General features: G+C 36.4%; 62 protein-coding genes and 4 pseudogenes. 9 read left to right on the top strand and 57 right to left on the bottom strand.

Annotation, left to right across the window (positions count from 1 at the left end):
- Positions 1-57: 57 nt before the first annotated feature.
- From GHT08_RS22505 to GHT08_RS18550, 3 genes are read right to left on the bottom strand one after another with little or no spacing between them, the layout of a single operon-like run.
- Complete coding sequence (locus GHT08_RS22505; protein ID WP_337747783.1) at positions 58-294, bottom strand: hypothetical protein; 237 nt, start codon at positions 292-294, stop codon at positions 58-60.
- 32 nt (positions 295-326) lie between these two features.
- Positions 327-968, bottom strand: coding sequence for a pyridoxamine 5'-phosphate oxidase family protein (locus GHT08_RS18555; RefSeq protein WP_163582900.1), 642 nt, complete (start codon positions 966-968; stop codon positions 327-329).
- A gap of 37 nt (positions 969-1,005) precedes the next feature.
- A complete protein-coding gene (locus GHT08_RS18550; RefSeq protein ID WP_163582899.1) occupies positions 1,006-1,710 on the bottom strand; it encodes a class I SAM-dependent methyltransferase in 705 nt (234 codons plus the stop codon).
- Positions 1,711-1,962: 252 nt separating this feature from the next.
- On the opposite strand from GHT08_RS18550, the gene GHT08_RS18545 reads away from it, so the two are divergent.
- Positions 1,963-3,114: an oligogalacturonate lyase family protein gene (locus tag GHT08_RS18545; RefSeq protein WP_163582898.1), complete on the top strand. Its 1,152-nt coding sequence runs from the start codon at positions 1,963-1,965 to the stop codon at positions 3,112-3,114.
- 70 nt (positions 3,115-3,184) lie between these two features.
- Here GHT08_RS18545 and GHT08_RS18540 read toward each other — a convergent pair whose 3' ends face one another.
- The 3 genes from GHT08_RS18540 to GHT08_RS18530 are packed head-to-tail and all read right to left on the bottom strand — an operon-like array spanning position 3,185 to position 5,074.
- Positions 3,185-3,502 carry a hypothetical protein gene (locus GHT08_RS18540; protein WP_163582897.1) on the bottom strand — a complete coding sequence of 106 codons (318 nt, stop codon included), beginning with the start codon at positions 3,500-3,502 and terminating at the stop codon, positions 3,185-3,187.
- Positions 3,490-4,584 carry an anti-sigma factor gene (locus GHT08_RS18535; protein ID WP_163582896.1) on the bottom strand — a complete coding sequence of 365 codons (1,095 nt, stop codon included), beginning with the start codon at positions 4,582-4,584 and terminating at the stop codon, positions 3,490-3,492. The genes GHT08_RS18540 and GHT08_RS18535 overlap by 13 nt, the downstream gene beginning before the upstream one ends.
- The gene (locus GHT08_RS18530) at positions 4,577-5,074 is read right to left on the bottom strand and encodes a sigma-70 family RNA polymerase sigma factor (RefSeq protein ID WP_163582895.1); all 498 of its coding nucleotides are present in this window, start codon (positions 5,072-5,074) and stop codon (positions 4,577-4,579) included. Before GHT08_RS18530 ends, GHT08_RS18535 begins: the two co-directional genes overlap by 8 nt.
- Positions 5,075-5,461: 387 nt before the next feature.
- Between GHT08_RS18530 and GHT08_RS18525 the strand changes: the two genes are divergently transcribed.
- Complete coding sequence (locus GHT08_RS18525; RefSeq protein ID WP_163582894.1) at positions 5,462-6,217, top strand: SDR family oxidoreductase; 756 nt, start codon at positions 5,462-5,464, stop codon at positions 6,215-6,217.
- A 93-nt stretch (positions 6,218-6,310) separates the two neighbouring features.
- Here the strand turns inward: GHT08_RS18525 and GHT08_RS18520 are convergent, their stop codons facing one another.
- From GHT08_RS18520 to GHT08_RS18435, 18 genes are all read right to left on the bottom strand, one after another.
- Positions 6,311-7,129, bottom strand: coding sequence for a GNAT family N-acetyltransferase (locus GHT08_RS18520; protein WP_163582893.1), 819 nt, complete (start codon positions 7,127-7,129; stop codon positions 6,311-6,313).
- An 84-nt stretch (positions 7,130-7,213) separates the two neighbouring features.
- Positions 7,214-7,810 (bottom strand): TetR/AcrR family transcriptional regulator, encoded by a 597-nt coding sequence (locus GHT08_RS18515; protein ID WP_163582892.1) that lies wholly within the window; start codon positions 7,808-7,810, stop codon positions 7,214-7,216.
- A 208-nt stretch (positions 7,811-8,018) separates the two neighbouring features.
- Positions 8,019-8,330 (bottom strand): CHY zinc finger protein, encoded by a 312-nt coding sequence (locus tag GHT08_RS18510; RefSeq protein WP_163582891.1) that lies wholly within the window; start codon positions 8,328-8,330, stop codon positions 8,019-8,021.
- Positions 8,331-8,434: 104 nt separating this feature from the next.
- The gene (locus tag GHT08_RS18505; RefSeq protein ID WP_163582890.1) at positions 8,435-9,604 is read right to left on the bottom strand and encodes a GTP-binding protein; all 1,170 of its coding nucleotides are present in this window, start codon (positions 9,602-9,604) and stop codon (positions 8,435-8,437) included.
- Positions 9,604-10,149 carry a dCTP deaminase gene (dcd, locus tag GHT08_RS18500; RefSeq protein WP_163582889.1) on the bottom strand — a complete coding sequence of 182 codons (546 nt, stop codon included), beginning with the start codon at positions 10,147-10,149 and terminating at the stop codon, positions 9,604-9,606. Before dcd ends, GHT08_RS18505 begins: the two co-directional genes overlap by 1 nt.
- A 4-nt stretch (positions 10,150-10,153) precedes the next feature.
- Positions 10,154-11,356, bottom strand: coding sequence for a GTP-binding protein (locus tag GHT08_RS18495; RefSeq protein WP_163582888.1), 1,203 nt, complete (start codon positions 11,354-11,356; stop codon positions 10,154-10,156).
- Between the two features lie 66 nt (positions 11,357-11,422).
- Positions 11,423-13,096, bottom strand: coding sequence for a FeoB small GTPase domain-containing protein (locus GHT08_RS18490; RefSeq protein ID WP_163582887.1), 1,674 nt, complete (start codon positions 13,094-13,096; stop codon positions 11,423-11,425).
- A complete protein-coding gene (locus GHT08_RS18485; RefSeq protein ID WP_202882537.1) occupies positions 13,090-14,205 on the bottom strand; it encodes an NAD(P)/FAD-dependent oxidoreductase in 1,116 nt (371 codons plus the stop codon). The genes GHT08_RS18490 and GHT08_RS18485 overlap by 7 nt, the downstream gene beginning before the upstream one ends.
- A gap of 48 nt (positions 14,206-14,253) precedes the next feature.
- Complete coding sequence (locus GHT08_RS18480) at positions 14,254-15,219, bottom strand: CobW family GTP-binding protein (RefSeq protein WP_163582885.1); 966 nt, start codon at positions 15,217-15,219, stop codon at positions 14,254-14,256.
- Between the two features lie 115 nt (positions 15,220-15,334).
- The gene (gene rpsN, locus GHT08_RS18475; protein ID WP_163582884.1) at positions 15,335-15,604 is read right to left on the bottom strand and encodes a 30S ribosomal protein S14; all 270 of its coding nucleotides are present in this window, start codon (positions 15,602-15,604) and stop codon (positions 15,335-15,337) included.
- 244 nt (positions 15,605-15,848) lie between these two features.
- Entirely contained in the window at positions 15,849-16,772 is a 924-nt protein-coding gene (locus GHT08_RS18470; RefSeq protein ID WP_163582916.1) for an iron-hydroxamate ABC transporter substrate-binding protein, read from the bottom strand.
- Positions 16,773-16,813: 41 nt separating this feature from the next.
- Positions 16,814-17,851 (bottom strand): NAD(P)/FAD-dependent oxidoreductase, encoded by a 1,038-nt coding sequence (locus GHT08_RS18465; protein WP_163582883.1) that lies wholly within the window; start codon positions 17,849-17,851, stop codon positions 16,814-16,816.
- Between the two features lie 23 nt (positions 17,852-17,874).
- Positions 17,875-18,912: a FecCD family ABC transporter permease gene (locus GHT08_RS18460; RefSeq protein ID WP_163582882.1), complete on the bottom strand. Its 1,038-nt coding sequence runs from the start codon at positions 18,910-18,912 to the stop codon at positions 17,875-17,877.
- Positions 18,909-19,943 carry a FecCD family ABC transporter permease gene (locus GHT08_RS18455; RefSeq protein WP_238343612.1) on the bottom strand — a complete coding sequence of 345 codons (1,035 nt, stop codon included), beginning with the start codon at positions 19,941-19,943 and terminating at the stop codon, positions 18,909-18,911. Before GHT08_RS18455 ends, GHT08_RS18460 begins: the two co-directional genes overlap by 4 nt.
- 65 nt (positions 19,944-20,008) lie before the next feature.
- On the bottom strand, positions 20,009-20,818 hold the full coding sequence (locus GHT08_RS18450) for an ABC transporter ATP-binding protein (protein WP_163582880.1): 810 nt from the start codon (positions 20,816-20,818) through the stop codon (positions 20,009-20,011).
- An 11-nt stretch (positions 20,819-20,829) separates the two neighbouring features.
- Positions 20,830-21,795, bottom strand: a complete 966-nt coding sequence (locus tag GHT08_RS18445) for an ABC transporter substrate-binding protein (protein ID WP_163582879.1) — start codon at positions 21,793-21,795, stop codon at positions 20,830-20,832.
- A 155-nt stretch (positions 21,796-21,950) separates the two neighbouring features.
- On the bottom strand, positions 21,951-23,060 hold the full coding sequence (locus GHT08_RS18440) for an N-acetylmuramoyl-L-alanine amidase family protein (RefSeq protein ID WP_163582878.1): 1,110 nt from the start codon (positions 23,058-23,060) through the stop codon (positions 21,951-21,953).
- 269 nt (positions 23,061-23,329) lie between these two features.
- Entirely contained in the window at positions 23,330-23,809 is a 480-nt protein-coding gene (locus tag GHT08_RS18435) for a DinB family protein (protein WP_163582877.1), read from the bottom strand.
- Between the two features lie 232 nt (positions 23,810-24,041).
- Here GHT08_RS18435 and GHT08_RS18430 point away from each other — a divergent pair, with 232 nt between their 5' ends.
- On the top strand, positions 24,042-24,626 hold the full coding sequence (locus GHT08_RS18430) for a CGNR zinc finger domain-containing protein (protein WP_163582876.1): 585 nt from the start codon (positions 24,042-24,044) through the stop codon (positions 24,624-24,626).
- A gap of 221 nt (positions 24,627-24,847) precedes the next feature.
- On the opposite strand, the gene GHT08_RS18425 is transcribed toward GHT08_RS18430, so the two are convergent.
- Positions 24,848-25,093, bottom strand: coding sequence for an LCP family glycopolymer transferase (locus GHT08_RS18425; protein WP_163582875.1), 246 nt, complete (start codon positions 25,091-25,093; stop codon positions 24,848-24,850).
- Positions 25,094-25,099: 6 nt separating this feature from the next.
- Here GHT08_RS18425 and GHT08_RS22265 point away from each other — a divergent pair.
- Positions 25,100-25,216 (top strand): annotated as a pseudogene (locus GHT08_RS22265) (arylamine N-acetyltransferase); the annotation flags it as partial.
- 170 nt (positions 25,217-25,386) lie between these two features.
- On the opposite strand, the gene GHT08_RS18415 reads toward GHT08_RS22265, so the two are convergent.
- Entirely contained in the window at positions 25,387-26,190 is an 804-nt protein-coding gene (locus tag GHT08_RS18415) for a peptidoglycan-binding protein (protein ID WP_163582873.1), read from the bottom strand.
- 329 nt (positions 26,191-26,519) lie between these two features.
- Here GHT08_RS18415 and GHT08_RS18410 point away from each other — a divergent pair, with 329 nt between their 5' ends.
- A complete protein-coding gene (locus tag GHT08_RS18410) occupies positions 26,520-27,251 on the top strand; it encodes a GTP pyrophosphokinase (protein WP_163582915.1) in 732 nt (243 codons plus the stop codon).
- Positions 27,252-27,366: 115 nt separating this feature from the next.
- Here GHT08_RS18410 and GHT08_RS18405 read toward each other — a convergent pair whose 3' ends face one another.
- The 6 genes from GHT08_RS18405 to GHT08_RS18380 form a co-directional block, all read right to left on the bottom strand.
- On the bottom strand, positions 27,367-28,320 hold the full coding sequence (locus GHT08_RS18405) for a GGDEF domain-containing protein (RefSeq protein WP_163582872.1): 954 nt from the start codon (positions 28,318-28,320) through the stop codon (positions 27,367-27,369).
- Between the two features lie 230 nt (positions 28,321-28,550).
- The gene (locus GHT08_RS18400; protein WP_163582871.1) at positions 28,551-29,282 is read right to left on the bottom strand and encodes an ABC transporter permease; all 732 of its coding nucleotides are present in this window, start codon (positions 29,280-29,282) and stop codon (positions 28,551-28,553) included.
- Entirely contained in the window at positions 29,283-29,993 is a 711-nt protein-coding gene (locus GHT08_RS18395) for an ABC transporter permease (RefSeq protein WP_163582870.1), read from the bottom strand.
- Entirely contained in the window at positions 29,990-30,901 is a 912-nt protein-coding gene (locus GHT08_RS18390; protein WP_163582869.1) for an ABC transporter ATP-binding protein, read from the bottom strand. The genes GHT08_RS18395 and GHT08_RS18390 overlap by 4 nt, the downstream gene beginning before the upstream one ends.
- Positions 30,902-31,028: 127 nt before the next feature.
- A complete protein-coding gene (locus GHT08_RS18385; RefSeq protein WP_163582868.1) occupies positions 31,029-32,399 on the bottom strand; it encodes a sensor histidine kinase in 1,371 nt (456 codons plus the stop codon).
- Positions 32,396-33,064: a response regulator transcription factor gene (locus tag GHT08_RS18380; RefSeq protein ID WP_163582867.1), complete on the bottom strand. Its 669-nt coding sequence runs from the start codon at positions 33,062-33,064 to the stop codon at positions 32,396-32,398. The genes GHT08_RS18385 and GHT08_RS18380 overlap by 4 nt, the downstream gene beginning before the upstream one ends.
- A 329-nt stretch (positions 33,065-33,393) precedes the next feature.
- On the opposite strand from GHT08_RS18380, the gene GHT08_RS18375 reads away from it, so the two are divergent.
- Positions 33,394-34,488, top strand: coding sequence for a glycoside hydrolase family 11 protein (locus GHT08_RS18375; RefSeq protein ID WP_163582866.1), 1,095 nt, complete (start codon positions 33,394-33,396; stop codon positions 34,486-34,488).
- A gap of 317 nt (positions 34,489-34,805) precedes the next feature.
- Here GHT08_RS18375 and GHT08_RS18370 read toward each other — a convergent pair whose 3' ends face one another.
- Positions 34,806-35,729 carry a bifunctional helix-turn-helix transcriptional regulator/GNAT family N-acetyltransferase gene (locus GHT08_RS18370; RefSeq protein WP_163582865.1) on the bottom strand — a complete coding sequence of 308 codons (924 nt, stop codon included), beginning with the start codon at positions 35,727-35,729 and terminating at the stop codon, positions 34,806-34,808.
- Between the two features lie 202 nt (positions 35,730-35,931).
- On the opposite strand from GHT08_RS18370, the gene GHT08_RS18365 reads away from it, so the two are divergent.
- The gene (locus GHT08_RS18365) at positions 35,932-36,378 is read left to right on the top strand and encodes an AraC family transcriptional regulator (protein WP_163582864.1); all 447 of its coding nucleotides are present in this window, start codon (positions 35,932-35,934) and stop codon (positions 36,376-36,378) included.
- 417 nt (positions 36,379-36,795) lie between these two features.
- Here the strand turns inward: GHT08_RS18365 and GHT08_RS18360 are convergent, their stop codons facing one another.
- The 10 genes and pseudogenes from GHT08_RS18360 to GHT08_RS18315 all read right to left on the bottom strand — a co-directional run bounded on the left by GHT08_RS18360 (position 36,796) and on the right by GHT08_RS18315 (position 43,634).
- Positions 36,796-37,296: a DNA-deoxyinosine glycosylase gene (locus GHT08_RS18360; RefSeq protein ID WP_163582863.1), complete on the bottom strand. Its 501-nt coding sequence runs from the start codon at positions 37,294-37,296 to the stop codon at positions 36,796-36,798.
- 181 nt (positions 37,297-37,477) lie between these two features.
- A complete protein-coding gene (locus tag GHT08_RS18355) occupies positions 37,478-38,332 on the bottom strand; it encodes an ABC transporter permease (RefSeq protein WP_163582862.1) in 855 nt (284 codons plus the stop codon).
- Positions 38,329-39,276: an ABC transporter ATP-binding protein gene (locus GHT08_RS18350; protein WP_163582861.1), complete on the bottom strand. Its 948-nt coding sequence runs from the start codon at positions 39,274-39,276 to the stop codon at positions 38,329-38,331. The genes GHT08_RS18355 and GHT08_RS18350 overlap by 4 nt, the downstream gene beginning before the upstream one ends.
- 476 nt (positions 39,277-39,752) lie before the next feature.
- The gene (locus GHT08_RS18345; RefSeq protein ID WP_163582914.1) at positions 39,753-40,595 is read right to left on the bottom strand and encodes a serine hydrolase domain-containing protein; all 843 of its coding nucleotides are present in this window, start codon (positions 40,593-40,595) and stop codon (positions 39,753-39,755) included.
- A 33-nt stretch (positions 40,596-40,628) separates the two neighbouring features.
- Positions 40,629-40,793 (bottom strand): hypothetical protein, encoded by a 165-nt coding sequence (locus tag GHT08_RS18340; protein WP_163582860.1) that lies wholly within the window; start codon positions 40,791-40,793, stop codon positions 40,629-40,631.
- A 205-nt stretch (positions 40,794-40,998) separates the two neighbouring features.
- Positions 40,999-41,703 (bottom strand): FAD-dependent oxidoreductase, encoded by a 705-nt coding sequence (locus tag GHT08_RS18335; RefSeq protein ID WP_163582859.1) that lies wholly within the window; start codon positions 41,701-41,703, stop codon positions 40,999-41,001.
- 30 nt (positions 41,704-41,733) lie between these two features.
- Positions 41,734-42,105 (bottom strand): iron chaperone, encoded by a 372-nt coding sequence (locus GHT08_RS18330; RefSeq protein ID WP_163582913.1) that lies wholly within the window; start codon positions 42,103-42,105, stop codon positions 41,734-41,736.
- A 48-nt stretch (positions 42,106-42,153) separates the two neighbouring features.
- Positions 42,154-42,519: pseudogene (locus GHT08_RS22425) on the bottom strand (SRPBCC family protein); the annotation flags it as partial.
- 81 nt (positions 42,520-42,600) lie between these two features.
- Complete coding sequence (locus GHT08_RS18320) at positions 42,601-43,194, bottom strand: YdeI/OmpD-associated family protein (RefSeq protein ID WP_163582858.1); 594 nt, start codon at positions 43,192-43,194, stop codon at positions 42,601-42,603.
- Positions 43,195-43,313: 119 nt separating this feature from the next.
- Entirely contained in the window at positions 43,314-43,634 is a 321-nt protein-coding gene (locus tag GHT08_RS18315) for an ArsR/SmtB family transcription factor (protein ID WP_153836663.1), read from the bottom strand.
- Positions 43,635-43,874: 240 nt separating this feature from the next.
- Here GHT08_RS18315 and GHT08_RS18310 point away from each other — a divergent pair, with 240 nt between their 5' ends.
- The gene (locus GHT08_RS18310) at positions 43,875-45,179 is read left to right on the top strand and encodes a voltage-gated chloride channel family protein (protein WP_163582857.1); all 1,305 of its coding nucleotides are present in this window, start codon (positions 43,875-43,877) and stop codon (positions 45,177-45,179) included.
- 202 nt (positions 45,180-45,381) lie between these two features.
- The gene (locus tag GHT08_RS18305; RefSeq protein ID WP_163582856.1) at positions 45,382-45,993 is read left to right on the top strand and encodes a DUF421 domain-containing protein; all 612 of its coding nucleotides are present in this window, start codon (positions 45,382-45,384) and stop codon (positions 45,991-45,993) included.
- A gap of 170 nt (positions 45,994-46,163) precedes the next feature.
- On the opposite strand, the gene GHT08_RS18300 is transcribed toward GHT08_RS18305, so the two are convergent.
- From GHT08_RS18300 to glmS, 14 genes and pseudogenes are all read right to left on the bottom strand, one after another.
- Positions 46,164-46,703, bottom strand: a complete 540-nt coding sequence (locus GHT08_RS18300; protein WP_163582855.1) for a histidine phosphatase family protein — start codon at positions 46,701-46,703, stop codon at positions 46,164-46,166.
- A gap of 36 nt (positions 46,704-46,739) precedes the next feature.
- A pseudogene (locus tag GHT08_RS18295) lies at positions 46,740-47,075 on the bottom strand (NUDIX hydrolase); the annotation flags it as partial.
- Positions 47,076-47,195: 120 nt separating this feature from the next.
- Positions 47,196-47,708 (bottom strand): GrpB family protein, encoded by a 513-nt coding sequence (locus tag GHT08_RS18290; RefSeq protein ID WP_163582853.1) that lies wholly within the window; start codon positions 47,706-47,708, stop codon positions 47,196-47,198.
- A gap of 137 nt (positions 47,709-47,845) precedes the next feature.
- Positions 47,846-48,376 carry an NUDIX hydrolase gene (locus GHT08_RS18285; protein ID WP_163582852.1) on the bottom strand — a complete coding sequence of 177 codons (531 nt, stop codon included), beginning with the start codon at positions 48,374-48,376 and terminating at the stop codon, positions 47,846-47,848.
- A 571-nt stretch (positions 48,377-48,947) separates the two neighbouring features.
- The gene (locus tag GHT08_RS18280) at positions 48,948-49,601 is read right to left on the bottom strand and encodes a CPBP family intramembrane glutamic endopeptidase (RefSeq protein WP_163582851.1); all 654 of its coding nucleotides are present in this window, start codon (positions 49,599-49,601) and stop codon (positions 48,948-48,950) included.
- A gap of 210 nt (positions 49,602-49,811) precedes the next feature.
- Complete coding sequence (locus GHT08_RS18275) at positions 49,812-50,570, bottom strand: ABC transporter permease (protein WP_163582850.1); 759 nt, start codon at positions 50,568-50,570, stop codon at positions 49,812-49,814.
- Positions 50,567-51,316, bottom strand: a complete 750-nt coding sequence (locus tag GHT08_RS18270; RefSeq protein ID WP_163582849.1) for an ABC transporter permease — start codon at positions 51,314-51,316, stop codon at positions 50,567-50,569. The genes GHT08_RS18275 and GHT08_RS18270 overlap by 4 nt, the downstream gene beginning before the upstream one ends.
- On the bottom strand, positions 51,313-52,035 hold the full coding sequence (locus GHT08_RS18265) for an ABC transporter ATP-binding protein (RefSeq protein ID WP_475404882.1): 723 nt from the start codon (positions 52,033-52,035) through the stop codon (positions 51,313-51,315). Before GHT08_RS18265 ends, GHT08_RS18270 begins: the two co-directional genes overlap by 4 nt.
- An 83-nt stretch (positions 52,036-52,118) precedes the next feature.
- Entirely contained in the window at positions 52,119-53,129 is a 1,011-nt protein-coding gene (locus tag GHT08_RS18260) for a sensor histidine kinase (RefSeq protein ID WP_163582847.1), read from the bottom strand.
- On the bottom strand, positions 53,126-53,803 hold the full coding sequence (locus tag GHT08_RS18255; RefSeq protein ID WP_163582846.1) for a response regulator transcription factor: 678 nt from the start codon (positions 53,801-53,803) through the stop codon (positions 53,126-53,128). The genes GHT08_RS18260 and GHT08_RS18255 overlap by 4 nt, the downstream gene beginning before the upstream one ends.
- A 159-nt stretch (positions 53,804-53,962) precedes the next feature.
- Entirely contained in the window at positions 53,963-54,199 is a 237-nt protein-coding gene (locus GHT08_RS22255; RefSeq protein WP_238343608.1) for a hypothetical protein, read from the bottom strand.
- Between the two features lie 34 nt (positions 54,200-54,233).
- Positions 54,234-54,416, bottom strand: a complete 183-nt coding sequence (locus GHT08_RS22250; RefSeq protein ID WP_238343607.1) for a hypothetical protein — start codon at positions 54,414-54,416, stop codon at positions 54,234-54,236.
- A gap of 724 nt (positions 54,417-55,140) precedes the next feature.
- Positions 55,141-55,297, bottom strand: a pseudogene (locus tag GHT08_RS22500) (TnsA endonuclease N-terminal domain-containing protein); the annotation flags it as partial.
- A 162-nt stretch (positions 55,298-55,459) separates the two neighbouring features.
- A complete protein-coding gene (glmS, locus tag GHT08_RS18240) occupies positions 55,460-57,262 on the bottom strand; it encodes a glutamine--fructose-6-phosphate transaminase (isomerizing) (RefSeq protein ID WP_163582845.1) in 1,803 nt (600 codons plus the stop codon).
- Positions 57,263-57,671 lie beyond the last annotated feature (409 nt).

Here is a 57,671-nt window from a genome sequence, read left to right as displayed (position 1 = left end):
TGAGATCACTACGTTGCAAGGATTCCGACGATTTTTCTACTCTACTAACAAGTCTATCTATTTGAGTCTTATGAAACTATTACGATAAAGCCAATCAATTACTGGAACATATGCGTCTATACGCTTTGTCAATATCGGTGTAGATGCTCGACTTTTTTCGTATATCTTTAGGAAATAGCTATGTTTCTCATTGGATACTTTATAGGCCAGTGATGCCCAACCACCCTGTTGCGAGTGTATATTTGTTACCTCCATGTTGTAATAATACTTTAGAACCTGTTTTATTCTATCCATAATGTCCTCCCATAACTGGCTATAAGTCTTGATCAATACAACTTCTGTGCGTAACTTTTTGCTAACCTAGCTTGAATAGATTCTACACTTGTCCCAGGCAGTTTCGCATGTTCATATATCATTTTAGCGGCAGATGGCAATAAGTCTTTATCCAGCCAGGAATCGGGATTCCATAAGCCTGATCGTTTAAATGCTTTTGCGCAATGAATATAACACTCTTCCACTTCTACTCCGATTCCAACAAGAGGTTTTTTCCCTCTTACCGCCATCTTCTCTAGCAAATCCTCGTCAGTTACTAACGTCGCTTTTCCATTCACTCTAAGTGTCTCCCCTAATCCCGGTATAAAAAAGATAAGACCCACCCTTGGGTTCGTTAAAATATTACGCATGGTATCCATTCTTTTATTTCCAGGTCTTTCAGGGATGATTAACTTCTTTTCACTTAACACTTCAACAAAGCCTGTTTGGTCACCTCTTGGAGATACATCACAAAAACCAGATTCATCAGAACTAGAAATAACCAAAAACGGAGAGTTAGCTATGAACTTTGAACAGTTCTGATCAAGAATGGAGATTACTTTATTATTTACTAATTCACTCGGATGACCGATAATAGATTCAAGTTGCTCTTCTGTTTCAATTACACGCTCAAATTCATAATCTTTGTTATTCATGTATACACCTCTACATTTAATATGTTTACATTCCTTACTATTTTTTCTGTACCACAAATGTGATTGCATTCGATTTTAATAAAACGGGCTTCTCATTGCGTACAATCTGATATTCCAATGGTCTTACTAATTGTTTAATCACCTTCCATCCCTTATAGTTGTTATTTAGTTTATTGATCATTTGGTCTGTTGAAAGGTTGACCTCCATTAATGCATCAAGTCGCTTATTTGTTTCAGTTTCAATCTCTTCTACTTCTGAATTGATGATAATGCAATTTATTCCAGCTTTTTTTGTACCTTGAGTCATCTGATTAAGAACTCTTTCCAGGATATTCTCAGAACTAACATGTTCGAGGCTTGATACCGCAACAATCACATCATATTCAGCTTCTTTTATGGAATACTGGCCAATATCAGCTTTTTCTGTTTCAATATTGTCTGCCACATCGAACTCTTTACTATATTCTATTAATTTCTCTATTGCTGAATCTAGTAAATCAACACAAACAACTCTTCCACCTTGGTCTTTGAGTTTTTCAGCAATTGGAATACTATTTCTTCCCACACCTGCACCCAAATCTAAAACTTTTAAAGGATTTTTACCTTCAAGTAATGCTATAGATTCCATTACTGACTTCACCGGTTTGTATAACCACGAGCCTTTCTCAAACAATCGATAATTATCGTAACAATGGTCGTGATACTTCTTTTCTTCCTTACGAATAAATTTTATCCTGTCCACTTACTCTCCTCCACATCTGTTATCGGATACAGGAAGTTACTTCTAATTGCCTTACCTCTTTTCTATATAATACCAATAATTGGAGCAAAATGTGAAGTTACCTATATTTCGAACCGAATTCACTAAATCCTTTGAGTAAAATGAAAGGATAGCTTAAAATGAAATTATGACTAAGACTTCTTTTTAAACCATGAAATGAATACGATTACATTTAGGTGAGTGAATTTCTAAAAAAGAAAGGGTTGGAATTCTATGTCCAAAAGTACCGTATGGCCAGCAGAATGGAAAAGATATAAAGATCGCTTTTCGGGAGTAACCATTACACAATTAACAGATTATACTGGTCACAGTCATCACCTCTATTTTACAGAAAACGGTTGGTACGATAATGGTAAGAAGATATTGTTTTGCTCGGATCGAGAAAATAAAACCAATTTATTTAGCGTGAATGTATCCACTGGAGAGATTGTACAATTGACCGATCATGATACGACATATGGTAGTTTACCCGCTTGCTTACATCCAAATGGACAATTTGCTTTCTTCAGAAAAGAACATCAAATTATCGAAATTGATTTAATCACCTTGAAAGAAAGAGTGATTCATGAAGGAGATCCATCACTAGTTGGAGGTAATATTAACTGTACTGCAGATGGGAAATATATGATTACATGTCAACATGAAGATTTAAAAAACAAATTTCCAATTGATTTAAAAAATGGCTATGTAGGTCATCGTGAATTAATGGAGGCAAAACCTTACTCGCAAATTATTCAAATAAAGATTGAAGATGGTAAGTCTACCATAGTATTTGATGATCATAACTTCATCACACATATCAATACCTCACCCACCCATCATAACCTGATCACATTCTGTCATGAAGGTCCGTGGCATCTTGTCGACCATCGGATATGGGGACTTAATTTGGAAACAAAAGAAGTATGGAAGATTCGTGAAAGAAAGGAACCTCGTGAGATGGTTGGACATGAATACTGGTATCCAGATGGGGAACATATCGGGTATCATGGATTCAGGGAAAACGGAACTGCCTTTTTCGGAAAAATACACTATCGCAATACTGATATGGAAGAGGTAGAGTTTTCATTCCGTAATTGGCATGCACATTCTTACGGATTTTCGAAGGTTGTAATAGATGGTAGATCACCGCTCGATAAGTTAATTGTCTGGGAACAGGTTGATGGTACGTTTTCCAATCCAAAAATATTATGTGAACATCGTTGTAGCTTCCATGTACAAAAGGTACATGCCCATCCACAATTTAACCCAGATGGCACGAAATTGTTGTTTACTAGTGATAAAAATGGTTACGGGAATCTGTATTTAATTGATTTGCCGGAACGTTTTGAAAGTTTACCAGATTTTGATGCAAATAATCATTAACTAACATAGCATTCATTTTGAAAAGTTTTTTCCAAAATGAATGCTTGTTATTTTTTTGGATTTAAGCAATTTATGGCTTCGTATAAGTAGCAAATTCAATGAAGCCAACCACTACCACACTTACGAAGATAAATAGAAATAAGCCGAGCGACCACCAAGCAAATGTCTTTTTATACTTTAATCTTGTAAAACTCAATAGTCCAGAAATAATCCCTAGGACGGGAACAATCAACAGAAATACATTAGAAAACAACGGTAAACCAATGGACTTCATTAACATCATATTAAAATAGGCTAAGGTTAATAAGGCACAAATAAATGAGAATATGCTTAACCTTGTCTCTCGTAGCTTTGGCTTTTCGCTGTTACTTCGTTTTACCAATTCCATAACCGAACCTCCCCAATCGATACCGTTCGAATGGATTCGTTATCTCTTAACTGTAAAATTTCTTTAGCAGGACCCGTAATGACGCCTCCATAGGCATTCAGCCCATGTTTTTCGATATAATCAATGCGATAATTTAGATCTAACCATTTTGCATGCGCAATGTTAGTTGCCTGTTCTTCATATTCTTTAAGAAACACAAGACTCTCCATAAATTGTTCATCATTTGGCTCTCTGCCATTGTATGGAGACCATGCATCCGGATCCGGCTGGGCAGGATACCCAATTGGAGCTAAATAGCCTCCATCAAGACTTTTTCCTGATGCCTCTAAACCAGTGTCAATAGCATACCATCTCCATTCCACATCAACATCTTCTGTGACCTCTTTGGCGTTTTCAGGTTGGATTAACTCATCCAATGATACATATACTTCAGCAACTGTTCCTTCCGGGAGCCTTTCTAATCTATCCCATGCAGCCATATCTCGATTGGTTATGGCTGCTTCTGGATGATAGAGTTTTTTCGTATCATAATAAGGAATATCTTCTGGCGGATTTTCTGATATATAATTTCTCTGAGGGAATTCGGCATCATCATATTGATAAGTTACTTCCCAATCGCCTTGTTTGATATCACTTTTTCCTACCCTTTTATATAAATCCATTGTAACTTCAAATGTAAATAATCCAAACGCTCTCTCGATATCCATTTCTTCTAAACTGACATTTGGTTCTGTTATATAAACGGTTTGAATCGGAACTTGGATAAGGTCTTCTGCCTTTTGATTCCATGCATAGTAAATATAACTAGCTAGTGTGAGGATCGGATAAATTAACAAAAGAATCATGATGACGTATGATGCTAAGGAAAACGTTGCATTTCGCATGCTATTATTGAGAATCTTATTCACTTTTTCAGGTGGTAGGTCATCAGGCTGGTACTCAGCTTCAGCATCTAATTCCTCTGAGATAACTTCCTGATAGGCATTTAATTTTTCTAGATCTCTTTCGACTTCTTCCGCTTCTTCCTCTGTGAGATTTCCTTCATAATATTTTTGTAATTTATTCTTCCATTCATCACTCATTCTCGACACTCCCTTTCCTATAGAGCTGTCTAAGTTTCCCTCTCCCTCTAAAAATATGGGTTTTTAATGTATTTTCTTTTATAGCTAGAATTGAAGCTGCTTCTTTATAAGAAAATCCTTGTAAGTCACACAATACTATCGCTTTTTTCTGTATCGGCTTTAATTGCTCTAGCTTCCAATACAATTCCTCTTTGTCGGTATTTTTTTGCCATTCCGTTTCTACAGTATTGTCGGATGAGAAAGTTATAAAATAATCTGGTGGTTGATAGTCCATTTTTCTCATTCGCCTCTTATAGTCAATAAATGTATGGTAAGCTATTTTTATTAACCAGGATTTAAGAGCCTTTGGTGGACTGCTATCTAGCGCTTGATATGCTTTCATAAATGTATCTTGTGTTAAATCCTCTGCTAGACTCTTTTCCTTACAAAGGGAGAGAAGATATCTATAGACATCATGGATATATAATTTATATAGTTGTTGAATATCCAATTCTTCTCCCCCCTTCACTAAACAAACGGATATTAAAGCTTTAAAGTTGCACTTTTTTTCATTTTTTCTCTGATACTATGGAATTTGTATTGTTTTTTTAGCTGAACATATATAAGATAAAGATAGAGATGTATCGAAAGGGGAATTCTTCTACATGTGTCCAATTCTGTAATGCATAATTCATCAAAATAAATAGCTACTTACCTAGAACGTTAAAGGGATAAGTATGTCTATTTGTTTGAATAATTATCATTACAGGGATGCGTGGTATGGAGGGATAAATATCCATTGACTAAGCAGATCCCATGTGGATCTGCTTTTCTTATATGAGAAGATACATCTCTATTACCCCTTTATCGAGCATCCTATAAATCGGGGGTATATAAAATGAATCATTGTCAAAATAAAATTGCATTAATTACAGGAGCCAGCAACGACAGAGATATGGGGACAGCTATCTGTCGTAAGCTAGCTGCTGAAGGTATCGATATTTTCTTTACGTACTGGAAAGCAAATGCCGATTGGGAGAAAACATTTCAAGAAGAGGTCAGAGAAATGGATGTGCGTTGCGAAAGTTTGGAAATAGACTTATCTCACGAAAATGCAGCTATTGAGATACTTGATACTGTTACCGATAAGCTTGGTTCACCATCGATACTGGTCAATAATGCGGCCCATTCAACAAGGGACGGTTATATACAATTAGATGCCAAAACGCTTGATGACCATTATGTAGTCAATATGCGATCAACTTTTCTCCTTTGTGTTCAATTTGCTCGTCTGTTTGAAAAATCAAAATTAGATGCTGGACGAATCATTAACATGACCTCCGGCCAAGATCTCGGCCCTATGACTGGAGAGTTAGCCTATGCAGCAACTAAAGGTGCCATTTCCAGCTTTACCAGGTCGTTGTCACAGGAACTTGCACCATTAGGAATAACGGTTAATGCTGTTAATCCAGGGCCAACTGATTCAACTTGGATGACAGATGAAATAAGAAATTCACTTTTACCTAAGTTTCCTATGGGGCGAATTGGTAGACCAGAAGATGTGGCTCGTATTATTAGATTTCTTGCAAGTGATGAAGCTGCATGGATAACGGGACAGGTTTTAAATTCTGAAGGTGGGTTTATTAGAAGTTAATTAGAGGGGCTATACCGATGAACAGTTGCAAGGATTCATTGGTATAGCATGTAATAAGAGGCGATTTCAAATAGGAATAGGAATAGTTTATCGTTATGCTTTAATTTGTAACACATTATAATTTAACACTTTTTTAAATCCGACTGATTCAGCAATCAGAATGGAGCCGGTGTTTTCATCATCACAGTTCCAAACAGGAATTTTATTATGATCTACACAAAAGTTCACACATGATAAAGCTACTGCTTTAGCATAGCCTTTTTTCCGATAAGATTCATCAGTCATTAACCCTAATTCAAACTGATTATTTGTCGCAAACAATGATAAGCACCAACTAGCTATAGTATCTTCTTCAACGACACAATATCCCATTCCTTTTTCCAAAAAATGATCTTCAGATGGCCAAGCTACATGTATCCATTGTTTCACCAAATCGAGATTCTTAAATAAAGAATTTTTTAAAAGCTGTTCATTTATAGGCTTAATTGATACTTTATCCTGAAGGGGCTTTTGAGATTGGAGATCCTTAGTTTCATCTAGGGTATAAAATCTTTTTTTCACAGTTGCGGATTCCATTTGATCGATGATTTCTCGTTCAAGTACTTGTTTCCATTGTTCACTCTCGTAATACAAATTTATGAAAGGTAATCCTTTTTTTCTTATATTAGGTAAAAATTCATTTATGATCAACTTGAGGAGGTTTTCATTAAAATTCTTGTTTTGCGTTTCTCCCGCAACCAACACTTCGAAATTTATCCCATATAACACCACCGATTTAGGATCATTTATATCATCAACAAAAATGTCGCCAATAGTGTTACCTTCCAAAATAGAATGAATGATAATTTGGTGATTAAATGACTTAAATATAGGTTTTACCTTAAAATATTGAGATGTAGGTAATAAAAACATATACACTTCTCCTTCACATGAAATATTTAATTAAACTGAACGTTCGGTTTAATAATGGTTTAAAAATAACCTCCTATTAAGAAGTTATCTTTCAATAATTCCATAGAGCAACAGATTAATTGCAGTATCATAAAGCTTGTAGAATTTTTCTTCTTCATAACCTAAAAACTGGGTAATACTCATTCCGGTTAGCATACTATAAAGAATGTATGCTAAATCTTCAGCAGTTTTTGAAGTCTTAAATTCCTTAGTTCGCATCCCTTCCTCAATTATTTGGAGAAACACGTTGTATTCTGGTTGTATAAGTTGACTAATGTTTTCTATCATCACATTATCTAGGTTTTCCGAACCTATATATTCTGAAACTGTTTTGGATAATGGGCTTTGCATATCTGAAGCATAATAACGTCCTAATAAGTATAATTTTTCCTTAGCTGTACTAACATTATTAGCCTGCTCTTCCCACTTTCTTCTCCATTCATTAGAAGCCTGTTCTACCGTGTAAAGAAACAATTCCTCTTTACTTTTAAAATGATAGTAAATACTTCCCTTACTGATCTGTGAAAATGATCGGATATCCTCCATAGAAGTTGCAGCATAACCTTTCTGTTCAAAAAGAACTTTCGCTTTATTAGAAATTAGTTTCTTTGTTTGGATACCTTGCCCAACAGGTCTAGCCATAATGACACCTCCCTACTATTATTGATCCAATCAATAAACTGACCGATCAGTTTATTAATGTTATTATAATGCAATACTTATTAAATGTAAACATTTTATTTATTTCTATCTAGTAAACTTCTCCTCCTACCCCTAAAATTTTAAGGGGGATGCGTCGCTATTTTTGTTCAATGGATAATTGTTGAATTCTTTCAACGAAGACAGCATTTTAGATTTCAAAATATCTATAATAATGATTCGCACAATTGGGATTAAATGATGCATTACATTTACAACACTTTTGATTATGGATATATTCGTTTATTGTTAATTCATGAAAGCAATTACCACAAAGTATTGCTTTTTCGTCAAACTCCCCTTTTGCCCATATCTGTCGCTCATGGTCAGTGCTTTCATCATGGCATTTATAACAAGGATAATAGCTATTGCAGCATTTAAACTTGATCGATACAATATCATTTTCCCCATAATAATGTTTACATCTTCCTGCAGCGTCAACAGGGAATCCAAGTACTTCCATCAAAACACCTCTTTTATGGGTTCTTTGTAGCATAATCAAATACTCTCATATTTATTACACGATGCAAAAAAGTGTTGCTTGGAACTATCCAAGCAACACTAAAATTAAACAAACGAGGGTAATGGATCCTTAAAGGAATTATTCTCTTTTTCTTCTTCGGTTACTAAACACGCATTCAATGAATTCATAATAGCTTCCTTCTCCATATTACTCCCTATAAAAACAAGCTCTGTCATTCTGTCTCCAGATTGTTCATCCCAATTTTCAAACAAAGCAGGGTCTTGTGCCTTTAATTCCTCTTGTTCCTCTTCAGAATAGCTAGCTAACCATCTACCTGCACCTTCTAAAGTCATCATTGATCCTGCTTGTGACAAGAGCCCTGCCATATCATTCCTTGTCACTAACCAAAAGAAACCTTTTGCACGAATAATTTCTGATGGCCAATTTTCCAACCATTGATAAAAACGCTCTGGGTGGAAGGGTTTTCTGCTTCTATAAACTAATGAACTAATACCATACTCTTCCGTTTCTGGGGTATGCTCCTCATTCAATTCCTTGATCCAACCTGCTCCCTGACTTGCCTCTTCAAAATTAAATTGCTTAGTATGGAGTACCTGTAATGGATCTATTTTACCAAAGCTTGTCGGAATAATTTTCGCTTCCGGATTTAATTTAGTCAGTAAGTTTTTTAACTTCGTTACTTCGCTATCAGACAGCTTATCTATTTTATTTAACACAATCACATTCGCAAACTCAATCTGATCAATTAGTAAATCAACTATACCCCTCTCATCATCATCCGATACATGCAATTGTCTGTCGATTAATAAATCTTCTGATTGATAATCCTGCCAAAACTGCTGACCATTGACAACTGTTACCATGGTATCAAGTTGAAAAAGGGTATTTAAGTCTATTCCTAGCTCTTCATCATGATAGACAAAACTTTGTGCTACCGGAATAGGTTCAGACACACCGCTTGACTCAATTAACACATAATCAATATCTAGATTTGCTAATTTCTCTAACTCCACTACTAAATCTTCTCGTAGTGTGCAGCAAATACAACCATTTGTCATTTCAACCATGTTTTCTTCCGTTCTGACAAAGCCACCCTCCTTCACAAGCTTTGCGTCCACATTAACTTCACTCATATCGTTAACGATAATCGCTATCTTTAATCCATGTTGATTTTCCATGAGATGATTAAGTAAGGTTGTCTTACCAGCTCCTAAAAATCCACTTAAAACTGTTACTGGTATTTTTTTAGTCATTACTTCTCTTCCTCTCTATCCATATACACCCGACTAGGTGTAGCACCTTCTTGAAATAAATACTTTCCACTATACCCTTGGGTAGCTTGATCAACTTGTGCTATTACCAATTGACACACCCGCATACCGACTTTTAATTGGACTGAAACACGATTTGCATTAAATAACTCTAAAGTGATTTGGCCAGAGAAGCCCGGATCAATCCAGCCTGCGTTTTGAATAAAAACACCTAATCTACCGACAGAACTTCTCCCTTCAACAAAGGCCGTCAAATGGTCAGGTAAGCGAATTTTCTCTACTGTTGTTCCTAACATAAACGTTTTAGGTGGAATTGTGATAACTCCCCCATCGGTAACTTGTATTTCATGATAACTTGCCGGTTTATCGACGGATAAATGGGAGGTAGACATGTCATCCACTACTAAGAAATGATTTCCTAAACATAAATCAACGGACGCCGGCTGTATGTTTATCTCCTGATAAGGAACAATCGAAATTTGTTCATCTTGTATAAATTGTTTAATCGTATTACCTGATAAAATCATCTGCTCACACTCCTGATGAAGATATTCGCCAGTTAAATGGATTTCTAAATTTCGACCAATCTTCGGTCATTTCAGATTCACTTAACAAACAACGTTCCAATTCGCTCTTGATTCCTTCAACATCTAAATCCATTCCAATGAAAACCACCTTGGTATGGCGATCTCCATAATCAGGATCCCATAAGTCTTTGACATCTGGATTATTCTTTAAAATTTCCCTTTGCTCGCCTCGTGGTAACGAAGCTACCCAATAGGCTAATGGTTCAACTGACACTGATGGACCAGCTTGTGATAACAATAAAGCCATATCATGATGAGTCGCACACCATATTACGCCTTTTACTCGAACAATTCCTTTCGGTAGGTCTTGATACCAGCTCATTAATCGTTCTGTGTGAAAAGGGAGTCTGGATGTATAGACGAACGAACTAATGCCGTACTCCTCTGTTTCCGGGGTATGATTTTCTATTCCTGCATTGAGTTCCTTTAACCAACCTGCAGATTCACTAGCTTTCTCAAAGTCAAATAAACGGGTATTTACTATTTCTTTTGGATCTACCTTACTATGTTGTGTACGGATAATTTTCGCCTCTGGTTGTAACTTACGTATGACTTTCTCTAATTTTTGTAAATCTTCCTCTTTCACTAAATCTGTTTTGTTCAAAATCAGAACATTACAGAATTCGATTTGGTCAAGTAATAAATCGGCAATATTACGTGTGTCTTCTTCACCTACCGCTTGTTGTCTCTCCAGCAAACTGTCTCCAGAGCCAAAATCATGCCAAAAACGATTGGCATCAACTACTGTAACCATCGTATCAACTCTGCAATACTTCGTTAAATCAATTCCCATTTCTTCATCAATATAAGAGAAAGTTTGTGCAACTGGAACAGGCTCACTAATTCCGGATGATTCTATCAAAATATAATCAACATCACCTTTTTTTACGAGTCTTTCCACTTCTACCAATAAATCCTCTCGTAATGTACAGCAAATACAACCATTAGACATTTCCACCAACTTCTCTTCTGTACGAGAAAAGCCACCTTGTGATTGAACTAGATCACTATCAATATTTACTTCACTCATGTCATTAACAATTACCGCTACCTTTAATCCATCTCGATTGTGCAAGACATGATTTAGTAAAGTTGTTTTACCGGCTCCTAAATACCCACTCAATACTGTAACAGGAATTTTCTTCATATTGATTACTCCTCCTTTTATAACGGTGCAAATTATCTATAAAATCCCAATAAGGGAAGTCTCACTTTACACTAAGAAATATAGTCCTGCAGCAAGAAAAGCTGCACTAACAACACTTGTCAGCATTTGCTTCCACGCAATGGATAAAGCATTCTTCCACCTTAGTTCTCTACCAATAGTAAATAATGTAACAAGACAAGCTGATAGTGTTGATGCCAAGTAAACGAGAATAAAGATTTGACTGATTGACATATCCATTAACAAACTTCCCTGCCCCTCATTTAAGACAAGTAATCCGTCCTTTCTAATAAAGGAAAAGATCAATCCGGGGGCTGCATCTGTTGGTAATGAAGATAGATATAATAACGGCATTGCAAGCCAACTAAAAATGGATAATACCCCCACTGTTTCTAGTACAGATGCAGTCAAACAAATTAACAAAAAAATCGGCATAGCTTGAAGTAAAAATTGTTTAATCACACCAGAAACCTTCCACCAAAAAGAACTCCAATTGATTCCTTGTAAATATGGTAAGGAGGCAATTCTAGTTAGCTCATTCGTGGTTGTTCTGTTCCAAATCCTTGTATGAATAGCTCCAACTACAAACAGCAAGAACAAATAAGGGATAAATAATAATGGTGCATGTGCTGCATTGAAAATAGATAAGGTTGCCCCAATTTGATAACTACAGGCTGATCCAAAGGCAAGCATGGACACACAAGATACACGGGTACAGCTACTACAACTTCTGCTTTGCATGACAGCAACAACATTACAGCCAAATCCTGTGATAACAGGAAGCAAATCTCTTCCTGTTAATCCAATGTTACGAAGCCATGGATCTAACGAATTCGTTAAATGCTCTTGTATACCAATTTCTTCTGTGATTGTCGTTGTTATACTTATCAACAAGACAACAGGAAATGCCCAGAGAAACGAATACCAACCTAAGGTAATGACCCCATAATCACCGACCAGTACATTCGCTAAAAAAACAGGCGTCTGCTCCAACCAGATAGTTATCGGTGTAAGCAGATACTGATCGGTAATCGGTTCTAACCAGGTGACAAATAAATAGGCTGCAAATACTGGCACAGCAAACATGGCCAGGATAATTAGCAATGCTAATATTGGGCCAACCACCCTCAAACGGAACATCGGAATCAGTTTATTAACCGGATTAGGTGATGAAGGTAGAAAATGAAGAATACTCGCAGTAACAGCCCAAGTCCCTGCATGCTCGATACAAGTGATTACTTTTTCTTGTTCTGCTTGATCCATTTTTCTAGCATTAACCCAAACAACTGGTACTTGTAACAACGCTTGTACTCTTTGTTGTTCAGCGTTAGAAGGTTGGTATTTATCCTGGTGAGTTGCAACAATAGCTACTTGCTTGCCTTTCAAATTTAACTCTTTCTGTAGCTGGGTTAATTCCTCTTTCAATTCTGTTGCTTTCACAACTAGTAGAATAGTTTGTTTTTCTGCTAGATGGTCGATGGTAAGCTGTGTATTTGTGCTGTCCATATCGAATTGGAGCCCTGGTAAATCTGTTAATCGTATAGAACTGTTTCGTTTACAGGACGCAGTTAAGGCAGCTATGGTGGAACCTTTCACATTGCTTGTTAGTGCTCGTTTTTCGCCAGTCAAATGACGAAATAAACCTGATTTACCGACAGATTCACACCCAACTAGCATCACATCTATTGGACAAGCAGTAGCAGACTGCACGCTTGCTAGCATTGACACCTCTCCCCACACGTCGAAAGATCATCAAGATAGAAGTTCTCTCGTTTGTACTCTGCTAATATCGATAAATCTAAGCCTAACTGGCTACCAATTGTTTCTGCTATGACAGCAAAACGTTGGCGGAATTTGTAAATATAGCAAAAAATATGATCATCGTGGCGAAGTTCTGGTCCTGCTAAAAATAAACCTGGAGTCGTTTTAGCTTGATCTTTTTCATTAACAAGTACTTCACCATGCTCGCCACGTGTGACTAGATTTTCGATCTTAGATGTACTGCCCGAGAAACCAGTTGCTAATATCGGCTTCTCTACTGTGGAGTAGACTTTCCCTCTACTTGTATAAACGTCATAACCCGAAGACACTGACTCTATTCTTGTGACGGTTGTGTTGCCAACCACCGTTAACAAATCTGATCCTAACAAATGATGAACACGCCTATATGTGTAAGGAGACAGTGCAACACTTGGATCACTATCGTCTATCTCCCAAGTATTCGTTTTAGCTATTAATGTCGATCTCTTACCTAAGCGACCTAAATGGAATGCTGCATCCATACCACTTTCATAACCTCCGATGATAATAAAATCATCACCTTTTAGCTCTTGCCAAGATGGAATTAAACTATTGTGCACGCCTAGCTCTGCACCTGAGAAGGGCTTTAAATCAGGATATTGATATTGCCCTGCAGCCCAGATAACATAGCGACTTTGATATCTCCCTTGGGTCGTATCTATCGAAAAAATACCATCCTTTTTATGAATTTGATCTACTTGTACTCCTATTTCAATAGGAAGCGTAAAATGATCCGCCACTATATCGAGATAATCTGCATATGCTTCACCAGTAGGATGTTCCATATCTAACGTGTAAGCTGGTGAAGTTTTTGGTACAATAGCATTTAAATCAGTCTGTCCAAAACCTTGCGCAGGAAAAGAAGGGGTTATAAACCTCATTTCCTTAGGCCAACGCAGAAAAGATGCTCCTACTTCTTCTTTTTCTAATATCAAAAAAGACGTACAATTCATTTGTTGTAATAAAGCGGCGACACCAATTCCAGAAGGACCAGCTCCTACAACAATCACGTCATATACTTTACTACTCATCATTACCACCTCTTAAACAGTAATCATTACGATTTACAATGTAAAAAATTAAGCAAGACAATATTGGAAACCTCTCTCTAATTCCTGATAGTCGAGATTCTTCCCAATAAATACTATCTCACTTTGCCGCTTTTCATTAGTCGCCCAATTAAAGCCTTCTGTACCTGCAAATAACATATGTACACCTTGAAAAACAACTCTTTTCTCAAGTTGCTTTATATGGAGCACCCCTTTATAGCGATATAAGTTTTCTCCTTTAAATTGAACTAAATAGGCGAACCACTTATTCACTTTATCGAAATCAAGCGGACGTTCGTCTCGAAAAACAAAAGATCTGACTTGATCATTATGATGATGGTGATGTGTTTCTGCTAATATATTGGGGTTTATTTTCAATATATTACTTAGCTCGAAAGATTTTTTCCCTATTAAATATTGTATGTCTACATTTCCATATGTCGTGTAAATTCGTTTTGCATGTGGATTCATATTAATTAGCCGTTGTTCTAGTTTTTCCTTCTCATCTTCAGTGATCAAATCCATTTTATTTAATAGTAATACATCAGCAAAAGCGATTTGTTGCCCTGGTTCTTCTTCTTTTAGATGTTGCCAAATATGTTTAGCATCAACCATCGTTATCACACTGTCTATTTCGAATGATGTTGCGGTTTGTTCATCCATTAGAAAGGTTTGAATAACTGGACCCGGATTAGCCATACCTGTTGTTTCAATGACAACACGATCAATTTCTTCATCTTGTTCCATCAAACTTTTCAGTATGTTGATTAAATCCCCTCGTACATTACAACATATACAACCACTGTTTATTTCAATAATTTCTTCCTTCGTCGATACTACCAAATGACTATCAATGGATGTATCACCAAATTCATTGATGATAACAGCAACTTTTTGCTTTGGCATGTCCTTTAATAAGTTATTCAGCAATGTTGTTTTCCCTGCACCTAAAAAACCCGTCAATATGGTTACCGGAATGGTTTGTTCTTTCAACAATGAGATTTCCCTCCTCTTGCTATGTATAAAGACATTTTGTATCAAAAATAAGACAGGGACACACTTTAGATGCCCCTGTTACATTCTAATTCTTCATGTTACAAAACCTTCATTCTTACCAACTAGATTTTTTCACACCTGGTATTTGCCCTTTATGAGCATAATCTCTAAAGGCAATACGTGACATGTTAAATTTGCGCATGTAACCTCTTGGTCTGCCAGTAACTTCGCAACGACTTTTTAAGCGGGTTGGAGAAGAGTCACGTGGCAATTTACGAAGGGCTTCATAATCACCCTTCTCTTTTAACTCTCTTCTTAAGGATGCATATTGTTCAACCATTTTCTGGCGTTTTTTCTCTTTTGCGATTTTAGACTTTTTAGCCATTTCAGCGTACCCCTTTCGATAATTAGTATTTATTCTCTATATCAAAATCAATTTAAATCGTAATGTTTACGTCTTCTTTTGCATTATAGTACATTATATAAAAAATGTAAATAGTAATGATTACGATTTATATTTAATGAGATATCGTTCAGGAAGTCCGGAGTGTTTTCCTATCTATCTTCTATAAGAAAACTGGATCTGCAATAAAGTCTCTCATTTATTGCAGATCCAGTTTCTGTTGGCCTTACTCTTCTAGAAAAGCTTCTTCAAAAATATCTGTTAAATATTCAAGTGTGATAGGATCACTATAGGTGGACGCGTCTTGGTCGATTTCGATTACTCGATTATTCTGAACGGCCGGAATATTATTCCATGTATCGCTTTCCATAAATTCGTTATCCTCGGATGTTTTTTTACTAACGACGATAAAATCACCCGCGTATTCTGGTAGAGCTTCTAATGACAATGTGTGGTATCCTTCTTCCAACGCATCTTCCCTTACTTTTTCTGGTATATTGAGACCCATTGCTTGATATAAGATTTCTGTTCCTCGTGCCCAATTATCACCGAATACATAGAAGTTTTTTGCATCTACTTCAAACACTGTTACTGTAACGTCTTCCCCATATTCCGCTTTGATCTCCTCACCGATTTTTGCTGTACGTTCTTTGAAATCATCAACCCATTCCTGAGCCTCTTCTTCCTTATTCAGTAATTTCCCAATTTCCACTTGTTGAGAAAGGTAATCAAGTTCCCCCCACGTGTATATGACGGTAGGGGCAATTTTCTTTAGTTCTTCTAGGTTTTCCATGTGAGATCCAGCAATGATGAGGTCTGGTTCTTGCGCCATAATAGTTTCTGGTTCATTTTCAGAAACAGTAGCGACATCTTCTAGGTCGTCTGCAAAAAGTGGGTTGGATTTTGTCCATTGGTCAACACCGACTAGCTTACCGTCCAGCGCATGTACATTAGGAGCATTTGTTACAGCAACGATTCGCTGTGGATCAGCAGGGATTTCGACTGGTCCAGTCTCTGATTCGTATGTAACCGTATCTGAGGATTCTCCATCTGTTGTAGATGATTGCGCTTCATTACTTGATTCACTACCACAAGCACTGATTACGAAAAGACTAGAGATTACAATAATCATAAAGAAAAAGTGTTTCATTTTCATGTTTCATGTTCCTTTCTATTAAAAAATAATATTATTTACTTCACATATAGATATTGTTTATTTTTTTCTTTGAAGCGGTCATTGTGAGAAGACACAAGTGCTACTTTTTGTGCTTCGGGATCCAGGTAAAGCTTTGCACCATTTACAGCATTTGCAGCATCTTGGAAAGCTCCGGCAATAAGATGCAGCTTACCATCATGTGAGAGGATATCTCCAGCGCCATATAAACCTGGAATATTCGATTCTCCCAGCACATTGCCTTTAATAAAATAATTATCTTTCAAATCCATTTGTAGGCCACTTTCGTTCATCAATTGATGGTTGCGATGATAGCCATGATTGACAAGAACTGCATCTACTGAAAGAATATCTTTCTGTTTTGTTTGATTATGAAGTAATGTCACTTCCCTAATCTGATCATCACCTAGTAGTGCGGTTATTTCGGTATGGGTCCGATACTCAACGTTGTTTTTTGCTAATTTTGAAACGTCGGCCTCATGCCCCTTCAATTGGTCACCTCGATAGATTAGTAGAACTTTCTTTGCTATCGGCGCTAATTCATTAGCCCAGTCTACAGCCGATGGCCCACCACCTGATATCAAAATGGTTTTATCTTTAAAATCGTGAAGGGACTGTACACTATAAAACAAGTTACTATCTTCAAAAGTTGATGCGTGATCAACATCGAGTTTGATTGGATCGATAACTCCTCCACCAACTGCCATTATCACTGTTTTGGAATAGTGTTTCTTTTGTTGGTCGGTTTCTAATTCAAATATTTGAGAATCTGATTTGTTCATTTTTGTTATCGTCTGTTCGAGTTCAACTGTCGGATCAAAGGTAAGTCCTTGTTCTATCATTTGCTCTATTAGCATCGAGCCTGTTACAGGTGTCATACCGCCGACATCCCAAATCATTTTTTGGGGATAAACATGAACTTTTCCTCCTAATCTATCCTGTGCTTCAATCACCTTCACCTTCATTTCACGTAAGCCTGCATAAAAAGCGGCAAATAATCCTGCGGGGCCTCCACCAATAATCGTCACGTCATATAACTCTTTATTATCTTCCATTACCAACAGCACCTCTCTTTTTTTTAATCTTTCGTTTTTGCCAGCAAGTATAAGAAATATGGAGCTCCAATTACGGCGACAATAATACCTGCTGGAATTTCGGATGGTTGCATCATCCATCGCCCTAACGTATCCGCAACAAGCAGCAATAAGCCACCAACCATTGCCGAAATTGGAATAATATATTCGTGTTTATCCCCAACTAACCTTCGCGTAAGATGGGGGGCTATTAAACCTACAAAACCGATACCACCACTTACTGAAACACAAGCTGCAGCGACAATAACTGCTAATATTAACAGGATCCGCCGCTCCTTCTCCATATGTGCGCCTAAACCGATCGCTGTTTCTTCGCCAAGCGTTAGAATATTAAGAACAGAAGATTTAGAATAGATGAATGGAAGAAATACAAGTAACCACGGCAATAACGCAAGGACAAATTTCCAATTCGAACCCCAGATACTACCTGCTATCCATGTCGCTAAAAATTGATAGTTTTCCGGATCAAGCCTTAATGTCAAGACAATCATTAATGCATCAATCCCGGCCGCAATCGCGATACCGGTAAGCACAAGACGAATCCTTGAAATCCCTTCATAACGTTTATAGGACAAGATGTAAATGATTAGTGCCGCTCCTCCAGCACCACTAAACGCGATGATTGGCATCACAAATACCGGTGCATCTGATACAGTTGCGAAAAATGAAATGAATAGCATCACTGCCAGTCCCGCTCCTGCATTAATCCCGATGATGCCAGGTTCCGCTAATGGATTACGAACAATCCCTTGTAATACCGCCCCAGATACCGCCAACCCCATGCCTACTAAAATAGCGATAACCATACGCGGTAAGCGAAAATCAAATAAGATTAACGATTGCTGTTCTGTGCCTTGACCAAATAAAGTAATAAGTGTTTCTTGAGGTGATAATCGGATATGACCAGTATTTAAACTAATAAAGAAACAGACACTGATCATGATAAAAAGGAGCAAAGCAGTTAATTTTACCTGTCTTTCTTTTTTTAGTTGACTCGTTGTTTTCCATTGTTTGTTCGTCATACGTTTCCTCCCCCTTTTCTCGCTAAATACAAGAAGAAAGGTACACCTAAGAGTGCGATCAAGGCACCAATTGGTGTTTCATAAGGAGGGTTGATGATTCTTGCTGTTAAATCCGCCAATACAACCAGTAATGCTCCTAGCATTGCTGAAGCAGGAATAATCCAGCGGTAATCATGCCCTACTAAGCGACGAGCTAAGTGAGGTACAATCAATCCAACAAAACTAACAGCTCCAACTACCGATACAGCCGCTCCTGCTAAAACTAAAATAATAACGGCACTTAATAACTTGACTCGACCCATTCTCTCGCCAAGACCAATTGCCACTTCTTCTCCTAGACTAAGGATCGTAATCGACCGTGATAAAGCAATTGCCCCTAGTAGAGCTATACATAACCATGGTGTTACTACTTTTAATTGCCCCCAGGTCGTACCTGATACACCCCCGGCATACCAGAAAGCTAAATCCTGGCCAATTTCGAAATAGAGTGCTATTCCTTCACTTAATGCACCTAACAAGGCGCTAACAGCGGCTCCTGCTAATACTAAGCGAATGGGTGTTAACCCATTTTCCGACAAAGAGCCAACACCATAGACAATTCCCGCTCCTAATGCGGCTCCTAAAAAGGAGAATACGATGACGTAGGAATAAGATAAGCTTGGAAAAAAAGCAAAACATAAAGCCAACATAAAAGCAGCCCCAGCATTTAATCCAAGCAAACCAGAATCAGCTAATGGATTTCGTGTCATTCCTTGCATCAATGCCCCAGACACTGCAAAACAACTACCAACAATTGCTGCTCCAATAACCCGAGGAATTCTCAGCTCCCAAATAATTTGGTGATCTACTAAATCTGGATTGAAATGAAATATCGTCCCCCAAACTGTTTTGAAGTCAATATCTGCCGCTCCTAGCGATATCGACAGTGCTAGCGAAAACACGAGTAACACCGTTCCGACAGTTAGGATCAATATTCCAACTGTCGGACGAGCCGTGTCTTTCACTTTCTTTAATTGTTCTTTTTCGTCCATTTGTTCCTTTGACCATTCCATCTATTAATAATTCCTTTCTTTCACACCCAGAGAAATAATTAATACTATCTAACTTTACAACCAGCACTATGTTCACATAGCTGATAGGATAAACAGACCGGGTTGGCACTGTGCGGACATGCAATTAGTTCCGCATCAATCTGAAAAACTCTTCTTAAGTAATCGCAAGTCATCACTTCATTTGGTGTTCCTTCTGTTACAATGGTTCCGTCGCGCATTGCTATCATATAATCAGAAAAACGTGATGCGTGATTTAAATCATGAAGAACCATAATAATGGTATGACCTTCTTCTTTATTTAAACGTTGTAATAATAATAAAATCTCTAATTGATGCGCTAAGTCTAAATAGGTAGTCGGCTCATCAAGAACCAAAATATCTGTCCCTTGTGCCAATGCCATTGCAATCCACACTCGTTGTCTCTGTCCTCCAGATAAAGCATTAGCTGGTTGATCTCGTAAATCATTCAAACCGGTTACATCCAGTGCCCAATGAATATATGCATAATCATGTTTGGATAACCTTCCCATCCGCTTACGATGAGGAAAACGTCCATAAGACACCAGTTCAAATACAGTTAGTCCGCTAGGCGCTTGTGCTGTTTGAGGTAAAACCGCCATTCGTTTGGCAACCTCTTTCGTATCTAACGTGTGGATCGCCTTACCCTCAAGGAAAACAGCTCCCTCTTTCGCTTGCAACACACGTACAATGGTCTTTAACAAAGTAGATTTACCACATCCATTAGGTCCGACAATAGTAGTGATCTTGTGTTTAGGCATCGAAACACTTAAATCTTTAATAATTAAGTCATTGGAATAGCCTACACTGATTTTGTTGACATCTAAAGCATCCATGTAATATCTCCTCACTTTTCACTAGATTGAAAGAAATCCACCAGTAAATCTAATTGATAGTCTAGTGCGATGACATCTTGAAAATAGAACGACTCCAGGTCATACTCATAAACCTTTCCTTCTTTAACAGCAGGTAGTTCCGTCCATAGTTTGCTAGATTGGACCTCTGCTTTTCTGTCTGAACCCTGCTCTCGCACACCCATCAAAATATAATCCGCTTCGCCCAAATACTCTGGTATTGTTTCTTGAGAAATACTTGCCCAACCCTCAGCTTTTGTTACTTCTTCTACCTTTTGCGGTTGTTCTAACCCTAATTGGTTATATAAAACTTCTCCTCCGCGTCCATATGTTTTACCGAATAAGTATAAATCTTTATCTGTAACTTCAATGATTGCTACCTTCGAGTCTTTCTCTAAAATCTTGGAAAGCTGTTCTTTCTTCTCCTTCACTTCTTCTTGAAACTGTTCTAATCGTTGTTCTGCTTCCTGCTCCTTATTTAATATGTTGCCGATTTCAAGTAGGCGTTCTTCATAATCAAGCTTTCCGTAGGGAAGTAAGACCGTTGGAGCGATTTTAGACAATTGTTCGTATGAATCTTCTGCATATGTAATAATCAAATCTGGATTTAAACTGGTGATTTTTTCTAACGAGATTGCTGTATCCTCTCCGATACTCTCGACCCCTTCTAACTGATCCTGATAATAAGGTGCATCCAAAACCATTGTTTCTGAAACTCCTACAGGTTTAACTCCTGCAGCTAATACATCGCCAACATAATCTCTGACTGCAACAACTACTCTCGAAGGTTCGAGCGGTAACTCCATGTTTCCTTTTTCACTCTCGTAATACCTGACATTTCCATCCTTGCTATCTTCTTCATTGTTAGCTGAGTCTGCTTGATTCGAGTTACATGCGCTTAGCAAAACCATTAGCAACAAACACAACATTGCGAGACTATAATTATTCCTTTTATTCACCGTTTCTCCTCCAAACCCTCTTTAATCAATATTGATAATCATTATCAATTAAAGAGTATATACTAATCCCTTGTTAAATACAACCCTGGATTAAATTAATTATTTATAAAATTATGAAAGCGAGCTGATTATTTATTCAGCTCGCTTTCCCTTACTTATTCAAAATAATGGATTAATCCGTTGGTAATTCCTTGTGCTATATCGTTTTGATAACTTGCTGTTTGTACGACAGACAGATCATGAGGATTGGATATAAAGCCTAACTCAAGTAAAACTGAAGGAGCTTTTGTATTCATAAGTACTTTATAGTTTGCTTGTCTTACCCCTCGGTCTTGAAGGTCAACTTGAGATATCATGGCTGACTGTATAGAATCACCCAATTCCTTATCAACCATATCAGCAAAATAGGTAGTGATCCCATTTGCTGATATATCGAAGGACGAATCATAATGAAGGCTAATATAAGCATCCGTATAATAGCTATTACTAATTCGAGCACGATCATCTAAGTGAACATCATAATCTCCTGACCTAGTGACAATGACGTTAGCACCGGCATCACGCAAATGATCAATAACTTTTGTCGATGTCGGTAACACAACATCTTTTTCTTGTATTCCATTGAATCCTATTGCGCCGGGATCTGTGCCTCCATGTCCTGGATCAACTACAATATTATACCCTTCTAAACCCTTGGAGTTAGAGGGAACCGTGTTATAATTTGGTGAGGCTTGTGTAGTTTGAGCTGTTTGTGTTACTTGCTCAGTTAACCAAGAAGCTATCCAGCCTTTCTCTGATCCATTTAACCTAATTTGATACCATTCCTCTGCCTCATCAGTCACTTCAAGATTATCTCCAGATACTGCAGATCCAATCGGTTCATAATTAGTACCTGGTCCACTACGGACAAAAATGCTTTCGGATGTAACAGTAACCTTTTTTGGCGTGTTACTTGTTTCGGTTGTAGAAACTTCTGAACTAGTAAAAGCCTGTTGAACCAGATGATGTTTAGCTACCCACACTTCTTCACCATCAAAGTAAGTTTGAACCCATCCGTACTTTTCCTGAAAAACTACTAGCTCGTCCCCTTTCACGAGTTGTGCCACTATTTCACTGTTAGAAGAGGGCTCACTTCGAACATTGAGAATCGATGAACTAACTTCATAGGTTTCTGAACTACTAGCCGCAACAGGTTGTAATAAAAAGAATGAAAAAAAAGATAACGAAAAAATAAAGACAAGTCGAGAAATTAGTCTATGATTCATTGAAATCCTCCTTTTTACCTATAGGTAAGTTGCTATAAATTCCTCTTCTTCATATGGTAGATTACCCTGAATCATATACTTCTATGCTTATCTAGCAAAAATAGATTATATTTACCTAGCAATTTTGAGGTGAAGGAGGATAATTTTACTAATTCATTTAAAAAATGATATGCAAGTAGACTGCTAGTCCCGTTATAACAATCGAGCCAAATTTATGCTACAAACTAAAGCGTATTTTGAATTGATCAAAATACGCTTTTCATCTATTATCAACTATTAATTTTTGATATTTGTTGATAGATACTTTTTATAGCCCCAAAATGCATTCCTTCATGATAAAGACAAAAGCTCAGACATTCCTTCACTGTATTAATCTCTAGCCCTGTCGAAGTTGTATACATTTCATTAATTGATTCCTCTATTCTCTCTGTCGATAGTGATTCTACTTTTACTCTTTGTTCATTTAACAAAAATAGTAGCTCCTCTTTCCGCGGAGCTTCTATAGACCAATCTCTAGGAGATGTCCCAGGCTTAAATAATTCAGGAAAAACAGTTGGTATATTTGTTTCTTCACCAGTAAGTTGAAAAGCGAATATTTCTGTTACGAGATAAGTATGACCCAAGTTCCACTTGATATTATTATTCATTGTTGAAGGTATAACGTCCAAGTACCTTTCATCGATATCTTTCACATAATCCAATGTACTATTACGCACAAATTTCAACTGATCAACAAGGTAATGACTCATTTACGGTCAGTCCTTTCTTATGATTATTTATTTTTACTATTCACCGTTACTTTACTACTGACAGGGACAGGTTACTGCCACCATTTTCTGACTAAAAAAGTATTGGACGTGTAATCACCCTCTTTTTCGATTAACCACTTTATTTGATTTCAACTGGTTAATAATATAATTCATTGTGATTAACCTGTCAAGTTTGTTACAATAGGTTAAAAGTAAAAAAGGCGTGACTCATATGACAAATGAAGTAACTTTTCCACTTATATCAGGGAATATCTCCATAGACTTAATTAATACGGAAGTCGTTCGACATGGCACACGACATGATTTGCTAACTAAACCAGAACATGTAATAGCCTGGTTCCATACATTAACAAAAGAAAATATTATCTTGAGTCAACAGTTTAATATGGATATAGAAGATTGGGCAGAGGGTGCGTTACCACACTTGCGTGAATTGCGTTCGTTGTTGCGTGAGAGTTATGAAAACGTGGCGGACGGAATAGAACTGTCTTCTGATTGGGTCACTGATTTAGAATTATTCATTAGACAAGCTCCGTTTACCTATCAATTGATAGATGATAAATTAGTTCTTATTCCAATAGGAGAACCTGCAAAAGCATTAGTATCCTTGATTGCACTAGATGCCTTATCCCTTATTGATTCGGGTCAATTAAACTCTCTCCATCGTTGCGCTAATCCGGAATGTGTCTTATTATTTATCGACACCCGTGGAAGACGGAAGTGGTGCTCTATGAAAATATGTGGAAATCGTCATAAAGTAACCCGTCATCAACAACAAAAGAAAAAGGAGAAATAAGAGCTAGTACTCCTATTTCTCCTGTGAATCCTATTCCACAACATCACTAAGAATCCAATGTTCAACTATTCTTTCAACTGCTCATTCAATTTCTCGGAAAGTTCTTGTACCTTTTCTTCATCTGGCATATAGTAATACTACTCATCAATTTCTCCGTCTTCTCCAGGAATTTCATGCTCTTCTATATTATTTAGAGCTTCACGATAATTACCTTGTATATTCTACATTGCCTCAAGACTAAGGTTGGTTCGGAAATTACCTTCTATAGCAGTAAGTAAGCCTTTAAAATTAGAAATAGATGAAGTTAAACCTGACATGGTGGTTCCTTTCTCCAAAATAACCTGAATGACCTGTCGTTGTCTTTCCTGACGACCCAAATCTTCTCGTGGGTCTTCTTTTCTCATACGCACATATTCTCTTGTTTTTTCACCATTTAAGTGAATAAGACCTTCTTCAAAAGTGATCACCTTGTAAGAACCCACGTAGCAATTCTTCTACATCACGAAGAACAAACCTATTTACTGGACACCGGATTTGGCGGAAATCTTCCCTTGAAGCCTGTTCCATTAAATGGTGATACTGTGACATCCTGTTCATACATTTTTACACTGATGGACTTCGAACCCTCTTCTTCAAGTAAAGACAGCCTATTTCCAAAATAAAATGCATCGTCCTCACAATCACCATGTGAATTTGCCCGAAATCTTCCGCAAGCACTTGTTGAATCTGAGCCCCTCTTGAACGGAGCAGTTTAAATAACTCATTCAATTATTTTTACTCGTACCTCTTTACGTCCCCATTGGAGAGCATCGTCTCGATTTGGAATGAAGACATCAATAGCATTACCATTTATTCCACCGCCAATATCCGCTGCAATGGCAACGCCGTATCCCTCCACTTCGACAATGGATCCAAGCGGAATAACACTAGGATCAACAGCGATCACTTTCGCATCAGAATATTTCTTTAAATCAAGTCCCATCTTTGTCACGCCTGAACAACCGTCACAATCTGCCGTATATGCTGTACTTTCCATTGTCAATGATTTTCCGGCAGCTGAACCACGCTTACTCAAACTATCTAGTGCCGACCTTGTATTTGGTCCTGCAATTCCGTCTACGGCCAAACCTTGTTGTTTTTGAAAACTCTTAACTGCACTCACTGTGCCAGAACCATAAATCCCATCAATATTTGAATGGTAATGACCTGCTTCCTTCAACTGGTATTGAATGTGGATAACTTGTTTACCGATATCGCCATTTCGCAAAACTTGTACCGCATGGTTTGTTTCAGGACCAGCAATTCCATCAACTTTTAAGTTGCGTTTACGCTGAAAATCCTTGACGGCTTCTTCTGTAATATTACCGTAATATCCTGTTGAGGTATGATACGGGAATACTCCTTTCGTCATCAAGTAATCTTGTAATTCAGCTACATCCGATCCTGATGATCCATTAACTAGTATGCGATCCCCAATCGCAGCCTCTGTAATGGTTGGTGCTATGATCATCATAAGGAAACTAGCAACCATAACAACAAATAGGTTTCTACATCTTTTTAACATAAAAAATCCTCCCCGTTTTTTCTCTTTCATAAGAGAATTCGAGAAGAACAAGGATTTCTTGTGTGTAAAAGATAGATTCACAACGTTAGACCCTTTATCATCCATTATTTTGTAATAATGCATCCTATAAGGTCTGCCTAAGGATAAGTATATCTCTACTATATCCCCACCTATTTTCATTGGTTCAGCTTACTTTCGTTCGTTATCATTACCCAACTCCATCGTTTTTTCACAGTTTTTCCTCAATCTTTTCTTTGACTTGGGTTCCTGACTTTATGATAATGGAAATAGGTAAGTTGTTGAATCAGAAGGGAGATTTCACAACCAACATGGAACATACTTCAATAGAAATGAAAAATATCATGCATTGGAAAACAGAAATGGTACGATTTATGATGGCCTATAAGTTCGCTGTAGAAGAAGTTAATACAAAAATAAGTATATTACAGCAGGAATTTCAACATATTCATGATTACAATCCCATTGAACATGTGAAAACACGCGTTAAATCACCCGAAAGTATATTTAAAAAGGTGCAAAAGAAAAAGTTGGCTTTAAATCTTTCAGTCATTCAGGAGAACATCCGTGATATTGCTGGAATTAGAATCAATTGTTCATTTGTAAGTGATATTTATCGAGTAGCAGATATGCTTACAGAACAAAAAGATATTACCTTAATAGAAAAAAAAGACTATATACAAAATCCAAAACCAAATGGATACAAAAGTCTTCACTTAATAGTACAAATACCGATTTTTATGTCAGACCGGGTAGAAAACGTGTATGCCGAAATTCAAATTAGAACGATCGCAATGGATTTCTGGGCTAGTTTGGAGCATAAAATCTACTATAAGTATAATAAATCTATTCCGAAAGCATTACGGGATGATTTAAGAGATGCTGCAATTTCTGCAAATGAGCTAGATGAACGAATGGAGAGAATTCATAAGGAAGTAAATCAACTTAAAGAAGCCGACCACCTTAATGGCAATGAGGAGAAGCCGGTGATCCTTCCTCCTGAATTTCTATCATTGTTAGCTGATAACCAAAAAAAATCCTAATATATAGAGAGGGCTGCTTTATAAAGAAATATAGCAGCCCTCTTATTTTGAGTTTTCAAACTTAGTAATTGTGTACTCTTCCATCCCCACACTATTCCACCAATCATCGCGCAGGCTAACATGTAACGAATTGATTAGATATGAAACAACTACATCGATGTGTTTTACATTCTTTTTTTATTTTTGCAGCATAATTAACAATCCCATCAACAGAATCAAATGGTTGAAATCGGTTGGTGACCACTGCAATGGAAATAGATATGAGTGGAATTTCTTCTAATTCTCCTTTTCGATTTTCAGTTTTTACATACCCCTGTTTGCGATGTTCTTCATTATAAAAGGACGGAATAGATTGGTCGAAGTTAGCAATAATCTGTTCACATATATTTTCGAAATCCCAACTATAAAGCAAGACAACAAAGTCATCACCACCAACATGTCCGACAAAACCATGATTCTTGACAGCATTTGCTTGTAAAATGGACGCTGTCTCCTGAATGACTTTGTCACCCGCTGAAAAGCCGTAGACGTCATTATAAGCTTTGAACTGATCTAAATCTACATAAAGCACTGCGAATTTTTCATGCGATAATAATTCTTTCAGGTGATCATTGATCATTCGATTACCTGGTAGTTTAGTAAGAGGATTCAATGATGAAGCAATTTGAGACTGGACACTAGCAAGGGTCATTAATAATGATCGAATCGAAACACTTCCGAATAATTGACCTTCTTTCGTGACGACAATATCATCATATAATGCATTCGAACTACGATCCATTGCTTTTTCACTGACTTCTGTGATCGATGTTTGATAATCGAAACAGAGAATTTCTTCTTTCATCAAAAGGGATACTGGTCTGTTAATATACAAATTGTAGCCATACATGGAACCGAGTTTTTGGTAGAAATCTGTTCGAGTAACCATGCCTAGTGGTTTCTTATTTTCTATAATGATAATCCCATGTGTTCGATAATTGTCCTTAAAAAGCTGATCAATTTCACTATTATTTATCGTTGCTTGAACGGCTATAGAGTGTTCAACAATATCACCTATATTAATTCTCATCTTGATACCCTCACAATGATTAGCACATATTATGACAATATATTATACTATCATCATAACGGATATACAGATGAATCTAAAGACCTATCTAAGTGATTTTTAGACTTTATAAATGTGTTATCCTTTGTGAACACTAGATATTTTGCCCTGTTGTAATGTTTTTGTAAATTTTTATCATAACTTCAAACAAAAGCAAACAGCAGATATCTTTTTATAACTGTATTTGATGATTAAATCGGTTTTCTCTGAAAATAAATATATCCACAAAGGAAAAAGACAAGAAAACCTCCTCCCACTACGGTCAATAGTTGATCCCACGGAATGAAAAATATATCATCTGTATTTCCCCCAACATACATCATCGAAAATGGTTGTGCCCATGGATAAAACGGTCCGAACCGTTCTGAATTAACCACTAAAATCGTCGGCAAAGTAAAAATGACATTCACAGCAAATGGCGCGGCAAAACTCTTGAATAAAATAGATAGCCATAACTGCAATGCGACTAATGGCATTGTCGCTACCCAGCCTCCTATAATACTCTTCCAAACGATTGTTAATGGAAATGGATCTGTAAAACCTTTGATCGTCCCTACTGCATAAATGGCTCCTAAGTAGAGTATTTGAATAAACAGTACTAATAAAATAAGCAGCAGATATTTTGTTAGAAAAACTTTTCCTCTTGTCACAGGTAAGGCTAACAATTGCTTCCAACCACCTTCTTGATGCTCATAACGACAGATAACACTCGCTAATACACCTGTTATTAAAGGTAAAAACAAGATTGCATAGGTGAAATTCATCATAAATAAAGGAGCATACCATTGATTCATTTGTTCTCCAACATTTAGTAAGTTCCCTGTCAATCCAATAAACAGACCAATGAGTGGACCAACAAATAAAATCAAGGTAATTTTTGATTTGCGCAATTTAAACCATTCTGATTGTAAAATGGCTAACATTTATTTCACATCCCTTCTTTTAAAATCAAACATGCCAATAATATATAACAAACTTCCGACACCTAGTCCTAACCATACATTGATAGTCGGATCATCCCATTCGTTCATTAATGAAGGCCATTTCCAAATCATCCAGTCCGGTAAAGTGAAAGCGGAGTAAGCAAAAATGACACCGACTACACCTACCGTAATGGGAATTCCCTGATTTTTGCTGACAGTAGCAACCCATAACTGTAATGCTAGCACCGGTAATGCTGCAAAAAATGGGTAGAAGCTAAATTGGAATACTTCTAGAAAGGGAATCTCCTGATTAAAATCTAAGAATAGTCCAAATCCCAGTGTGAAGATCATCAGTAAACAAGATGAAAGAAAAAGCATAATGGAAAGAGCGGTAAATTTAGACAAATACACAGACATTTTGGAGATCGGTAATGCCACTAGCTGTTTCCAAGCATTTGTCTCATTTTCAATACTCGCCATAAACGAAGTGAGTATCACAATTCCTAATACAATGGCAAGTGGTGTAAAGGCACTAATATTTTTTAGATAATATCCCCAATAATCGTTACTTTGTTGAAGTAAATACTCTTTTCTAACACCATAGTTGACCATCTGTAAAGCAATCACACCGACAGGACCCAATATCGTTAAAAACCACATACCTTTTCGCTTCATTTTCAACATATCTACCTTTAACAACCGCATCATCATCCAGCAAGCTCCTCCTTCGTCATTTGTAGGAAGATATCTTCTAACGACTTTTTGTCCTCTTCTACACGATATATGCAAATGCCTTGTTGCACGAGCAATTGAACTGCTTCTGCTACATGCTGATCGGTTTGATCTGATAAAAGAATATGCCCATCCTCTAACTCTGCTTTCATTCCATTGGCTAAAAGCGCCCGCCATGCTTGTTCATGCTGACTTACTTTCAATTTAATATGCTGTTGTGCAAACATACGCATTGCTTCGATGGAATCTTGAAAAATCATTTTTCCTTTTGTAATAATCCCTACTGTTGTCGCAATTTGATCAATCTCTGACAGAAGATGACTAGAGATTAATATAGTCATCCCATATTTCTCTGGTAAACTTTTAATTAATTCTCGGATTTCGATAATCCCAGAAGGATCTAATCCATTTGTAGGTTCATCTAAAATCAACAGTTCTGGTTTATTTAATAGGGCTGATGCAATACCTAACCGTTGCTTCATTCCTAATGAAAAACCCTTTACCTTCTTATTTGCCGCATCCTGCAAACGAACCGTTTTTAGAACTTCATCAATCCTCGTTTTCGGAACGCCAACTATTTTTCTAATGGCTTCTAAGTTTTCTTTCGCAGTCAAATGCGGATAATAGGAAGGGTTTTCTACTAATGATCCTACTTTTTTTAAAATATTGATGCGCTCGCTCTTCAAATCTTTTCCGAATATTGCGATGTTACCAGAAGTTGGTTTCATCAAACCTAGCAGCATTCGGATTGTTGTTGATTTACCCGCACCATTCGGTCCAAGAAAGCCATATATCTCTCCTTTAGGAATTTGAATATCTACTCCATTAACCGCAAGTTCTTTACCAAATTTCTTTGATAGATTGTTTGTTTGAATAATATATTCCATTCTAATCACCTCACCAACTATCTTAACGAATGAAGGTTAAAGGGAAGTATAGGTGAAGTTTAAATTTTGTTTAAATTGATCACAAAAAGAGGTGATCCCCTTCATTTAGCGATCACCTCTTCATATGTTATTTTTTATCCTGTATATTTTTCTTAATTTGGATGGTCGTTCCGTCATTACTAGATTGAATCTCCCATTCTAGTTGCATCCCTTTCACCATCATCTCTACTATTGATAAACCAATATCTGCTCCTTTTTGATTAGAGCTATCTTTCATTCCACCGCCTCGGTCTCGTACAATGATTGAATCATAGCTATTGGTTGATGCAGTTTTCAATTCTACGTATCGTCCATTATTCGCATGACGTAAAACATTCTGTAATAGATTATCTATGACACGCCCTAGCCAAATGGGATCGACATGCCACACACTATCATGCAGTGGCTCTAGTTCCACATTTATTTCGAATCCTTCTTTCTCAAACACTGGATACCATGTCGCTATTCTCTCTCGGGCAAAACGGACGATATCCACCTCTTGTATATCCAATTTATATTTACTCGCCATCAGCAATGTATAAGACATCAAATTCTCGATTAATTTATCAATATCTTCAACAGATGCTTCCAAGGCATGAATTGCTTGTTTAGATCCATCTGACACATCCTGTCTCACAATTTTATATGTTTGTGCATTTATTTTGGTAAGAGGAGTTCTTAGATCATGAGATAAATTAGCAATCAGTTCCCGTCTTAATTGCTCCTCCTCTTGTTCACGCTTTTTACTCTCTCTTAATTCGTGCACCATTTGGTTAAATGTTTGTTCTAACTGTCCTATTTCATCTTGTTTCTTGACATCGATTTGTACTGGTAATTCGTCAACATCTCGGATTTCCATCGCTTCTTGTAACTGTAATAAGCGTTTGCGAATCCCGCGGAAGAATAGAAAAGAAATAAAGATAAAAAAGATTACTAGAAAAAGAGTTCCAATTAATAACCATCCGCTATATTGATTAAATGCAATTTGCATTGGCTTTTGAAAAACATCCCGATTTATTTCAAACACAACAAAGCCATCCGTGTCCCCTTCTCCAACAAAAGCAATCACAGTAAAAGGATTGTCCCCATATCGATCTTTTATATATTTTGCAGTAAAAGAAGATGTCCATTCTATGGGTAGATCATCTCTTTCTTCTGTCACATCACGCAATGTTCCATTTTGATCAACCCAAAACATCGTTGCATCATGGTATTGCTCCTTCCATTTATCAAAATGCTTAGAAATGTCTTCTTCTGTTTCTAATCTATTTGCATCTTTGTGCCAATTATCTTCAATTTGATCATAGTTCATTTCATCTGATGTATAGGGGCTTTCAAAATTATCAGCCACTCCTGTTAATAATATAGCAATCATCAGATAAGCGACTTGTACAAACGAAAGTGCCAACACAATGATAAGCATATATCTAGCTAATAAAGACCGGAAAAACTTCTTCATACTCTCACCCGATACCCTATACCACGAATCGTTTCGATAATCGTCGGTTTAGCAGGATTAACTTCTAGTTTCTCACGTAAATAGCGAATATGAACCATTAACGTTTTATCCCCTTCCATATAGGACTCGCCCCATATGCCTTCATAGAGTTGTTCTTTTGTTAAAATTTGATTAGCGTGTTGAAGAAAATATTGAAACAAATAAAATTGCTTTCCTGTTAATTGAATCTCCTCATTCTTATGCTGATCTATAATTCTCATTTCCTTTGGATAAACTTCTAAATGTTGCATGTGCAATACTTCATGATTTTTTTGAAATCTTCTAAGCATTACCTCTATTCGTGCAACCAATTCTTCAGGATGGAATGGTTTCGTCACATAATCATCAGCAAAACTCAACCCTTCCAGTTTATCCTCAACTGCTGTTCGTGCAGACAGCATAATGACAGGTAAATCTGCATTTTCTCGTTTTAATCGTTTTCCAATCGAAAACCCATCTAGACCTGGTAACATAATATCTAAAATCGCAATATCGACCGTCGACAAATATTGATTCAATTTATCACCGGAAGTAAGCCATATGACTTCATACCCTTTTTCTCGTAAAACATCTGAAACCCAACTACCTATTTCTGACTCATCTTCTATGTACAAAACTCGGAACATTCTTCTCCCCCTTCCTATTTTACTTTAACATATTTTAGTAATTGAATAGGAAAGAATCATGAACCTCTCCTTACGAAAGTCACTAGATTCTTGGCAAACATTCATAGAATTTGGTTACAAGTATGAGAATCTTTAATTTCCTAACTTTCCTATATAGTTTTTATGGTTAAAACAATTTGAAATTTTTGGTACTATCAAGACGCAACATAGAAAACGCTTACAAAATAGGGAAGGGGAGGTGTTGTTTAAGAAGAATGTAGCCTACTTGAGGGCTGCACAGCATCATCGTCAAGACTAATTGCATTCTAACAAAAAAAGGAGGAATTCGAATGAAACGAAAGAGTATGAAGCTTCTTTTCGTCATGTTGGTTGGTTTTGCTCTTACGATTCCTGCAGTAAATGTAAATGCGGCGGTCACTAGCAATGAAACTGGCACCCATGATGGCTACGATTATGAATTCTGGAAAGACAGTGGTGGATCTGGAAGTATGACACTCAATAGTGGTGGTACCTTCAGTGCCGAGTGGAATAATGTTAATAATATATTATTCCGTAAAGGCAAGAAATTCGATGAAACGCAGACACACCAGGAAATCGGAAATATTTCGATAAACTATGGAGCCAACTATCAGCCAAACGGCAATTCATATTTAACGGTCTATGGATGGACGGTTGACCCGCTCGTCGAATATTACATTGTCGATAGCTGGGGCGACTGGCGCCCACCAGGAGGTACGTCCAAAGGCACCATTACCGTTGACGGAGGCACCTATGATATCTATGAAACAACTCGAACTAACCAACCTTCGATTATAGGGACGGCAACTTTCCAACAATATTGGAGTGTTAGGAGATCGAAACGTACAAGCGGAACGATTTCTGTTAGCGAACACTTTAAAGCATGGGAAAACTTAGGAATGCAAATGGGTAACATGTATGAAGTTGCGCTGACGGTAGAAGGGTATCAAAGTAGTGGCTATGCTGATGTATATAGTAATACGCTTACTATCGGTGGAAACTCTGGTGGTGATGGAGGCTCCGGTGGTGATGGCGGAGATGGCAACCCTACAAGAGTGGAAGCTGAAGATATGACGAAAAGCGGTCAGTATACCGGAAATATTAGTTCACCATTCAAAGGAGTTGCTTTATATGCCAACAATGATTCGGTAAAATATACACAGTATTTTGCCAACGGAACCCATAGTTTCTCACTCCGTGGTGCTTCCAATAATTCCAACATGGCAAGAGTCGATTTAAAAATAGGTGGAGAGACAAAGGGTACGTTCTACTTTGGCGGAAGCTATCCAGCTGTCTATACAATAGATAACGTCAGCCATGGGACTGGAAATCAAGAGATTGAGCTCATTGTAACATCTGATGACGATACGTGGGATGCTTATATTGATTATTTAGAGATACACTAGAACGGCTAGGCAACATACAAAGGTTAGATTTAAAATCCTTTCATTTTTCTTACCAAATCCCGGCAGTAAAGTTTCCGCCGGGATTTTTCCAACTAAGAAAGTATTAATTTTTAATAATTGTTCCATTAAAATGACTAGAAAAAAAGATTTTCACAAATAAAGTGATACTACATTAGTAGGGACTTACAGATGGTAAACGGCGTGATAACTTATACGACAAGAGTTTATGCTAAAAATCTCCATTTTGCATGATACATATAGTTCTTTTTATTGTCTGATTTTAAAAAGTTAAGCTTTTCTCTAAAAGATTTATATTATTATTTTGATCCTAGTTCTAAATCCCAACGTTCTTCTATTAATTGTGTTCCCCACATAAATACTTCTGCTTTTTCTTCCGTTATCTCAAATCCCATTTTTTTATACAGTGGTCTAGCAGTTTCCATATCACTAACTGTCCAAAGGAAAATGCGTTCATAATTAAAGTGTCTACAGTATTGAATTAAAGACTTAATTAGTTGTGTACCCAATCCCTTGTTCTGAAATGATGGATTGACAAAAAACCACCTTAACTGCCCTACCTTTTCAGCGGCATTTACCAATCCGATACTACCCGCAAACTGACCATTAATTTCAGCTATCCAAATTCTCTCGATTTCAGCCTCAAATGTTTGATGGAGATATGCCAAAAAACTTTCATCCCATTTATGTACTCGGTTATAAAATTCCCATTGCTGCTCAATCATGTTCTTTAAATCCTCCGAAGTATAATAACTTCTAACAGATATGGATTCCTCTGTTCGTTTTAAAGAGCTAAAAAGAATGTCTTGTATTGTGTTCATTGAAGCAACGAGTTTTTGTTGTTGTTCTTGACCTAAGTTCTCCAGAATATTATCTACTTGCTGGTTAGCCTTCTTCTCTAGTTCTTTGTAAATTATTTCTCCGTGGCTGGTGATAAACAAATAATGATTACGTGCATCTTCTTTACTTTTTTGCTTATAAATCATTTTTTCTTTTTCGAATTTTTTGATAATTCTACTTACATATCCACCATCTAAATTTAAGTTTTGCTGAATGTCTTTTGCCATACAACCGGAGGTATTGTAAATTTCAAAGAGAATACGAGTTTCTGTTAGAGAAAAAGGACTGTCGTATATATGTTCATTTAAAAATCCAAGAACATCTGTATAGAATCTGTTAAATTTACGGAATGCAAGTCTACAATCATCTTCTACGTTTATCAAATTCACACACCTCTTTAATATCCAAATTTTTCATATATGTTGTTGATTATTTATTCTACAACCAATACTTGCCTAAGTCAACTATTTAATTTTAGTATATTTCTAAAAATTTTAAAAATTCAGATGAATATAATTTTAAACCATGTTACATTCACTTTGTACCAAATATGAAAAATAAGGAAAAGAAAGGACGAATGAATTTATGAAATTTAAAATAGAAACACTACCAAACTATCATGTTGCTTATTTGCGACGAGTTGGTCCTTATGGTCCTGCTAATAATGCAGTAATGGAAAAGTTAAAAAAATGGGCAAAAAAGAAAAACCTTCTTGCATCAGCAACTCTAATTGCCATTCCCCAAGATAACCCTGAGACAACACCACCTGACAACTGTAGATTTGATGCATGTATTGTACTTTCGAGGGATTATGCATTAGATGGTTCAATTTGTGAAAAAGAGCTTTCTGGCGGGAAATATCTTATTTACGATGTTAAACATACCGCAGAAGATATCCAAGAAGCTTATACCAACATTTTCCCTTCTTTACTTAGCAATGGATTTCAAATGGATAATAAACCTATTTTAGAAAGATACTTTGGTGATAAGATTCACAAGCCTTATTGTGAAATCTGTATACCTATTAAATAAAATTAGTTTCGTTTTTCTTGTTTGATAAGCTATTCATTCACAATAATTGATATAGGAGAACGAGTTGCTTGTTATAGCTAATAACTTCTTGTTCTTCTTTTCATAAGGAAATTAGTTACATAAGGAGCTGACTAAATTGCGAAAGTTTTTAATATCTCTTAAATAGTTATATACAACTGGATTGTCAATCTTTTTTTATATATGTACTGCTACAAATTTATTTTCTAATATAACTAAGCAAACTCAACCAGGTGCTCATAAAATTAGATATGGTTATTCAAAATTCCATGTTATTTTTTTAATTCTTCACTCTCCAAACTCTCCCCTTCTGTAATATGGAAAAACATAATTCGGGGTGACAATAATAGGTCTGAATCCATAAACGAAATCAGACTTTATCACCTGCTCCATCAACCATTAATTTTTAAGTAGTTCCTTCCATATTTCCAATTTTTCTTCAAACGTTTTATTATAACGACCAGGGATTGGACTTGTTGAAGGTAATTTAGTCACTTTAATCTGCTCTTTTAAATCGGAAAAGTATTTACAAAACACTTGATAGGATTTCGTACCATTACAACCGATTCTTTGGATATTAGGATATGTATCTAGTAATTCTTTTATTGGATTGGGTTCTGCTTCTATTATTTTAGAATCCAAACTACCTTCTCGATAGCAGGAGCCAATAGTATCCCACAGAGCGATTTGTTTATTACGCAAAAATTCAATTCTTTCTTCATAGTCATTAATCCACCCTTGCTCATAAATTTTAAATAATATCGGCCAGAAATGATTTCGTGAATTTCCATAATACTGCTGTTTCATCAAGGACTGTTTCCCAGGAATAGAGCCAAGAATAAGAATACGTGATCGTTGATCAACAATTGGGTCTAAAGAATATATTTTCTCATCGGCCATTGTATCCCGCCTCTCTTAAAATCCACACTCTAAATGAATATTTTTATGCTAACAAAAAAGTTCTGTTTCAATAAACTTCTATCATATTTAATAAGTCTTATGGTATTATTACCATAAAAAGACCCTATAGACAACGAAAAGCCAAAGGGTCATGTTCAATATTTTAATTCTGAAAATCCGTTTAATAACCACGGGACATCATTTCTTGCTTGCGTTTCTCCAAAGTGGACCCGGATTCTTTACGTGCCATTCTGCGTAATATTCTTGGAACAATCAGAAAGCCTGCAATCGTCCAGATACCCAACACTCCGAACATTTCTAAATAACGCCATGACTCTCCAATTTCGGCTAGCACAGCGGTTTCCGGAAGTAATGCCGCCCGCATGCCAAGACCTAACCAATAAACAGGGAAAATCTGAGCAATAACTTGTAACCAATCTGGCAAACTAGTGATCGGATAAAAGATACCAGAAATTGCTGTCAAGGCACCGATAGGCAACATAGTCAAATTAAAGGAAGAACCAGTACTTTTAACTAATGATCCAACAACAGCTCCCCAAGGAAGAGTAGCTAATATGCCAATGATAAAAATAAATAACAGCATCAACCAACCACTCCAAGAGGTATCTGCCAATCCTTTAATTAAAAACAATCCAGGTATCAGCAACATGATCACACTTACCATGGAATAAGTTGTTACACTAATGATTCTGCTGATCAAATAACTGACCATGCCATTCGGTGTCGCCTTTGCTCGAAGTAGGGTTCCATCTTCTCGTTCAAATGTTAACGTTGTAGCAGCACCCATAAAACCACCGAAAACAACAAGCATACCAAGTATGCTTGGGAGCGCAAACATTGCTAGTGCTAGATCCGTTCCTTCAATTGTGTTATTACGCTGAAAATATAGCACAATCAAAAAGACCATCGTCATAATAATATTAAAGCCAAACTCTTGAGGATTTTTGAGCATCTGTTTAAACTCGATCCAGCCGCGCAGTACACCTAGTTTAGCCGCATGTAAGACAGGATTCATTCTGTTCCCTCCTCAAAATTAGCCAGTGTATCGTCAAAGCTTTCGTTACTTTTTATCTGTTGAACCATTTTGATGTAGGTATCTTCTAAGTTTGCTTTGCGTACTTCCAAATCTGTAATGGTATCACCGTGCTCAGCAAACAATTTTTGGACGAATGAAGGGGCATTTGTTACTTCTTGGTGGAAGCGTTTATTGTTCACCATCCATCGCACCTCAGAAGTGCCAGCTACTTGCTCGGCTAATTGCTCGGCACTACCATTAGCAACGATTCTTCCATCTGCTAGAATCAGAATGCGATCGGATAATTTCTCAGCTTCATGTAAATCGTGTGTAGTTAATAAAATTGTGGTATCTTCTAACTCTGACAAGCGCCTGATCACCTCATGGAAATCGCGGCGAGCTTGCGGATCAAATCCTGTGGTCGGCTCGTCTAGAAATAGAATTTCAGGATTGCCGATCAATCCGATGGCTACATCTAACCGCCTGCGCTGACCTCCGGATAAACTACTTACCTTTAGATTTGCTTGTTCTTGCAGACCAACTTTATCTATTAATTCACCAGCATCCATTGGTCGTGAGCGATTTGTAGTAGCATATGGCTCATAATATCTACCTAAATGCTCTAACAATTCATGTACTTTCCATTTCGGATGATCTCTCCAGGACTGCATGACAATACCTAATTGTGCTCGCCACGATTCATCTCCTTCTTTTGGAGTGACACCCAAAACTTTGACCTCCCCATCTGAGGGAATACGGAAACCTTCGAGGATTTCGATAGTAGTCGTCTTTCCTGCACCATTAGGACCAAGAAGAGCAAGTACTTCACCACGTCTTACGGTGAAATTCACATCCTTCAACACGTCAACTGTCCCGTAGCGCATCTTTAACTGGTGTACTTCAATCACATGCGTTTCCTTCCCCGATCGAACTTTCTCCGTCATAAATCCACCCTTCCCTTTCTATCTCATGATAATTGCCAAGTTCCTATCCCGCTCTTTTAGTTCTGCTGACTAAATCGAGATGTCGCCTTTCCTTTAAATCCTATCCTATTAACCTCCCTTTAACTATTTAAAATAAATAAAAGAGCTTTCTCTTCCATTTTAGAACATAAATGCAAGTGGTAATGTTCGGCTGATAGCGTGGCTTTATTGGTTGGTTTCTATGAAGTAATCCGTCACATTACTTTAAAGTATTAGTTAAATCTTTTGATAAACATTCATCAGAGAGAATTATAAAACTTAGGGGTTTGAAATTCTTATAGAAGCTTTACATACTGCGTTACCTAAAGCATTCATAATTTAATTGAACTCATTATACTATAAACAGGTAGCGATTTTAAGCATACTACTATGAGTGATACTTCTCTTCAAAACATCCCTTTTACAAATCCCCGTTAACTGTTTCTTTCACGAAAAAATTAGTTACATAAGGAACTAACTAAATTTCCAAAATCCTTAATATCTCTTAAATAGTCATATCCAACTGGATTGCCAATCTTATTGTACATACGTACTGCTACAGCTTTATATTCTGGTATAACTAAGCAGGCACAACCAGATGCTCCTAAAATTTGATAAGAATTTATTGGCAGCTCCTCGCCTAATTCACTATTTAGATAAGCGTTATCATTCTTAAACCAAAAAAATCCGTTTTGGGGTGTATGAAACATATCTTTCGGTGTTTGTATCGAAGTGGTGAATTCAAATATATTTCTCGGCAAAACTTGCTTACCATGAAGATTTCCATTGTTCAAATGTAAATAGCCCCAATGTGCAAACTCTCTCGCACTCACATACAAATTTCTTTCAAATCCAGTATCTTTATCTAATCGAATTTTCGGATCTTCTGGTAATTCAAAGACATCAGCAACAAGATTATTTTGATACGTTGATTCCCATCCAGTTTCTGAAAACTCTAAAGGATTAAACACATATTCTTGAAGAATACCATTCACCGTACGCTTAGAGATATTGGTAATAATTTTATATAACAGTGACAGTCCCGCATCATTGTATACCCATTCACTTCCTGGAGAAGAACTCCTTATCAATTCGTCATTCATAAATTTTAAACCATGTGTATGTGTTACAAGGTGGCGCAATGTAATACCTTTATAAAGATTATCATTTAATCCTGCTACATACTCTAATGCTAAGTCATCCAAACTATTTATTTTTCCGTCATTAAGAAGGATAGCAACTGCCAAACCTATATAGCTTTTACGAGCAGAGTAAATATTAAAACGAGAGTCTTCTTCAATTTTTCGTTTTGTTAAAGGGTTAACCCCAGAATACTATTCACCTATAACTTTATCCTCTTGTATTACGTATACTGCACCTGCAGAAGCTTTGATTTGATCTTTTATCTCTTTCACATATTTATATAAAGGATGCAATCGTTCTGATTTTTCTTTTATTAAAATCCGTCCAATTTGATTAGTCGATGATTTTTTTACCATACTTTTGTCTCTCCAATTAAACCTTCCTATTTTAGGCGTTTTTTTAGTCATATTTTCTCTATTTATTTGATACTCTTCATCTTCTCAGCTCTTTTAATACTCTCTTTTAAATAGGAAGGAGCATTAGGGTGTAAGGACTTTACTAGTTAATAAGTAAACAATTGTCAACAACTCATGACTAAAGTTATGTGTTGTTGACTTGATACTAATACCCAAACATAACATCTTTTTTAATATGTCGCTTAGGTACATTCTGCTTTTGTAAATATGTAGTTGTAGTCTCCACCATTGATTTCGGTCCTGAAACGAAGAAATGACCTTCATTCGAATATGAGCTAATACACTTATCCAGTTCCTTGTTTAAATGATCTCTTTCATGAAGATATCTTACCTTAACAGAAGTTTCTTTAGCTATTAGGTCCAATTCATCTTGAAAAATAAAAGATTTATTGCTATCCAAATAAATTAATTGAATTTGTTTATTATTATTACCTTCTGCTTCTATTTGTTGGACGATGGCTCGAAATGGAGTAATGCCAATCCCTCCTGCAATCAGCATTGTAGGGCTATCCTCTTTTAAACAAAATGATCCAACCGGCCCTGCCATTTTAATCGTATCGCCTTTTTTTAAGGATAACATCGCTTGTTTAAATTCACTGGGATCATCACTAATTTTCATCGTTATTTGAATCACATCTTCCTCAGGTGCCGATGCGATGGTAAATGGACGGGTATGATCTTTTATTTTCTGGTGTGTGACCGTAAATAAGCCGTGTTGACCAGCCTTCCAAGTTACGTCATCTGATTTTTCAAAACGAAACGTATAGACATCTTTTTCTTCTTGAAAACTTTCGATAAAAGGTACATTTCTTTTGTTAAAGATCGAAAATATATCTTGAAAAAACGCCATCTTACTCACTCCTTTTTTCATATGGTCAGCTTACTTTCTCCAAAACGTCGTACAATTTGCTTTGTCCCAAATATTAAAATCAATGATTTTTGCCAATAATTCATAATCTACTTCACGATTCCACGGGATACGGATAATCTCTTTTGTGTAATCATAACCTGCTTGTTGAATGTCCGCTTCTACATGTTGAATGGCTACATGTTCAGGAGCAATTGCTAAATGTTTTTTCGATACACTAAATCCAATGATAAAGGTACCGTGATCCGTAAACATCGGTTGATTCCATTTGATTTCTGTTTCTAATTTAGGATATTTTTCAGTAATCCAGTTGAATATTTGTTCCGTTCTTTCCCTGTGTGCTTCATGATCAATACCCTGTAAAAATGAAGTGAAAGTCGCTATGTTATGATTTCCTTTATCATATGAAGATTTTTCTCCTAACACTTTTTGAAGTTCTTCCACTTTATACGCCCAACCGTATTTCGCACCGTTATATGCTTGTCCTTTTGCTTCAAATCCAGTGTGGTCAAGATGTAAATGTGTTGTTTCACCGTCTTCAGTTAATGTCCACGTTACGATCGTATCAATTGGTCCACCTACCCATGTATAGGATAAAGTAGACGGTTCATCTACAACTAACACTTCACAATCCACTACTAAATCAATTTCTTTATTCCAAAACTGACACTTATGTCCCACGATTGGTTTAAAGTTATTTTCCATCACCCATTGTGCAAGTGTATCGGAATTAGTTAATGCCTTCCAAACTTTATTAATGGGGCTTTTAAATTGAAAATCTAACGATAAATCTGCCATTCATTCTTCCTCCTCTAATATTTTCTTTAACGATTCCTTTATTTTTTGTTCATTAAATTGATCAACGGCATAGGATAATCACTAATCATTTAACCCTTTTCTATCAAGAATTTTCTCTATATATTTTTCAATCCTCGCCACTCGTGTATGAGATTTTTTTGCTTTAGAAAAGTAAAGAATATAAGCTCTTTGTCTTCCTGGTGTCAATGATTCAAATGCCTTTTTCAATGCAGGCATTTCATCAAACTTCTTTTGTAATTCTTCAGGAACTGTCAATTCGGGCTTCTTTACAGAATTTACTTCCAAGCCTGCTTTCTCCACTTCAATCGCTTTCTGAAGATATGCTTTTAACGTAGATTCCATTGCATGAATATCTTGAGTGTTGGTGAATCGAAGCTGTCGTTGTGCGTGTGAATTTTCACCAGGTTTGACAAGAATACCTTGAGGATCATTTAACAAAACACCTTTAAAAAACATAAGTGCACAGTATTCTTTAAAACCTTGTATGATCACTACATTACTTTTCTCAAATGTGTAACACGGTTTGTTCCACTTTATTTCTTCTTTCAATTCACATTCAAGAATTATTTTCCTTAAAATCTCATATTCCTCTTTCCACTTTTTGGATTTACCTATGTATTCATCAACCTGAGGATTCAGGTAACTACCTTCCATAAAGAACACCCCTCTTAAAGAATGTGTTGTGTACAATAAAAACCATTTGCTTTTTTCGAATCTGTTGATACATGCTTCACTTTTTCGACTGAACTTTCATACTAAAAATCTAATATCCATTAATCCTCTAAAATATCTTTGAGCATTGCCGCTCGTTCATTCCAGAACTTTTCATAAAAGGACAGCCAATCTTTTACCTCTTGTAAAGGTTCGGCATTCAGTCGATACTTTGTTTCCCTGCCTGCTTTACGGTTTGTTACTAAATTGGCTTCTCTCAGAATCATCAAATGTTTCGATACTGCTGTACGCCCCATTTGAAAGTGAGGAGTTAATTCATGTAAAGGTAACTCATCTGAATCTGCCAATAAACGTATTATTTCACGCCTTGTTGGATCAGCAATGGCTACAAACACATCACGTTTTTCATCTGTTTTTTTCAAAACGGTCCCTCCCAATAGGATACCAAATGGTGTCTTTTTTATTTTACGACACCAAATAGTGTCATGTCAATTATTTCTCTCTATTTACTTATTTAACAATTCGGGTCTATTTCCTTTTTATCTTTAATCTATCTCTCAACTTTTCGTTCTTATCGCTAAACAACGGGACCTTCCGAGAATATTTTTAAAGTTTCTTAGCAATATAAATATTGATCCTTTGAAAGTGAGGTTAACTTTTATATGGTTATAAAACGAAAGTACAAAAACTTTTTTTCAATTCTCTGCAAATGGGTAATTTCAGGCCTCATAATTGGTATAGTTGTCGGTTCTGCAACTACTTTTCTTTTAGAAATAAATGATTACCTAGGGAGTGTACGAGAAAAAAGTGGATGGCTTATAGGTCTTCTTCCTCTTGGTGGAATTATCTTAGGATATATATATATGAATTATGGCAAGGTATATTTTAACAATACTTTAAATGACACTGCTGAACAAAATAATTTAGTGATAAACAGCGTTCATGGCAACAAGAAGATTCCAATCAGAATGGGGCCTATTGTTTACTTTGGAACCTTTCTAACAGTCTTTTTGGGCGGTTCAACAGGAAGAGAAGGTGCAGCTGTCCAAATGGGAGGAAGTGTAGCTGAAGCAGGCAACAGACTATTTAAGGTCAACTTACTCGACACAAAAATTTATATCATGAGCGGCATAAGTGCTGGATTTGGGGCTGCCTTTGGGGCACCTATAACAGGTGCTGTTTTTGGAATGGAAATGACTGCTTTAGGGAAAATAAAATTTGAGGCATTCGTCCCTTGTCTTGTGGCTAGCTTTGTTGGTCACTTTATGACAACAGCAGTTTGGGGACATAAACACGAAGAATTTATTATACAAAATGTACCAGAGTTATCCTTTATTACATTTACAAAAGTTATTATTTTGGCTGTTATTTTTAGTTTACTAAGTGTTTTATACTGCCAGTTGAGGCATGGTATACAAACGTTATCTGAGAAACTCTTTAAGAAAAATCATATGAAAAGGGCCTTTGTTGGAGGAATTATCATAGTTTTATTTACATTAATCATCGGTTCACAAGATTACAATGGCCGAGGCTTACAGATGCTAGAACAATCATTCACAGGAGACGTTCCTCCCTTTGCTTTCCTGGCAAAGCTAGTGTTTACGGCGGTAACTCTTGGAACGGGCTTTGTTGGTGGAGAGGCAATACCTTTATTTTTTATGGGAGCAACATTAGGTAATACCTTACACATCTTCTTCGATCTACCTATATCATTTCTGGCTGCCTTAGGATTAGTCGCTGTTTTTTGTGGCGGTGCTAATACCCCTATAACAGCGTTCCTATTGGCAATGGAAATGTTTGATGGAGAAGGACTAGAGTACTTTTTTATTGCTTGTTTAGTGAGTTTTATCTTTTCAGGTCACCACGGATTATGGCCATCACAACAAATATATGAACCTAAGAGCAGGTTATATAGCATTACAAATGCTGCAACTATTGAAAACGTTGAAAGGAAGAAAAAGCTTTAGAAAATCAAATGATAAAATTTTGAAGTATTCCCATTTTATTTTCAGGGAATCGTTCCTAACCTAAATAATGATTATTTTCAATTATGGAGAATAAGAGGGCGGATATCATTCACCATAATAATTAAGCATTCCATCTACAGGGAAACTGAAAAATTTTTTCAGATAAAAACATTATAATTTGCTTTTAAAAGGGGGGTTTTTGTTGGATTTAAACTTTATATGGAAATCAATTGTGATTGTCATTGGTGGAGTACTTATTTTGCGGTTAGCAGGAAGAAAATCAATCTCACAGCTTACCGTTGCTCAGACTGTGATGATGATAGCAGTTGGTTCATTAATCATTCAACCTGTCAGCGACAGGAACATTTGGATTACTATGTTGATTACTTTCTTAATGGTAGTTACACTTCTTTTTATTGAGTATATCGTTTTAAAATCCAATGCTCTTGAAACTATTATTTATGGAAAATCACTAATTGTAGTCGAAAATGGCCAAATTAACGAAAGTAATTTAAAAAAGCTACGATTAACAGTTGATATGCTTGAGGTGCGATTAAGACAACAAAATATTAGAAGTATTAGTGATTTACAATGGGCTACAATCGAAGCAAACGGTCAGTTAGGCTATATGCTAAAACCCAATAAACAATATGCTACTAAAGAGGATATTAATATGCTGAAATCACTAATTGTATTAAATCAATCTAATCCACCTAATGGGACCACACTAACTGAAGCAAGTAAGTCAGATGACATTTTTAGTGAAGTAAAAAATAGAAAACATGTAGAAAAACCTAAAAAGAATTTGGATTAGAAATGAAGTGAGACTATGATCAGTGGGGGGGTTGATCATAAGGAGTGTTAGGCGTCTGTTCGAGCCGTAAAGGATGCGATTCATTCTAATGGACTATATTAGCTTGTTAAATTAAAGCACCCTCGTAACTAACAACTCCTATATTTCCGCACGCCTTATGTATATCCTTTTTATTTCCATATTCGCTGAAAAGTTACCTTATTACTCTCGTGTTTTAAGAGAAATGCGTCAGGATTACTAAGAATTTTCCAATCATCAAACCCATAATCTTTGTTAAAATACATTAAAAGTAAAGACATTAAATTTCCATGTGTAACAATGACTGTATTGTTATTGTTTCTGCTAAAAGCTTCTTCTACAACCTCAACAATTCGTTTCATAGCTTCTCGACTGGATTCTCCGCCTTCAAACCTCAATTCTATATCATCAAATGTATTTCTAAGTTTTTCAAACCAATCGGGAAGATTTTTAGTGCTCAGAATACGCTCTATCAAATTTTTATTAATCTCAACGTCTATATTGAATCTCTTTGCAAGTGGGCGAATAGAATCAATTGCACGTTTATATGGGCTTGAAATAATGCGATCTATTTTAACATTGGAAAAAAACTCAGATAATTCTAAGGCTTGTTCATGGCCTCTATCTGTAAGTTGGGCTTCTGGAGACTGGCCTTCTGCTTCACAATGCCTAATAATATAAATATTCTTCAATTAAACCACTCCATAATATGTATAAAGTAATTATGACTAATAAATTGAAATCAACGCCTCGGAATGTTTAATGCTTTCCTTTAAATAAATAGGTGAATTTGGATGGTTTAATATTTCTTCGGTAGTTAACCATAACATCTTTTCTACTTCATCAGAACTTTTAGGAAATGCCTCACCTGATTCATATTCGCAAAGAAAAACAATATCCACTAAATTTTCACCAGTATCTATTACGAAAGATGTATTGTGTACATAAGCTAAGCTGTCTTTTACTTTCACACCGACTTCTTCTAATATTTCTCGCTTTACTGTTCTTTCTAATATATCTGCTGAATTTCCTTCTATATCCACCTTACCTCCAACAAGAGAAAGCAACATTTACGATAAACAGTCTGAGTACCCCCCAAAACATTTTTTAATATATCATTTTGCAAAATCTTCCTATATTGCTTGCTTCTCGAAGAAAAACTACCCTTTAGCTCAATTAACAGTCTAAATCTTATTTTTCTCCCCTGCTTGTTTAAGTATTTCTTCTACAAAATCAGTTTTTCCATTGGTATAAGCCTTGTGATCGTTGTGAAACTCTTTTACTAATTTTAACTTTAATTCTCCATAATCTTTAGCTACTTGAGGATGATTTCTCAAATAATCACGAAACTTAATATGGCGTCTAAATTCAGCGTTATCGATAGTACAAACATAAAGGTGATGCCAAGGCATTTTATCAGGTGGTATGAAAGCTTCACGACCTTTGATTCCTAAATCCCCTTCATGTACATAACCTAAGGTAGCTAGTTTTTCAATAGCAATCTGTACATCGTTTCTTGTAGCTACTACAACATCTATATCAACAATTGGTTTTGCAGGTAACCCTGGAACAGATGTACTTCCGATATGTTCTACTGCCAAAACAATGTCACTTAAGGATGGCGTTACAAAATCTCTAATCATTTCAAAATCTCGAACCCATTGAGGATCGTATTCTACAACTGTTATATAGGTCATTTCAATCTCCCTTTACTTATTTCGTATGCATTCCTGTTAACACTACTATCATATAGCCTTATAAAGAAAAACCCTCTTTAGGTGAAGATGATCAAGAAATATTTATAAAAAATAGCGCCCGATTGTTTGTAAAGGTTTTACTGACCTATTCTTTGGTTGTGCGCACCCATGTTGTACCTCATATCAAATAATAATGCAATCAACGGGGCGTGATAAGGAATAAATAAACCTTCCGAAATCATATTAATGATGTCATCACTCGACGCCCATTTAACCTGTTTCACTTCCTCAGTCGGTACTGGGAGATTTGAGATACTTAAATCAGTTTCAAGAAGATAATAATCATCAAATCCATTCTCAAAGTTAATAGTTAGAGAAGGGCGCCTATTTCGAAGGTTAAGTGTATAACCAATTTCTTCTTTCACTTCTCTTTCTGCAGCTTGTTGACTAGTTTCACCCGCTATAGCACTACCTCCCACGGTAATGTCCCACATGTTTTTCCAATCTTCCTTATCTGGTTGTCGCTGTTGAATCAGCATGTCTCCAAGTTGATTAAATAAACAGACGTGAATCACTAAATGATAAGCACCTTGTTCGAATATATCCCCACGATTCATTTGCTTGTAGGTCAGATTTCTGTCCTTGTCGTAAATATCCCACTTCTCCATACTCCCACTCCTTAATGCTATTTCATTAACCCTCATTACAAACTCCTTCTTTCATTTATCTTCTTAAACAACCCGTCACAATCTCTGTGCTTATTTTAACATAAAATTACAATTTTACTTTTGGTTTATCAAAATTAACACAGCATTGCACAACAATTAATGTGGTAATTAGCACATCAACTATGGCTCTTATGGGTAAGGGAAATATCCAATCATATTACTATGCTCCTCCAGCTATTTAATTTATCAAACATACCCAAATGTTTCCCCATTAGTTTCTATTAATGGTAAATACATAAAAAAACCCTCTGCTTCTATGTTAAACGCAGAGGGTGAAATAAATAATTTATTTTAATATTTATATTTTTTACCTGTGACTTCAATCTAAACATACTTATATATTACTTTGAAATAAAGTTTGATCAAAAATATCTCACAAACCCTCTTTTGGTAAGAAAAATCCGTTTTGAAAAAAGATTGATCAAAATGGATTTTTTGTTTGTGAAGTATTAAACAATTTTTATAAAAAAGTTTGATCATTTTCTAAAGTGTTGCTTCACAATTGCGCCCATTAGTAGAACAGTGACACTAATAAATTATACAAAGAATGAATAATAATTACTGACCAAAGTGAGTTACTTTTCTTATATACAAATCCAAATAGAATACCCAATACAAAAGCCGTTAATATGGAACCTAGAATATATGGGAATTCAAAGAGACCTTTATAAAACCAAATAGGAAAATGAATCGACACAAAGAGTAAGGCTGTAATTGTATTTGCTATCCAGAACTTATAAGAATCCATTAGTTTTCTTAATAAAAAACCTCTAAAGACAATTTCCTCAGTGATTCCAACTAACAGAATTGTATTAAGCCACTCATTAAACCCCATTTGAAAATCAAAATCATTTTTTAAAACAGTTAGATTGAAAATTAAATAGAATATGAAAACTAAAGACAACCAACCTACCCATTTTAACCCCTTTTTAAAGTTATGACGTAATCTTAAATAGGATAACGGATTACTTTTCTCCATAACTTTAACCAAAAATATAACGGGAATGACCCAAATGACTATTTTGATAACGGCTGATGTAATAGCCCTTGGTATGGAATCCATCATGTCTAAGTATTGGACTAACCATATTTCTCTCGCACACCAAAGAGCAAAAAAGATAATGAAATATACCCAAATATAATTTTTATTTGGTTTTAATAACATTTGTGTCCCCCCTTTTTTTTGTACAACAATCTGGCCTGTTAATTGAACAAGTAAATCAAAGTTTTCAAACAACTTTATTGTACATGTTAAACAACTATATTTATAATTAAAGAACTATATTATTACTCAACAACAGGTAATGAAGGATTGATTCTTTCTCCATCTCCACAAATCAATTTCCTTATTTTGTATAAGTGATGAAACCTAAACTTAGGCATCTCGTTTACGGTAAAATACAATAGCCACTGTAATAAATATCAGTGTCCATAGCATTGAGATACCTGCTCCTTGCATTGGTGTAAGGATATTTATTTCATTAGAAGGAGGCGACATATACATATAATATCCTGCCGTATCCGGAAAATAATTTTTAATACTAGGTAGAAAATCTCTCAATAATGGACTGACAATGAAATAATGACCAAGCAGTACTACTAAAGCAGGAGTGGTTCGTCTGAATAGAGCACCTATAGCTGCACTGAGAAGGGTGGTTAATGTTAGATAGCCTGTTGCACCTACTAAAGTTTTTATCATATTGTCTATTTCAATCACTAATGCTGTGTCTCGCATCATAATAAAAGCATATAGTACACCTGATGCAGCAATAATAAAAGCCATAGGAATGGTTACAATTGCCAAAGCTAAATGTTTCGTGGATAATTGAAACCCACGCCAAGGAATCGTAATTAAAGTAGTTCGAATCTGCCCACCCGTGTACTCCGAACAAGTAGCTAAGATACCAAGAATAATAAACCCCGCTTGAAGATATCCCATAGGAGCAAGTCCTATATTCAGTATACTTTGCGTTCCTGCTGCACCTCGTAGACCAGCAGTAGTAAAAGCTGCGGCTAAAACTAAATTAAGAATGAATGTACACATAAGAGTAAGCCATACCAATGGTAATGTAACTAATTTATCCAGTTCAGCACCAAAGATTAGTGTTATCTTTCTACTAGAAGAGACACTCATGATGAAACGTCCCTCCTATGGAATACAATGGCTGCTACAATGAAAAGAACAGCTACCCAAGCAAACATGATTAAACCACCTTTAAATGGGGTATGAAATCTGTCGCTCGAAACCATAAACATATCAAGGCCAGCCATATCTGGTAAGTAAAACGCTAATTTTGTTACCTTAGTAAGGAGATAAGAGACTGTCACAGCAGATGAATTTATCATGAGCACAGCAAGCGGGATAATGCCATTCTTAGTCAGAACAGTAATCCCAAATGCTAAAAGAGCAGTAAATATCCAGTAACAAACTGCGCCGATCAGTCTAGATGCTTCAAATGCAGGGGCGTATTCACCAAGTATAAGATTTGTTGCTGACACAGTTGTTAGAATCGCAACAAAGGAAAGCAGTAAACTGATCACTGTCACAGCACTTGCTTTTGCCAGCAAAAAGTGTAAACGGGATGAAACAACGGTTAAACTCGTTGTAATCTGATTCCCTCCACCAGATTCACTGCTCTCTGTCAAATACTCACTGCTGACAGCAAGCACACCAAGAATAATGATACCTTGCACACCAAGACCTAAACCAATATAGCCAACTTCTGATAGTCGTGTGCTAACTCCAGCTATAATCTCCTCTTTTTCCACTACGCTGTCCAAGACAGCAATGACCGCTGGGGCAAATGCTCCAATAAGAAAGGCAAGCCAAATGCCCGGCAGGGAGAACAATTTAGATAGTTCTGCGTTGAATACTCTCATACAACATCACCCGTATTTTTAGATGTCAGGGCAAAAAAGGCTTCCTCCAGCGTGGAATGGTTGCCTATTACTTCTTCCAATGTTCCATCTGCAACGACTTTTCCATGATTAATAATCACCACATCATCAACAGTCTCTCCAAGCTCACCCATTAGATGACTGGATAGTAACACCGTTTTACCAGACGCAGCACGTTCACGTAAAAATGTCCGAATCCAACGAATTCCTTCTGGGTCGAGCCCGTTTACGGGTTCATCTAAAACCAATATTTTTGGATCACCAAGTAGTGCAGCTGCCATTCCAAGTCTTCTTCCCATACCAAGAGAATATTTTCCAACCCTTTTCCCAGCTGCATTCGTAAGACCTACTATTTCCAGAACTTCCTCTACACGTGAGCGAGACAATCCCGCGGCACAAGCAATCCAACGCAAGTGTTTCCGTCCTGTTCGCATACGATGAGCTCCAAATCTATCAAGTGCAGCACCTACTGTTGCTAGAGGATTCTGTAATTCAGCGAATGGCACTCCATTAATCAGTGCACTCCCTGAGGTGGCACGATCTAACCCAAGCAGGATGCGAAGTGTAGAACTTTTCCCTGCCCCATTTGGACCTAAAAAACCAGTTACTCTACCGGGTCTAGCTTTAAAACTGACACCTGATAAAATTTCTTGATTTCCTCTTTGTTTGACTAAGTTATTAATTGTAAGCAACCATAACACTTCCTTTCTGTTATGGTTCTCATTATAAAGAAGCAAAGTTACATCTTGGTTATCATGTTGTTTACTTCTGGGTTAACTTTAGGTTAAACTCTGCCAATAGCTACTCTTGTGCCATTTTCAGTTGATATAAAGTCAGCTTTCAGCTTCATTTTTTTCAACATATAATTTGAAGCCGATAATCCAATTCCCGCCCCACGCTCATAGGATGAGTGATCCATCCCTGGACCTCTGTCTGCAACAATGATCTGTTCTTTTTCTACATCAACTACAATGTTTGCATACTTTCCCTCTGCTGCATGGCGAAGGATATTCTGAAATAAATTGTCAAGAATCCGTGTCATCCATTTAGGATCTGCTTCCCAATAAAAAGTCGCCTCTGTCGGTAAATCAACATCGAACTGAATTTCTAATTCTTCAAATATAGGATACCACGCAGCAACAGATGCTCTTACTAAACGCCCAATATCTGTTGAAGTGGGTTGAAAAGGATGTTTCCCTGATGTAAGCAATGTATAGGAAAGTAAATCATCCATTAGATCTCCGACTCTTGTAATCGTATGGTTCATCTCCGTTAATGAGTCTCGTCCTTTTAAACTCATTGATTCTTTGTTTAATCTGGTAACATGTCCTTTCAAAATGGTAAGTGGAGTTCGTAAGTCGTGAGATAAATTCGCAATGAGTCGATGTCGTAATAATTCCTCTTCATATTCTCGCTTACGACTGTCTTCAAGCTGCTGAATCATCCAATTAAAAGAACTTCCTAACTGGTCTATTTCATCCATAAGATCCGTTTGAACAGACACTGGTTTAGGAAATGAGTTACTATTAGCTGAAAATGACATGACTTCCTGTAAGCGAGTGAGACGTTTGCGAAGTCTCAAGAAGAAAAGCCAAGATATGACAACAAATGTGACAATAACAAAACCAAACAAAAGTAGTATAACGTAAAATAGATTTAACGTATTCAGATTTTCTTCATTGATACCCGAAAACTCAATGAATGAAAAAAAGATAAATAGCACAATTGGAGGAAAAAAGATAAATACAAAATGTCCCATTAGAAAACGACGAAATAATGATCTAGTCTGTTTCATAGTTTCACCCGATATCCTATTCCCTTTAACGTTTCAATAATCTCCGAGGAATCTGGATACCGTTCCAACTTTTGACGCAGTCGACTTATATGCACCATTAATGTTTTATCACCAGTTATGTAAGTTTCGTTCCAAATCGCTTCATAAATTTGCTCTTTTGGTAACACTTGATTAGGGTGGCGTAAGAAATACATTAAAATTTGATGTTGTTTCCCTGTCAATATAATTTCTTCTCCTGTGTACTTGTCATATACCATTTGGACTTCTGGATCTACTTCAATATGATTTCCTAATGCAATTCGTTCGGAATGTATACCACCACTTCGACGGGTTAATACTTCTAATCTTGCAACTAATTCATCCGTATGGAATGGTTTCGTTAAATAGTCATCAGCAAATTGTAAACCATCCACCTTATCATCTATTGATGTTCTAGCAGATAACAGCAATATTGGAACAGCAGGAGCTGCCTTTTTTAATCGTTTTCCCACAGTAAATCCGTCTAAACCGGGTAACATGATATCCAAGATAACTATTTCATGCTGATTTACTTCTTTTTCGGCTCCTTCGCCAGAAAGCAGCCACTGAACTGAAAATCCTCGCTGTTCCAATTCTCCTTTTACCCAACTGCCTATTTTCTCTTTATCTTCAATATATAACACGCTTCTTTTCAAGTAACATCCCCCTCTCTGAACATTTTTCTATAAAATTCTTGAATCCTTGAACCCCATAATTATTATTATCCATTAATCCCCCCATACTTTCATTGAACAATATCCCAATATAAATAACCATTTTCTTTTAGTGAAGAGCACTAATTTTATAGAAATTTGTTAAATTAACTTGTTTAACAATATTTTGCTCCTATGCCGAATACCTTTAGAACCATGCTTCGCCTTCATCACAATAACACCTTGATTTTCAATAATCTTTAATGCTTTACTTGTCCAAGTGCCATTATCATTAATAAGATTCACAAGTAATTTATTATAAAAAAGATGCCAGTTATGAGTAGTAGACGATGATAAAATAAGGATCGATAGAGAACGATTTTCACGTTCTAACTCCACAATATTGAATTGCTTACCATTTATAAGAAGTATTTCAGCAATTATATCGTCTTTTCGTTACACCATCACTTAGCTTGGTAAATCTACGTTCCCCTATACCCTCTGGTAGCACATCGATAATTGCACGAATTGCTTGTACTTGATAATGCTGTTCCATTACTTTCAACACATTAATCAAATCTTGCAACTCACCTTGTGCTTGGATTTCGTGCAACATTTGATGCTCTAGCCCTCTTACTAATTTTTTGGTCTTCATCGTCTGCTGTGGATCGAATTGAATCATTATTACAGTAGTATTTTTTTTGTATTTTCATCCTCTGTTGTACGCTGCTTTGAGGAACTACTTTTAATTCGTTTAATTTTAGGTACCGATGTATATTCATGTTTCAACTGATTCATTTGTACAAGTTCAAAGTCTTCTGTAGAGCCATCAACTTGTTTTAATCTAATGTAAGGCCTTTTTCATAGTTCTTTTTATTTAAAAAACAATAAGTGTACTTCTTTGCCTCATTGGCTCTCTCTTGGTCTTGTATTTCTGTCCCCCACAATTAATCTCTTTCCCTCCCCAAATCCCCCCTCTATCTCATACCATACCTAACCCCAACCCACTTTTACAAAATATGGTGCGTGATTAATCTTTTTCCGTAAAACAGCCGATTTTAACCTGATACATACCTTGTGGAATTTGTCGAACGGTAACTTTGGTTTTTCCGTAACAGAGAAAAGACTGAAAGGAGATAGAAAAAAAACAGAAGAAAAAGGATATCCTTCTCTTCTGCTCTAAACCTCTATAAATCAAGTTTTATCCGCTGATGAACTACTTCTATATCACTTCATTTTTCTCTCACATCTTCTCAAAAAACCACTCTCAAGTGCTCTTTCCTCTCTCATTTACGGAAAGAGATTAAGACTTATGGAAAAAGATTAATTGTGGGTGACAGTTGTCTACCCGTTTTTATACCTTTCAATCTAGTTGACTGACCTAACGAGGAAAACATCGTGAATTTTAAGCCAAGGTTGATAATCTGCCCCACTGCCCGTTCCTCGACCCTCTTGAATCCACTTATCAATTTTAGATGTTCTTTTTCTTTTCGACATAAAGAAACACCCCTTTAGATAATTATATCCATAGGGGCAAAGCTTCGCAACTTTTTTATAAACAACATGACTTTATTTTTAACATCGCATTTTTTAGAAACATCGTGACTTTATTTTAAATCTACATTTCATGCTACAATTATAAATTAAACAACTTTTTTATTACTCAACCGTCACAGACTTCGCTAAATTTCTTGGCTTATCAACGTCACAATCACGGTGAAGTGCTGCGTAATAAGCAAGTAACTGCATTGGAATCACACTTACTAATGGTGTTAGCAGCTGGTGGACTTGTGGTAAAACAAATTGATCACTATCATTTTCAAAGCCTTTCATACTTACAACACAAGTATTAGCTCCACGTGCTGCTACTTCCTGTACGTTACCGCGAATGGATAGATTAACATTTTCTTGTGTTGAGATAGCGATAACTGGTGTTCCATCTTCGATTAAAGCAATCGTACCGTGCTTCAATTCACCGCCAGCGAAGCCTTCTGCTTGAATATATGAGATTTCTTTTAACTTCAATGCCGCTTCTTGAACAACGAAATAGTCCACGCCACGGCCAATAAAGAAGGCATTTCTAGTTGTTTCAAACATGTCTTTTGCAATACGTTCGAATTCTTCTTTTTGATCCGTTAATGTTTCCATCGCACTTGATACAATAGCTAGTTCTTGAAGTGGATCAAATGATAGATCAATCCCTTTTGCTCTGGCACTATCTACCGCCAGAATCGCTAATACAGCAATTTGAGCTGTATATGCTTTTGTTGATGCTACTGCAATTTCAGGTCCTGCATGTAAATGCAAGGTATAGTCTGCTTCACGAGAAAGGGTTGAACCAGGCACATTAGTAAGCGTTAATGCCGGGTGCCCTAAAGCTTTTGTTTGTACTAAAACGGAACGGCTATCCGCTGTTTCCCCACTTTGTGAAATGAAAATAAATAATGGATTTTCAGATAACAATGGCATATTATAAGAGAATTCACTTGCAATATGCACTTCGACAGGGATATTAGCTAATCGTTCAATAAATTGTTTACCAACTAATCCAGCATGATAACTTGTTCCTGCTGCAATAATATAGATACGATCCGCTTTCTTCATCGCTTTACGGATATCATTATCTAATTTAATGGTATCGTTCTTGTCTTGATACTCTTGAATAATTTTACGGATAACAAATGGCTGTTCATCAATTTCTTTTAACATAAAGTGTGGATAGGTTCCTTTTTCCGTATCAGAAGCATCGATTTCAGCTACATATGCTTCACGATCCACAACTGTTCCATCTAGTTTCTGGATTTCGACACGATCACGTTGAACCAATACTACTTCTTTATCTTCAATTTCCACATAACGATTCGTTTCTTTTAATGTGGCCATCGCATCACTTGCTACGACATTAAAACCGTTCCCTAAGCCGACAAGTAATGGACTTTTGTTTTTGGCAACGTAAATAAGATCAGGATTTTGATTATCAATTAAAGCAATGGCATAAGATCCTTTTAGAACAGATAAAGCTTTACGGAAGCCACCTAATACATCATTCGCTTCATTAGCAAGCTGTTCAATTAACTGTACAACGATTTCTGTATCTGTTTCACTTTTTAATGAAACACCAACTAAATACTCATCGCGAATCTCACTGTAATTCTCGATTACTCCATTATGAACTAATGTGAAACGGCCAGATCCACTTTGGTGAGGGTGCGCATTATCCTCACTAGGCTCACCATGTGTTGCCCAACGAGTGTGTCCGATACCCATTGTCGCCATCACATCTTCGTCTACTTTTTCACGTAACGTTGCAATTCGTCCTTTTACTTTTGTGACACTTACACCATTATCATTCAATAAAGCAATACCTGCAGAATCATATCCTCGATACTCTAATTTCTCTAATCCTGTTAATAAAACTTCCTTCGAATCATTTGCTCCAATAAAACCTACAATACCGCACATAGTGTTGTCTCCTCCTTATAATAAGGGGCAGACAAACGACCATTGAATCGATAGTTACAAGGGGCGTCTATCTGCCCCTTTCTCGTGTTTGTATTCGTTCATCTTGTTCTTATTCTTGTACAAGAAGTTGCCTTCCTGCTTTCGAACAAAAACATATCGGTTGAGATGTGCAACCGGGAGGCATCCGCCGATCATGCTCGATAAACCTCCTCCTCGTCAGCTATGAGTTTACCGTACGTCATAGCCCAGGCGCTTTTATTTAAATTTCTGTTTCTATGCTCCTTTCCATTCTTGACTAAGTCGCGAAAGAAAACGACGACTCTTTTATTTTACTTGAAAAGATCTTTTTAAGCAATCAATATTGTAAAAAGATCTACTACAATTCTATGCACTATTTATAATATTAGTG

The organism is Gracilibacillus saliphilus, assembly GCF_010994085.1.
GTDB lineage: Bacteria > Bacillota > Bacilli > Bacillales > Amphibacillaceae > Gracilibacillus > Gracilibacillus lacisalsi.
This window is presented reverse-complemented; position numbering and strand designations above follow the sequence as displayed.

Bases quoted from the DNA above. Each gene is read 5' to 3' on its own strand.
- GHT08_RS18555 (WP_163582900.1), bottom strand. From the start codon at position 968: ATGAATAACAAAGATTATGAATTTGAGCGTGTAATTGAAACAGAAGAG.
- GHT08_RS18490 (WP_163582887.1), bottom strand. From the start codon at position 13,096: ATGCTAGCAAGCGTGCAGTCTGCTACTGCTTGTCCAATAGATGTGATG.
- GHT08_RS18455 (WP_238343612.1), bottom strand. From the start codon at position 19,943: ATGGACGAAAAAGAACAATTAAAGAAAGTGAAAGACACGGCTCGTCCG.
- GHT08_RS18355 (WP_163582862.1), bottom strand. From the start codon at position 38,332: ATGAATCCTGTCTTACATGCGGCTAAACTAGGTGTACTGCGCGGCTGG.
- GHT08_RS18275 (WP_163582850.1), bottom strand. From the start codon at position 50,570: ATGAGTGTCTCTTCTAGTAGAAAGATAACACTAATCTTTGGTGCTGAA.
- GHT08_RS18310 (WP_163582857.1), top strand. From the start codon at position 43,875: ATGGTTATAAAACGAAAGTACAAAAACTTTTTTTCAATTCTCTGCAAA.
- GHT08_RS18375 (WP_163582866.1), top strand. From the start codon at position 33,394: ATGAAACGAAAGAGTATGAAGCTTCTTTTCGTCATGTTGGTTGGTTTT.
- GHT08_RS18280 (WP_163582851.1), bottom strand. From the start codon at position 49,601: ATGTTATTAAAACCAAATAAAAATTATATTTGGGTATATTTCATTATC.
- GHT08_RS18465 (WP_163582883.1), bottom strand. From the start codon at position 17,851: ATGGAAGATAATAAAGAGTTATATGACGTGACGATTATTGGTGGAGGC.
- GHT08_RS18360 (WP_163582863.1), bottom strand. From the start codon at position 37,296: ATGGCCGATGAGAAAATATATTCTTTAGACCCAATTGTTGATCAACGA.
- GHT08_RS18410 (WP_163582915.1), top strand. From the start codon at position 26,520: ATGGAACATACTTCAATAGAAATGAAAAATATCATGCATTGGAAAACA.
- GHT08_RS18435 (WP_163582877.1), bottom strand. From the start codon at position 23,809: ATGAGTCATTACCTTGTTGATCAGTTGAAATTTGTGCGTAATAGTACA.
- GHT08_RS18270 (WP_163582849.1), bottom strand. From the start codon at position 51,316: ATGAGAGTATTCAACGCAGAACTATCTAAATTGTTCTCCCTGCCGGGC.
- GHT08_RS18290 (WP_163582853.1), bottom strand. From the start codon at position 47,708: ATGACCTATATAACAGTTGTAGAATACGATCCTCAATGGGTTCGAGAT.
- GHT08_RS22250 (WP_238343607.1), bottom strand. From the start codon at position 54,416: ATGTTGCACGAAATCCAAGCACAAGGTGAGTTGCAAGATTTGATTAAT.
- GHT08_RS18365 (WP_163582864.1), top strand. From the start codon at position 35,932: ATGAAATTTAAAATAGAAACACTACCAAACTATCATGTTGCTTATTTG.
- GHT08_RS18535 (WP_163582896.1), bottom strand. From the start codon at position 4,584: ATGAGTGATGAATGGAAGAATAAATTACAAAAATATTATGAAGGAAAT.
- GHT08_RS18320 (WP_163582858.1), bottom strand. From the start codon at position 43,194: ATGGAAGGTAGTTACCTGAATCCTCAGGTTGATGAATACATAGGTAAA.
- GHT08_RS18545 (WP_163582898.1), top strand. From the start codon at position 1,963: ATGTCCAAAAGTACCGTATGGCCAGCAGAATGGAAAAGATATAAAGAT.
- GHT08_RS18400 (WP_163582871.1), bottom strand. From the start codon at position 29,282: ATGTTAGCCATTTTACAATCAGAATGGTTTAAATTGCGCAAATCAAAA.
- GHT08_RS18430 (WP_163582876.1), top strand. From the start codon at position 24,042: ATGACAAATGAAGTAACTTTTCCACTTATATCAGGGAATATCTCCATA.
- GHT08_RS18450 (WP_163582880.1), bottom strand. From the start codon at position 20,818: ATGGATGCTTTAGATGTCAACAAAATCAGTGTAGGCTATTCCAATGAC.
- GHT08_RS18540 (WP_163582897.1), bottom strand. From the start codon at position 3,502: ATGGAATTGGTAAAACGAAGTAACAGCGAAAAGCCAAAGCTACGAGAG.
- GHT08_RS18390 (WP_163582869.1), bottom strand. From the start codon at position 30,901: ATGGAATATATTATTCAAACAAACAATCTATCAAAGAAATTTGGTAAA.
- GHT08_RS18415 (WP_163582873.1), bottom strand. From the start codon at position 26,190: ATGTTAAAAAGATGTAGAAACCTATTTGTTGTTATGGTTGCTAGTTTC.
- GHT08_RS18525 (WP_163582894.1), top strand. From the start codon at position 5,462: ATGAATCATTGTCAAAATAAAATTGCATTAATTACAGGAGCCAGCAAC.
- GHT08_RS18395 (WP_163582870.1), bottom strand. From the start codon at position 29,993: ATGATGATGCGGTTGTTAAAGGTAGATATGTTGAAAATGAAGCGAAAA.
- GHT08_RS18335 (WP_163582859.1), bottom strand. From the start codon at position 41,703: ATGGCGTTTTTTCAAGATATATTTTCGATCTTTAACAAAAGAAATGTA.
- GHT08_RS18495 (WP_163582888.1), bottom strand. From the start codon at position 11,356: ATGAAGAAAATTCCTGTTACAGTATTGAGTGGGTATTTAGGAGCCGGT.
- GHT08_RS18260 (WP_163582847.1), bottom strand. From the start codon at position 53,129: ATGAAACAGACTAGATCATTATTTCGTCGTTTTCTAATGGGACATTTT.
- GHT08_RS18285 (WP_163582852.1), bottom strand. From the start codon at position 48,376: ATGGAGAAGTGGGATATTTACGACAAGGACAGAAATCTGACCTACAAG.
- GHT08_RS18385 (WP_163582868.1), bottom strand. From the start codon at position 32,399: ATGAAGAAGTTTTTCCGGTCTTTATTAGCTAGATATATGCTTATCATT.
- GHT08_RS18520 (WP_163582893.1), bottom strand. From the start codon at position 7,129: ATGTTTTTATTACCTACATCTCAATATTTTAAGGTAAAACCTATATTT.
- rpsN (WP_163582884.1), bottom strand. From the start codon at position 15,604: ATGGCTAAAAAGTCTAAAATCGCAAAAGAGAAAAAACGCCAGAAAATG.
- GHT08_RS18350 (WP_163582861.1), bottom strand. From the start codon at position 39,276: ATGACGGAGAAAGTTCGATCGGGGAAGGAAACGCATGTGATTGAAGTA.
- dcd (WP_163582889.1), bottom strand. From the start codon at position 10,149: ATGATTTTATCAGGTAATACGATTAAACAATTTATACAAGATGAACAA.
- GHT08_RS18380 (WP_163582867.1), bottom strand. From the start codon at position 33,064: ATGTTCCGAGTTTTGTACATAGAAGATGAGTCAGAAATAGGTAGTTGG.
- GHT08_RS18510 (WP_163582891.1), bottom strand. From the start codon at position 8,330: ATGGAAGTACTTGGATTCCCTGTTGACGCTGCAGGAAGATGTAAACAT.
- GHT08_RS18485 (WP_202882537.1), bottom strand. From the start codon at position 14,205: ATGAGTAGTAAAGTATATGACGTGATTGTTGTAGGAGCTGGTCCTTCT.
- GHT08_RS18405 (WP_163582872.1), bottom strand. From the start codon at position 28,320: ATGAGAATTAATATAGGTGATATTGTTGAACACTCTATAGCCGTTCAA.
- GHT08_RS18505 (WP_163582890.1), bottom strand. From the start codon at position 9,604: ATGACTAAAAAAATACCAGTAACAGTTTTAAGTGGATTTTTAGGAGCT.
- GHT08_RS18515 (WP_163582892.1), bottom strand. From the start codon at position 7,810: ATGGCTAGACCTGTTGGGCAAGGTATCCAAACAAAGAAACTAATTTCT.
- GHT08_RS18440 (WP_163582878.1), bottom strand. From the start codon at position 23,060: ATGAATCATAGACTAATTTCTCGACTTGTCTTTATTTTTTCGTTATCT.
- GHT08_RS22505 (WP_337747783.1), bottom strand. From the start codon at position 294: ATGGATAGAATAAAACAGGTTCTAAAGTATTATTACAACATGGAGGTA.
- GHT08_RS18460 (WP_163582882.1), bottom strand. From the start codon at position 18,912: ATGACGAACAAACAATGGAAAACAACGAGTCAACTAAAAAAAGAAAGA.
- GHT08_RS18470 (WP_163582916.1), bottom strand. From the start codon at position 16,772: ATGAAACACTTTTTCTTTATGATTATTGTAATCTCTAGTCTTTTCGTA.
- glmS (WP_163582845.1), bottom strand. From the start codon at position 57,262: ATGTGCGGTATTGTAGGTTTTATTGGAGCAAATGATTCGAAGGAAGTT.
- GHT08_RS18340 (WP_163582860.1), bottom strand. From the start codon at position 40,793: ATGGTAAAAAAATCATCGACTAATCAAATTGGACGGATTTTAATAAAA.